We start from the raw sequence: 54,869 nt of genomic DNA on the forward strand, positions 1-54,869 counted from the left end.
ATTTTTAAAAACAACCGTCTGACTAGATGTACCAGAGAAATCTAATTCTGTTTCTACAGCGTTCTGCATTCTATTCTTTGCAGTAATTCTAAGCCAAGAAAGCTGGGGAGAGTTTTTAATACGCGGCCCTACTTCGTTTGGTTTAGCCGTTCCGAGAAGAAAGGGTCTTAAATCTTCTCTCAATTCATATTCTAATGAAGCTAGGAAGCGAAACTTTTCTTGTGTATCTTCAGTCATCCAAATTCTCGGCAATAGTTCGTACCCTTTTCTGTATCCGAACCATCTGCCCATTTGCATCAAAGTATCTCCTTGTTTCGTTGACCTAAGGAAGAAAGTACTGACGAGGCCTTCAATGGTCAAACCTCTTGAAAGGGTACTGCCGCCAATAATAATGAAAGCAGGTGCATCACTTTCTACACGAGAACTGTTTTTATCTGGATAAGCCAATCGCACATAAGTATTCTCATCATTTAGACCATTATTAGCACAGTTATCAATGCACAAATGCGTTCCAGCATGATACTGCAGATCTCCTTCTTCGTTCAATTCAATATGTGAAAGCCGATTCTTTAGACTAGAAACATAAACGATTATATCTTCAAAGTTCGGATAGTCATTTATATTTTCATCCGGTATGCCATATTCAGGATAGCTTTTTCTAAAGTCGTCTTTAGTAAAATTACTTTTTTCTTCTTCGTATAGGGTTTTTGCTTGTTTCAAAAACTCTTTTTCAGAAAGACTGTTCAACCATCCTTCTATTGATTCAGCAATATATTTGTGGTGAGCCTGTTGTTGACTTGTATGTATAAGCATACTCACAGGTTTTTTATAGCCTCTAAATCTTTGAACCGCTGAAGCACAGTAAAACCATATTACTGCTTTCTGCAATGCCGACGGAAGTTGAGTGGATTTTCCTTCATGAACTTTTGAAACCTCTTCTAAATTCCCTTGACAAATGTCTCTAATAATATTTAGACCGCTGTATTCCTCAGTTTCATAAAGACCAAAGATCTCTTTGGGTCCAAAATATTCTGCTGGTGTTTTGAGCAGTCCAATAAAATCTTTCGGATATAATGATTCTTCTGTTGTTTCATTTAGAACATTAGCGTATGGCGTTGCAGTATAACTTAAATAATTCATGGCTTTTGGTCTTGCATTATTTTCTTTTTTTCCATTCACTAGTTCAACTATCAAACTGTTGATACGCGCTCTCTCTTCCTTCTCAGTATCTAAAGTGTTAATTCCAGCTTGATCCGCTTCATCATCGATTACTAATATTTTCATTTGTCTCAATTTATTCTCGTCAGCATATAACCACTTTAATAGGTTTTCCAGCCTCGTTTTATGTTTTAAACATACTGTTAAGTAACGTCTTCTATCTTGTTCTCCAAAGTGAAGATTTTGTGTACTATTTGCTGCAGACGGTCGTTTAGCAGGGTTATCCAATGCTTGCCAAGCAAGCGTACCAGCGTGATTCAAATCTCCAATCAATCTCTCCTCTGTCTGTTTTCTTAAATTATCAATTAAGCCAGACAGCACTACAAACATATTCCAGCCATGATCCGCGGCCATTGCCATAAGCCCAGCCATGTTGGCAGTTTTTCCTGATTGAACGTTACCTATAACCAAACCTTTGACTGGACCACTTACTGTAGTATCCTGATTTAGTTTTTTCAAAATATCTAAAGTCGTATTTTCTAATTCGTTAATCGAAATAACGGACCAACCATCATTAACTAATTTCGATTTGTATAATTGCCAAGATGAATGAGGGTTCTTTGGAATTCTAGCATCATTGTTCGATTTATCTGAGATGAGAATAGTCCGGTCCCCGGCTTCTCTAAACTCTTCTTCTTCTTTTTCAACCTTCTGTAATTCTTGTGTTATTTCAACCCAATTTTCTAATGTTATTGAAGATTCAATAACCCCCACGCTTTTTAATAGTCCTATCGCATCTTCTAAACTTTGATTATCAGTACCCGCTGAAGATATTATAGACTTCCAGCTTTTACCGTTTGCCTTCATATTTTTGATAGTATTTTTTATTGCATCATACCTTGGTCCTGAGTATTTACTCATATTTTCTCCTCCTGTTCATTCTTTTTTTTAATTGATTTAATTATATAGTAATTAAGCTATTGTTTGTTTAAAATAAGGATATTATTACCTTTAATTGAAATATTAAAGATTTACATAACATTTATTTTCTCTTTTTTTATCATATAGATAGATTTTATGATCGATAATCAATATCGAAGATTAAGTGATGTAGTACTTAAAAATATATACCCTTCTATTAAAAATTGAGTTCTAAACATAGCATTAAATCTATGTTTGACGTAAATAATTTGAAATCAAAACTATGATAATTTATCTTATTAAATATTTTGCAGTTATTAAAATTCGTTGGTCTAATACTACAATTTAGAAGAAGTATAAGAAATATGTAAAATATACCATATTCAAAATACTTCAATCTTTTTCTAATACAATTATATATAGAGGATTGTTCATGGAAAGTAGGGAAATAGATGAAAATGTACTGGCTGCTTGGCATCGTGTTGCTTGTCGATCTAACGCTGCTATTAGTGGATGATTACTTTCCGGGCGCACTCCGCTCTTTTGGCATCCCGGTATGGTCATTGTATGCGCTGCTTGGGGTTTTGGTTCTGGTAAGCACACTGACGCATAACCCCGAACTGGAGAGGCGCTTCGGGCTCCAAGCCTTATTGTTATTGTCTGTCTATCCGATGCTGGTGATGGTGTTATTGGCCTTGCTTGGCGGTGAGTCAGAGAGCGGCCTGTCTGTAACGAGCCCCCTCCTTTGGATCATATGGGGAGCGGTTTTATGGATGGGATGGCGTGATTATAAGAAAGACAAAGAGCAGGACGGGCAAGCGGCGGAATGAGTGTGCTTTATAGTTGCTGATACGAAATTTTGGAACTGGAATGGAAAGGATGAATCCCTGTTATGCTATGGATACTTACACAAAACAAACAAAACCTGATGAACGTAAAAGATGTTTCTGTAAAAGGAAAGCATATTGTAGGTTTTGTAGAAAACAGCCTATTGGACCAATGGAATAAGGTGATGGGTAAATACGACTCGAATGAGAGAGCATTAGAAGTTCTTACGGAGATTTTCGCAAAAATCGATCAAAGCGATGGGGCTGCTGTGACATTCACTATGCCTGAACAATAACCATATATGACCTATGCGTAGATTCGGTAACCTTCAAAAGGCGGCAACTCCTCTTTTGAAGGTTTTTACTTTTACACAGCCTATTTAAATGCATTTATGTCAATTTCAGTAGACTACGCAAAAGTATTCTGATTATTTATGTTAAAATATGGTCATAGCTACAAAACAGTTAACCCGATTAATATTAAACAGCTGAATCAAGGTTTTTTAACAGAAAGGGCGGATACAATGGAGGAAGAGGAAATACAACAGGAAATAAAAGAAATTAAAAAATTAAAGAAGAAACAATTGCTTTGGGGCAACCTCTTCATGCTGGTGATTTTCTTATTGCTTAGTTATTTATTGGGGAATGGAAAAATTCTATTTGTAACTTGGGCAATCCTCATCTCCCTCTTAATCCTGGCTATGCTCAGCTTATATTCCTTGATAACAGGAGCAATTGTCGGGACAAAGAATACAAGGCGCATTCAGGCATTCGATCGAAAGCGCTGGGGAGAGAAGAAATGGAAGTTCCTTAAAATAACCGAAATTGTTCTATACGCTGGATTGGGTATTGTCATAACCATTTTGATCTTTGACGCGGATCTCGACTCCTCCAATTGGAACTTAACCAGCTTTACCTTTCCGTTTTTTGGGGCCTGGCTCGGCTATAACTTAGGCGAAATTAGCAGAATTAAAAAATTGAAAGAGCAGGCGGCGAATGAGTAGATGCTCCTGTGCTGATTGATCAGCCGAACTGAATAACTGAAAAGATCCTCGGTTCTCGGACCGAGGATCTTTTCGTTTTTATGACTTCTCCGGCTCTTCTTTCCTATCTTTCCCACGGCAACTTCCCCCCACCCACAGCGTCCATTCTTAAAACCCCACTCCCAGGAGGCGCTGTGTGATGAAAACGTTTTGGCTGTTCGGCTATCGGCAAGCGCTGTGCTGCATTTTTCCCGTCATTATTTTCGCGGCACTGGCTTTATCGAAATACATCGAGATTCCTTATCTGCCCCGTTATGATTTTATTTTGCTTGTGTGCATACTCGCGCAGGTGTTCATGCTCACATCCAAACTGGAAACGTGGGATGAGTTCAAAGTGATTTTGGTGTTCCACGCAATCGGGCTCGGCCTCGAATTGTTCAAGGTCCATATGGGCTCGTGGGCGTATCCCGAAGACGCCTATAGCAAGTTGTTCGGCGTGCCGCTCTATAGCGGATTCATGTACGCCAGTGTCGCGAGCTATATTTGCCAGGCGTGGCGGCGTTTCGACTTGCAGATGTATGGATGGCCAAAGCCTTTCTACAGCATCGCCATCAGCGTCTTGATCTACGCGAATTTTTTCACGCATCATTTCACCTACGACATCCGCTGGGGGCTCAAGCTATTATTGGTGCTGATTTTCTTCCGCACAATCGTGACGTTTCGTATCGATGAGAAAACCTTCAAGATGCCACTGATCTTGTCGTTTCTGTTGATCGGCTTCTTCATCTGGATCGCAGAAAACATTACGACTTTCCTCGGCGCCTGGCAATACCCGAACCAAGAAGCAGCCTGGTCGCTCGTCCATATCGGCAAAATCAGCTCGTGGTTTTTGCTCGTCATTATCTCGGTCATCATCGTCGCCCAGCTGAAGCGGGTGAAAAGCGCCTTGAAACAACCTGCAAGAACAAGTGCAATGTCACAGAAAGAAAGTTGATTACCCCTATCGTCAGTCTCTGATAGAAAGTTTGGCGTTCCACGCAAAGAACTTTTGACATTCCCCAATAAATGGAGTAAATTATCATATGGACGAACAATAACATTCGTTCTATCGAATAATATTCGTGTTTAGGGGTGTAATTAATGGAAAATGTATTTGATTACGAAGATATCCAACTAGTTCCTGCAAAAGCAGTGGTAAATAGCCGTTCAGAATGTGATACATCCATAGAGTTTGGCGGGCGCACGTTTAAATTACCGGTCGTGCCGGCCAATATGCAGACAATCGTCGATGAAAAGATCGCCAAATTCCTGGCAGAAAATAATTACTTCTATATTATGCATCGCTTCGAACCGGAAAAACGCTTGGCGTTCGCGAAAGACATGCAAGAGCGCGGGCTGTATGCCTCGATCAGCGTAGGAGTCAAACCGGAAGAATACGATTTCGTCCAAGCATTGGTGGAAGCTGGAATCACACCGGAATACATTACAATCGATGTGGCGCATGGCCATTCGAATTCTGTCATCGACATGATCGGTCACATCAAGAAATCGTTGCCAGGAAGCTTTGTCATCGCCGGAAATGTCGGGACACCCGAAGCCGTGCGCGAGCTTGAAAATGCAGGCGCGGACGCGACGAAAGTGGGCATCGGGCCAGGCAAAGTGTGCATCACCAAGATCAAGACTGGCTTCGGTACAGGTGGCTGGCAGTTGGCTGCACTTCGTTTGTGCGCGAAAGCTGCGAGTAAACCAATCATCGCTGACGGCGGCATCCGCACGCACGGCGATATCGCGAAATCGGTGCGTTTCGGCGCTTCGATGGTGATGATCGGCTCGTTGTTCGCAGGTCACGAAGAATCCCCTGGACAAACCGTCGAACAGGACGGCAAGCTCCTGAAGGAATACTTCGGTTCAGCGTCCGAGTTCCAAAAAGGCGAAAAGAAAAACGTCGAGGGCAAGAAAATGTTTGTGGAGTTCAAAGGCTCGATGAAAGATACTTTGGTCGAAATGGAACAGGATCTGCAGTCGGCCATTTCCTATGCGGGCGGCAACCACTTGCTCGCCATCCGCCAAGTAGATTATGTCATCGTCAAGAATTCAATCTTTAATGGGGATAAAGTGTATTGATAGATAAATAAAGCCATAAGAAAAGCAGCCGTCGCATCGGCTGCTTTTTTCTTTGTTTCCGGAAACTTCAATTTATCGACTGCTTTCCTAGAGTAGCTTGATTCTTTTCATCACTTTTTTCTTAAGAAAGATTTTCCTCCACGACCACTTGCCCATTTCGGTCCAATAGCGGAGTGATTCCGCTTCCGCCTCCGACCCATGACTGGAGATAGTTCACACCGGTCTCGCGGTCAACTAACACGACGTATCGGCCGAGTGAGGGGACATTCTCTGAGGACTTGATGTAAAATCGCTGTTGTTCTTCATCATTTTTTCCGAACATCTGGTTTCCTCCTAAGTATTATCGACATCTGTGGCTCATTCCAGTGTGCCAAACACGGTTTAGTAATGTCCACTATTTAACAGTTTGCTTAAGTGCCGTCAAAGCCTATCCTGAGTCAAAAAACCAGCCACTGCGGCTGGTTTTTTCTTTTACCCATTATTCAATTCCTCGTTCATTTTGCGCGCCTGGTTTTTGAAGTAGAGATAGAAAGCGGTCCAGAACAAGATATAGAAGAACACGAAGACCGCGATCATCAAGAGCATGCTCGAAACGGTGAACGGAAACCACCCGATGCCGACAGCGAGCACGAAGTACAGCACGATGATGGTGACAAAATGGGCGGCCGTTTGTTTCGCGAGCGACCATTTGTCATTTTCAAAATACAAGGTGCTTGCCGTGAAGAACCAGCCGCACAGCATGCTGCCGATCGAGTTGCGCAAGAATAAGCCGCTGTCCAAGGTTTCCTGCCCGCTCAAGACGACGGCGTTGGTCATGAGGACGCTGAGAAAAGCCCCGAAGAAGATGCCCAGTATGCTTCTGATAAAAAAGGTTTTCATTTTTCTTTCCTCCTATTCATTTTCAAGGATTCCTTGATGGCGTTGACGTAATTGCGGGAGACGTATTCCTTCTTGCCTGATTTGAAGTAGACGCATAAGGTGCCGTTGAACGACGCTTCAAAGCGGCTCATTTCATCGAGATTGGCGATGACCGATTTCGACAGCCGGATAAATTGGCTTGGCGGCAATAGTTCTTCCAGTTCGTACAGTTTTTCCTTTAGGCGGAACTCGCCTGTTGCGGTAACGGCTGAGACCGCTTCGTCGGTGGTGTGGAAATAATGGATGTCAGCGGGCTTCAGGATGTGCCGCATATCGCCTAGCTGACCGACGAGAAAACGCGTATCCTGCCCTTTGATGAAATTGATGATGTTTTTGATCGACTCGTCCATTTCCTTGCATTCAATGATGATTTTCGTTTCTTCATGCTTGCTGTCGATGTCTACAGATACTTTCACTTGCCCTCACCTCTTCTTCCGAATTTACGGTGTGCTGCGTGTGCATGAGATTGCCCATTTGCAGGTCCACTCTCTTATATAAACTGCTTCGTTGTTATAGCCTTAGCTTATGCGAAATCTCGCGTCCTGTCCCCGCTTTTTCGGCAACAAGCAGAAAACACCCAGCAAGGTGCAGAAATACAGCAGTAAACAGCAATAGACAGACCAGCTGTATGTCCAGCTGGCCTGCCTATTATTGCTTCAAATCCTTTAACCATTAGCTAGTGGAACTTCTTGATAGCTTGTCTAATCGATTCGATTGATTATCGTTATCCCAAATAAAAATAACGGAAGCGAAGGGTTCTTCGCTTCCGTTATGGGTTATCCTGCAAAATGACACGCTGCAAAATGATTTTCCCGGTGTTCGATAAACTCAGGCTTGTCGACTTTGCACACGTCCTGTGCAATCGGGCAGCGCGTGTGGAACGGACAGCCTGTCGGCGGATTTGCCGGATTGGGCATTTCACCGACCAAGCGGACGCGTTCTTTTTTCGCTTTGACAGTCGGCCTTGGAATCGCTGACAACAACGCTTGCGTGTACGGGTGCAACGGGTTTTTGAAGATGCTCGAGACATCGCCCATTTCCACCGTGTTCCCTAAGTACATGACCAGGACGCGGTCGCAGAAATAGCGGACCACCCCAAGATCGTGCGAGATGAACAAATAGGACAAATCGTATTTATCCTGCAAGGTTTTTAACAGCTTCAGCACTTGTGCCTGAACCGATACGTCCAACGCCGATACCGCTTCGTCGCAGATGATGAACTGCGGGTTGAGCGCGATGGCTCTCGCGATGCCGATGCGCTGGCGCTGCCCGCCGCTGAATTCGTGGGGGTAGCGGTCGTAATGCTCAGCTTTCAAGCCCACTTCTGTCAGTAAATCCATGACAGCGGTTTTGCGCTCCTGTGCCGGCATATCGGTATGCATGCGGAACACTTCATCGAGTGCATGCCCTACGCGCTGGCGCGGATTCAGTGAAGCGTAAGGATCCTGGAAAATCATCTGCATTTCCTTGACGAATTTCTTTTTTTCTTTCTTTTTCAGGTCCTGAATTTCCTGTTGGTCGAACTGGATTTTGCCGTCGGTCAGGTCTTCCAGACCGAGGATCGTACGCCCGAGGGTGGACTTTCCGCAGCCAGATTCCCCGACGACGCCGAGGCTTTCGCCTTTATACAATTTCAACGACACCGATTCCACCGCTTTGACGTTCCCGGTGACTCGCTTCAATACGCCGCTTTTGATCGGAAAGTATTTCTTCACATTATGAAGTTCCAACAGGATTTCAGGTTTTGGCGGCAAGGTCTCTGCTGTGTTCATCTAGTTCCACCCCCTTTTTCTCGGCATACCAGCAACTGGCAAAGTGGCCCTCTGACACCGTGATTTCCGGAGGCACTTCCGCTCTGCACTTATCCGTCGCGAACGGACAGCGCGGATGGAAGCGGCATCCTGAAATCTGTTCATCCAATCCTGGCATATTGCCAGGGATCGGCTCGAGTTCGAAATCCGGGTCGTCCACGTTTGGCACCGAATTCAATAGTCCGCGTGTATACGGGTGCTGCGGATTCTCGAAAATCTCTTCGACCGGCCCTTCTTCGATTTTCTTTCCTGCGTACATGACCATGACGCGATCGGCGACTTCAGCGACAACGCCCATGTCATGGGTGATCATCATGACGCCCATATCAAAATCCTTTTTCAAGTCATTGATCAAATCCAAAATCTGCGCCTGGATCGTGACATCGAGCGCCGTCGTCGGTTCATCCGCAATCAACAGGCTTGGGTTGCAGGCGAGCGACATCGCGATCATGACGCGCTGGCGCATGCCGCCGCTCAGTTCATGTGGGTATTGGTTGAGCCGTTTTTCGGGATTCGGGATGCCCACTTGCCTCAATAATTCGATGCCTTGCTGAGATGCATCTTTTTTCGAAATGCCTTTATGCAGCATCAACGGCTCGCGCAATTGATAGCCGATCGTCAATACCGGATTCAGCGCCGTCATCGGTTCCTGGAAAATCATCGACATCCGGTTGCCGCGAAGTTTGCGCATTTGGTCTGCCGACAGCTGTTGAAGCGGTTCGTTGTCCAACAGGATTTCGCCGCTTTCGATTTCCCCATTAGAAGGAAGCAAGCGCATGACGGATAACGAAGTGATGCTTTTTCCGCATCCGGATTCCCCGACGATGCACAGCGTTTCTCCTTTATGGACATGAAATGAAACGTCTTTGACGGCTTGCACGGTCCCTCCGGAAGTGCGGAACGATGTCACCAAATTTTTCACTTCAAGCAATGCGTGTGTCATATTTCCCCTACTCTCTCGTTACGTTATACAAGCTCCATTGTCCGTTCGGGTCCATTTCCAAGCCTTGGATGGATTCATCCGTAGCCGATGTGACCACGCCGTGATACATGACGATGGCCGCATCTTCAGCGAGCATCAATTGGTTCGCTTCGTTTAAAATTTCACGGCGTTCATCTTGATCGACGCTTGTGCGGGATGCTTCGACCAATTCGTCGAATTCCGGATTGTTGTATTGAGCACGGTTGGAAGCGCCGATATTATCTGAATGGAAGTTCGGATAGAGCATTTCAGAACCATCACCCGTGACATTCGACCAGCTCAGGAAGGTCAGGTCGTAGTCGCCGCTGCGTGCTGTATCCAGGAAAGTTGCCCATTCCATCGTTTCGATTTCAACGTTGAATCCAGCTTCCGTCAATTGGGACTGGACGATTTCCGCCATCAAGATGAAGTTGTCGCGGTTGGCGGACAACAATTTGATCGGCTCGTCGCCATATCCGTTTTCTTCCACCAATTGCTTCGCCAGTTCAGGGTCGTAATCTGTTCCTGCATCGTCCGCTGATTCATCGTAGCCGAATACTTGCGGCCCGAGGATGCTGTCGCTTCTGACACCCAAATCGTTCAAGTTGTCAACGAATGCATCACGATCGATGGCACTCGCGACGGCTTTACGGAAGTCCGGGTCTTGGTTGCGCTCTCTTGAATGGTTGAACGTCAAATAATAAACCGGTGTCCCGTCTTGTTTCGTCACTTCTACATTGTCGATCGATTCAATACGTGAAATCTGTTCTGTTGGCAATGCATCGAGGAAATTGACTTCGCCTGTCTGCAGCATGGAGATCGCCGTTGACGTTTCAGGGACTACTTTGAAGACGACGCGGTCCAATTCCGGTGCACCGTTCCAGTAGTCTTCGTTTTTCTCAAGAACGACTTGGTCGCCAATCGACCAGCTCGTGAATTTGAATGGGCCTGTGCCGACTGGTTCTTGCATCAAATCTTGTGCTTGGTCAGCAGTTGGGCTGACGATTGCCGCATTCGAGTGGGACAAAGCAGCCAATAGCGGGCCGTACGGATATTTTGTTTTGATTTCCACAGTATTTTCATCCACTACGGTAATTTCATCAATTGGCTCCAACAAGGAAGCACGCGGCGCAGCCGTTTCCGGGTCGCGCAGCTTATCGAATGTGTACTTTACGGCTTCTGCGTTGAACGGCGTGCCGTCTTGGAACTCAATGCCTTCTTTCAAGGTAATAACCCATGTTAGATCGTCCGGTGTTTCGTAGGATTCTGCGAGCATCGGCTCGATTTCCATCGTTTCGGGATTTCTGACGAATAGTTTTTCATATACTTGTTCTGTGACACTTGAAGACACCGAGTCATTGGTCATAATTGGCGAAAGCCCTACCGCATCAGTCGTGGACGCATAGATGATTTCCTGGTCGACATCACTTGATCCGCCTGATGAATCGCCGCCTGTTCCTTCTGCGCCTTCCGGGATGGTGCTTTCTGAACAAGCGCTTAACACCAGGATGCCGAAGAACGCCAGTAGTACGAGCCAGTATTTTTTCATAAATGATTCCCCCTATTTTTTATTCTTGTAGATCCATGTTCGGATCGAGTGCATCGCGTAATCCGTCACCGAGTACATTAAAAGCAAAAACTGTCAGCATGATCGCAATGCCGGGCACGATGGTCAAATGAGGCGCTGACCACATAAAATCCTGCCCCTGCGAAATCATGGCGCCCCATTCCGGTGTTGGAGGCTGTGCGCCAAGTCCTAAATAACTAAGTGCTGCCGTGGAAAGAATGGCTGTAGCCATGCGCATCGTCGCAAACACGATGATGGGTGCCGAAGCGTTCGGCAAAATGTGGCGGATCATGATACGCAGATCCGATGCCCCCATCGAGCGCATCGCCATGATGTATTCTTTCTCTTTAATGGAAAGAACCGAGCCGCGGACGATGCGTGCACAAGTCGGGATCGACCAGATGCTGATGGCAATCGCGACATTCACAAGGCTTGTGCCAAGGATCGCAATGATCAGCATCGCCAGTAAGATTCCCGGGAAGGAAAACAGCAAATCGACGAATCGCATGATGATCGCATCCAGCTTGCGGTAATAGCCAGCTAAGAGTCCGAGGATCGTTCCGCCGATCAATCCGAGCGAGACGGCGGTGATGCCGACCACAAGCGAGATCCGGGCGCCGAAGACAATCCGGCTCCACACGTCGCGTCCGTAATTATCGGTCCCGAGCCAATGCCCTTCACTGAACACCGGCAGTTCGCGGTTCACCAAGTTTTGGGCGGCCGGGTCATAGGCGGTCATGAATGGCGCAAACACCGCTAAGATGATTTGCAAGATGACGATGATCAAACCGACAATCGCCAATTTATTCTTGAACAAGCGCCTCATGGTGGTGACAATGTATTTTTCGCGCTTTTTCTCTTTTGTTTTTACTGACTCGACATTTGCCATGAGCCTCCTCCTTTCTTAGTCATATTTAATTCTCGGGTCGATATAGGTGTAGATGATGTCGACCAGCAAATTGACGAGTACGAACAAAGTCGCGACCAACAGAACCGAGCCTTGTACCATCGGGAAGTCGCGGGCTGCAATGGCATCGATCATCAGCCGCCCGACGCCGTTGATGGCGAATACTTTTTCGGTGATGATCGTTCCGCCGAGCAAGAAGCCGAAGTTCAATCCGATGATGGTGATGATCGGGATCATGGCGTTTTTCAATGTGTGGATCCAAATGACGTTCTTTTCTTTCACGCCTTTGGCACGTGCTGTTCTGACGTAATCGGCGCGGATGACTTCAAGCATTGAAGATCTCGCCATGCGCGCAATCATCGCAGCCGACCCTGTCCCTAAAGTAATCGCTGGCAGGATTAATTCCTTGATGCCATCGAGTGTGTACCAAGGGCTCGACATGCCTCCTACCGGCAGCCATTGGAGATTGACCGCAAACACAAGGATCAATAACGCCCCGAGCCAGAAGTTCGGGATGGAGATGCCCGCCAGTGCGAACGTGGTCGCTGAAACGTCCAGCCAGGAATTTTGCCTCAAGGCCGAGATAAGGCCCGTGATGATTCCGATAATCACGGCGACGATCATGCTGGCGACAGCCAATTTCAATGTATTGGGAAAGCGCACCATGATCGCGTCTGCTACGGGCTGCGTCGTCTGATACGAATAACCGAAATCGCCTTGGACGGCATTCCCTACATAACGAAAGTACTGCGTCAGAAACGGGTCGTTCAATCCGAGATTTTCTTCGATCGCCTCAATATCAGAAGCAGTGGCTGTCGGTCCGCCAATGACAGCAGCCGGATTCCCGGGCGCTATATGCATGGACGAAAAGACAAGAAACGATATGCCGAACAATAAAAACACCAATTGCAATGTTCGCTGAATAATTAGTGAAACCAAATCCACACCTCCTAGACATTAGTAAAGCATTTATCCTTTTTTGATTAACAAAAGAATAAATATTGATGTTCTACAGTATAAAGTAATCGAATATTAAATTCTATATGAATTTTCAATTAATACATAAAAAATAGTTATTTTGGTTCTTTAAGCACTAAAAACTAAATTTTTAGTTACTCAATGTCGTATTATTTGTAATTTCTTATCCATTTTGTTCGTCAATTGGAAAATCACGACATTTCATTACGGGACACAAAATAAAAACCAGCACCCTAAAAAAAATAAACTGCTCCACGCTCGTCGAATTTCTACTAGACGAGGGCGATGCAGAATAAATGGGGTGCTGGTTTTTAAATTTTTCGAAGCTATTACAGTTTAAGCCCGTTTCTGCTTTTGAATCTTCGCAGCAGAATATGGCTTTCGACTCGGGTGATGCCTTCGAGTGCATACAATTCTTCGTTGATGAACTTTTCCAGATCGATAAAATCGTCCACCAAAACGTGCATGTGCAAGGTGGAAGGTCCTGTCATCTGATAGCAACTGGCGACTTGCGGGTTGTCTGCCAAGGCTTGCGCCACTTCGACGAGTGATCCCGGCTCGCAATCCACTTCAAAGAACCCGGAAACTTTCTTGCCTACCTTTTCGCTGTTGATGACGACGGTAAACTTCTCGATGACGCCTTCCTCGATCAGGTTTTGAACCCGCTCCCGGACGGCGACACGCGACAGATTCAATTCTTTCCCGATATCCACATATGAAGTGCGGCCATTCACCGTCAACAACTCTAGAATTTTTTTATCGGTATTATCCAACTTCATGTTTTACACCTCTGATTCGTATAGAATGACTTCATTATATCCATTCTCCGCAAGTTTTAAAATGTGCGTTTTGTTTCGGAACAGGTATTTGGGACATAGCTGTCTTCTCAATCCACAACTACTGCCTGAAAGAAGGCTTCCGCCTCTAAGCTTTGCGGATTTTCCTTATGATACCACACGTCAAATATCCCCTATTACTTTGGGCGCGAGGATACGTCAGATCGACTGCTTCAAGAAAGCAGCTTTTTCTCCAACACGATTTTCAACTGTCCGCGCTGATCGACTTCCGTCTTTAAGACGTCAAACTCTGTCTGAATGTTCAGCAGCAGCATGCCGCGCCACTTGTTCATCGTCTTGGTGCGTACGATTTCGTAGCCCAAATTCTTTAGGTCTGCGTGCTGCCTGCTCATCAGTTCAGAGGCGATTCCAAGTTTCCGGAAGTCTGGATGCACGCCCCCGAGCCAACTATAGAAAATTCGATCGTCCAGCCCGTAGCCAATCTTATAGCCCGCGACTTGATTGTCTACTAAAGCCACATAGATCAACACATGTTCCTGGCTATTGAGTTTCTCCAGCCAATAGCCTGGCCCGTCAAAAATCTCCCGGTGCAGTGTGATGATCTCTTCCGTTATATGCTTGGGCGGTTCGGCAATGAATTTGTGATAGCTGATGTTCATAAGCTTGCCTCTTTCTTTTTGAAATCATTATATAAGCTCCACTGCTGTATTCCTAAGAACTAAAAACGATGAATACTAAGCTTAATTTGGAGTTCTACCCCTAACAATCTTTAAAATTTCAGCAACTCCCATCGCGATTAAACCGTTTAGTATGGCAAATACTGAATATAAAATGGATTGACCGCTCTCTCCATCCGATGCAATGGATGTGATGACGGTAAGAACTCCCGCAAGCATCATCAATAAACCGAATATGTATAACATTAAAACTAGTTTCATATAGTCTCCCTTCTTCTCTGTTTAAAAATATAAAATTAGCAGACGATTCATGCTCTACTGGTCGCCATCGCTCAGTTCAATTGACCTAAACATTTGAGCGTAAAGTGCTTTTATATTTTCTTCTGTTTCTCCTTCGTCGCTTAAAGCGTATCTTGCAATAGATTGTTCATTATTTGACCTCTGCAAGAAACTCGTTGCGTAGTAATCTTTCTCCGCCTCACCGAATGCTAGCCCCAAATCAGGCAAAGGACCTTTGCCTTTATTCGATCCAAAAAAGAAAAACGGGATATGCACTCCCATATAGACTGAAGTGTATTCACTTTCCGCAGCTTCCGCAAGATGCTCCTTCATGATGAACACCGCATCGTATTTCCACAAAGTAGTTTCTTCAAAGTCATCGAAAGAGATTTCAATGAACTCAATTTGTTGTTCTTCCACATCCGGCGCCTCTCCCACTACTGCGATGCTCAAATCTCTTCCCTCGTACGGCTCGAGCTCAGTCTGCGCGGCACAACCAGTGAGCAGAATGATAAATAAAATTGCAATACCGAACTTTTGGATGTTCTTCATCTCAGTCCCCCATTTTCTATTATCGCCCAGGAAAAGCAAGCCAATAGGCAAGCGGCACCAACAAAAGGATAAAGATTCCGTTGCTGATCCATACATGCTTTTTCGGAATGCCCCACTTTTTTTCGAGCGCTCGAATATGCAAAGAGAATAATGAGTATCCGATGAATCCAAGCAGGAAACTGAGTCGGTCCTGGTGAATCGAGAGCGCCCGAATGAGGCCTAGCCCAACCAACAGCAAGCCCGCTTGACATAACGCTATATTGAAATACTGTACTTTCTTTTCTTCTGTCATCTTTCCGCTCCTTTCAAAAAGCATGAGACTTAAGTTAAAAAGTTAAAGACGTCGAAATAGATTACTAAGGTGACTGCCGATATCCAAATCGCCATCTCGCTGAGTGTCAAAATCGCCTGTTTCGGCTGGTCGGAATGCTTCCACTGGAAATAGGCTCTGACGAAGGCATCTGTTGTCATCCAAGCAATGAATAAGAAAAGGTAGAATATTACTGGAAACTCTTGGTAGAGCACCAACGAAAAGGCGATTAAGCTTGCCAACATCCACCCCCACCTCACCCATTGCTCGATCTTACGATGCTGCTCGTTAATGTAATCATAAGAAAAGAAATCTTTCTTTTCTTTTTCGATCTGCAATAGTTTCCTCAGAACGAAATTTACTATGGTGACGAGTACAACAATCCCTAGAATAACCAATCCGATTTCCAGCCACATGAGCGCACTTCCTTTTTCAAGAGTTATCGTCGATAAAAAATAATTCCCGCTAACTTGAATGCACCTTTTATCAACGCCTGTGTGCAACAAATAAATCGACTTTATTTGTTTAGCGTTTGATTGCCATGAAAAACATTTAAAATGAACTCTTTTTCTGGAACGTTCAATTGTTCATATCCCAAGAGGAAATCTTGATTATCGTAAGAAGCTTGCTTTAATGCGACATTGATCTCTTTGCCTGTTAACTCAACGAGGGTATATCTAGCAGACGGCTTGTCATAACAACCAAGCGACCCCGGATTCAAGTAAGTTCGTTGTGCAGAAGAAAAATGATGCACTGGATGAGGATGGCCGAAACAAACCAAATCGAACGGCGATTCTTCATAAAGCTGGTCCAGCTTTTCAACCGTCGGCTCAGCATCAATCGGAAGAAATCGCTGCTCGGCGTCCATATGATAATGAGTAAACAATATCTTGTGTCCTTCATGCTCTGCCACTATTTCTTTCGGAATGGCTTTCAATTTAGGCAGCAGGCGTTGATCGAATCGTTTTGCCAACCATTCGTGATGAAGTTTTTCGCCGCCTTGGCTTTCCCCACCTTCCCCCTCCAAAATCGCAATCAATTCTTCTTCGTGGTTCCCGCTAACAAACGAAATGTCTTTTCTGGAAAACAAAATTCGCAGCACTTCGTTGGTCTCATACCCTATTCCGACCATATCTCCTATACAGTAGATGTGCTCCACTTCAGGATGTTGATCGATTTCTGCCAATGCTGAAAGTAGAGCTCGGCTATTTCCGTGGACATCCGCAATCACTGCGATTGTTGTACTCATGGAAGTCACCCCTCTTCGAATTCTCGAATTGTTTCATCACTAAATTACAGATAAAACCAATTCCAGTTCCCACCAATATGGTATATTGTGTAAAATAAGAGATTTTTCAATGGTACTTTTCGTATTTACGATAAAAAATTAGATCTAAACTGGAGGAAAATTATGTCTAAAAAGTTGATTGGCATTATGCTATCGACGTTCGTGCTTATTGGAATGTTCTTTACCTTAAGTGTCTTTTATCCCTACCAAGAACAAGCGAGCTCTGGGTTTCCTATACCCAAAAGCGCGGTGTTGATCAAGAACACCGATTCAGTTGCCGTCTATGATTGGCCAAAAGCTTCAGAAGAAAACGGAATTCCTTATTTCTATAAATTAGCCATTCTATCGAAAGGGTGGACTTTAGCTGAACAAGAAGGCGCATCCCAGTATTATGAAAAAGATGGCAGCCGAGTGGATTTGATCACTCAAACTGACCTCTTGACCTTACGCTTGGAAGAATAATTGAATAGCTTTTAGACTTCTGTCTTCTCATTCTACTCCTGATGTTTTCGCCTTCGACGCTAATTTCCCGAGCAAGTCTTGCTTTTGGATAAACAAGATGACCAGCGCTTGAATGGACATGGCGATAATCACGAGGATAATATGCGAAGTTTGGTAGAAAATGTGAGCCAGCACGAAGAAAATCGGTGCTGTGGCCAAGTAGGAAATATACTGATTTTTAGTTGCGATATAGACAATGGTCGCTAAGCAGCTCGTGATGAAAAACAATTCGAATAATAGCCCTATATAATTAAAAAAGCCAATCGAGTAAGCAAATTCGTCCCAAAATGTCATTTCTTTTCCTCCTTTATTCAAATTTAAAGTCTTTCCATTGATGGTAACATTTATTGGAAAAATTGTTATTAATAATACCAAAAAATCTTCATACAAAAAACCCCACTGTTTGCCAGCGAGGTTCGTTTACGTATGTATTAAAAGCGTTTCATCTTCTCCTGAGACATCGCTGCTTTCATTCGCGGGTAGTTGGCAATCGTGCCGCCGTCGATGCGCAAGTCGATGCCGGTAATATAGGAAGCCGAATCACTCAACAGGAATTCGATCGCGGAGGCGATTTCTTCCGGTTCCGCTGTCCGGCGCAGCGGCGTGTGGTCGAGCATGATTTGAATTTCTCCCGATGCGTCCGGCACACTCATCATGCCAGGCGATACCGAATTGAGCCGCGCGCCTTTTTGGCCCCACGCCCAGGCCTGATCTTCGACGATCAAGTGGACGGCGAGCTTTGACATGCTGTTGGCCGCCCCCGCATCTCCTTGCGTGAACTGGTCGAGCGTTTCAACCAGGTTGGCTGCGAGCTGTTGTTTCAAGGCGTCCATATACTGGCCATTTTGCGGCACCATATAGGCGGTCATCGAGGACACCATGACGGCAGACGTCGTTTCATTCGCCAGCGGCAAAAATGCTTCGAGCACGTGGCTCATGCCGATGACGTTATCCGCCATCCTGCGCTTGGAATCGCTTGCGTTCGATAAGCCCGCTGCGTGGACGAGCCCTCTCAAACTTCCGAGTTCCGACGCTTTTTCAGCTAACGCTCCGACCGCTCGTTTCGATGTCAGGTCGGACGTCTCGCAGTGGACGTCAGTCATGCCTTTTTGGAAAAGCTGTTGCTTTACTTGTTCGAGGCATTTTTCGCATGAATCCACCAACAGCAGCGTGCCTTTTGGGCCAATGTGCTGTGCCAGTGCAATGGCCAGATCTTCTGAACCGCCTGTAATCACATAAACGTCCTTCATCATGAGCAATTCCCCCTGTTATCTACTATAATTAGCGTAAGCGTAATTTCCGTAAATAACACGAGACATTTACTACAATATTGTCTAATGGAGTGACATAAATGATAACAGCGAAACAAACTATCACTGAAACTTTCATCCACTTGCTTGCTGAACAGGATTTCGAGGCCGTATCGGTCAAGGACATCGTCGCCTATGCCGGCATTTCACGCTCGACGTTCTACCTGCATTTCACCGATAAATACGAATTGATGGAGGCGGTGCGCAGCCAATTGAATGGGCGGCTCCTCCAAATCTACGCCGAGCCGTCGGATGCAGAGACCATCAACTTGAAAATCTGCCGACACATCTTCCGCTACCGCTCGTTCTACCGCCAGGAATTTTCCGATGCCGGTCGCATTCATGAACTGACAAGCCGCTTTGCCAGCCAGCTCGAGCATGTCTTTGGCGACGAGGATCTCGCCGTCTTCGCAGGCTGGGGCACGATCGGCTATTTGGCGTCCTGGGTCAAGGGCGGATTTGCCATGGCGCCGCAGGAAGCGTCGGACAAGCTGATGAAAATCATTTTCGCCGATTGGACGGCGAATTTAGCGGATGCCCGGGAACGGAGCAGTTAAATTTTTTTCGCGGCGACGACAAACTTGTAAGCTGATCCACAAAACGAAAGGACTGGTAGGATGAATTTGTATCGAACCTTAGTCTTCGGAGCTTTAGCGCTTGTCACGCTTTGGCTCATCACTGATTTCTTTCCAGCTACATTGGAGGCACTCGGTGTAAGCTCTTGGCTCATCTTGGCTGCACTCGCTTGCCTCGTCATTGCCATATTCGTTACGCCGAATGGTGACGGCCCACCGCCTGAAAGAGGAAAGTATTCTAAATTGACCTTTAGCGCTATCGGATTGGGTTATCCAATTTTGCTGATGGCGCTGCTCACCTTGCTTGGCGGTGAATCGAGCACAGGTTACTCGCTTACAAGTACGCCTCTGTGGGTAACGTTGATCGTATTTTTATGGTTGAGCTATTCCGATGACAAAAAAGCATACAAGAAAAAAATGCAAGAATCCAGAGAATAGAGCGAAACCCTCCAGTACCGGAGGGTTTTTTTGTGTCACTGAATCTTCACACGGGGTAAGGGATTCAGTTCAATTCCTTTTATCTCAAACTATTTTTGTTAGACTAAAAGGAAGGCGAATATTTGCCAGCTAGGAGAGGATTTTTACGATGAAAACCTATTGGCTCATTATTGCTGTATTATTGCTGAACTTGTCTCTGTTATTGATCAACGATTATTTCCCAGGTACTCTCGCTGAGCTCGGCATTCCAACGTGGATCTTGTTTGTGGTTATCGTCTTAATGGCCATATTCAGCTGGGCAACCGTCAAGCCGCGACGCGAGAAAAAGCGCTATATGATCATCTTTCCCGCATTGATGGTCGGCGTCCCGCTATTGGTAATCACTGTCTTGACAGCGCTCGGCGGAGAATCCCAGAACAGCATTTCGCTGACAAGCCCAGTCTTATGGATCGGTGCTGCGGCGGCGTTGTGGATTTCCTGGATCGAGTATACGCGGGCATCCGAGAAAAAAGCAGAGAAAGCGTAAAGTTTCGCATGAAAAAAGGCTCTTCCACTTGGGAGAGCCTTTTTTCATGCATTTTTTTCGTCAGGTATTGGCATTATTCATTCGCCGAACCGTTCTTCTGTGAAAGCAGCGACCACACTGGTAGCGGCGAGACTGCCTTGCCCGGCTGCGATGATCAATTGCGCCGGCCCCATGGAAATATCGCCGCAGGCAAAGACGCCTTCGACATTGGTGCGCTGCATCGGGTCAGTCTCGACTCCGCCGCGTTCATTGATATAACAGCCCAAATCTTTCGCGATGGAGGTGGACTGATGCCACTCGGCTGTGACAAACCCGCCGGAACGTTCGATCGTCGTGCCGTCTTCGAATGTGATGGCGCGCAGCTTGCCGTTTTCACCGTCCAATGAGCGAATCGGTTCTTCGTAGACGAGGACGCCGTGGTGTTCAAGCGTTTTCTGTTCACTCGGCGTGATGTGTTTCTTGCCATTGGTCGCGATGATCAAATTATTCGTCCAGTTGGAGACTACTTTTGCGAGATGGCCCGCTGCTTCATTTTCCGAAATGATGACCAGCGGCTCGCTGCGCATTTCATAGCCGTCGCAGAACGGGCAACTGAACAGGCTCGTGCCGTAAAACTCTTGCACGCGCGGAATGTCCGGCAAAGTTTCCGTAAATCCGGTTGCTAGAATTACTTTTCTCGCATGGAAGACTTCCCCGCCTTCCGTTTCGATGCGGAAAGATTTCGGTTCTTTCGTGACTGCAGCGACGCGGCTAGTATCGATTTGAACATCCGGATAATGCGTGAGTTCTTGTTGCGCCAATAGCTTTAGTTCCTGTGGATTGATGCCGTCACGCGTCAAAAATCCGTGCGATTCATGCGTCACGCGGTTTCTCGGCTGATTGTCGTCGAACATAATGGTCTTTTTTAATGAGCGGCCGAGCACGAGTGCTGCGTTGAGCCCCGCCGGCCCGCCGCCGATAATCGCACAATCGAGCAGTGTTTCATGGTTTGTAGATGAATCATTCATTTCCCATCGCCTCCTTGGTGTTGTCCTGCCTGTTCCGCAATATCCACTAACAGCTGTTCCTGGAGTTCTTGTTTCATGTTCGCTTCGGCATCCCGCATGACTTTCTCGATCAGGCAGCCTTCGTGGCGGTGAAGCGTGCAGTCGAATAAATGGCTCTCGCCTTCAATCGCCTGAATCACATCGAAGAACGAGATGTCTCGCTCGCCTCTCGCCAGCCGGTAGCCCCCTTTTGCACCAGGTGTCGATTCAATCAAGCCGGCTTTCGTCAGTTTCGTCAAGATTTTCGACAAATAAGTCGGCGATAACTGCTGGGCTTTCGCCAGTTCCTGCACGCCGATCGACGCATCCCTAGGCAAGCGGATCAGCTGCACCATCGTATGCAAGGCGTAGTTCGTGGCATTTGAATATTTCATCAGGCATCCTCCTCCACTTCTTTCACAGATATTAAAGACTCTCATTGTCTGTAATTAAAACTAATTTACCACTAGCAAATGTTTCGGTCAACAAGAAATGCCTGGCTTGTGTTATTTCCTGGGGAATGAAAAGTTTCAAAGAAAATGAAACCTGCGTCCATTAGTCTGGGTATAGTAATGACAAGAACCCACAAAAGGAGAGTTGTGCGATGAATGATACCAGTTTGAATATAATAGACCTTTTAGTAACCGTTTTAGTTTACGGCCTGCCGATTGTCATAATTCTTTTCATTATTTATGTACTGCGCAAAAAGAAAAAAGGCTGAGACTGAAATGCTTCCTATTTTACCGCAAACCGAGGTGAAAACATGAAATTACCAACAGGCATTAGCGGGTTTACTGACGCCACATTCGGCGAACTTCCGAAAACCGATTGCACACCATTTAAACAACTATGCTTTACCCTTTCTTTTCATCCATCGATCCAACTCATTTCATTTACTGAACCTGGGCCATCTGCCAATTATTACTGCGCAGAAATGAACGCAAGCGGTGATGCTGTCTTGATTCTTTTGAATGCTCATTTTCCTTATCTTGCTTTCGCTTCCGGCGGCCAAGGTGAAAGCTTTGATTTTATCGACTATGCCGACTGGTCGGAGGTTTTTTCCCCTTCTTATTACGTACTCTCCGCAACTGAACTGAACGTGCCGCTTGATAGCGAGCAGCTAAACGCGCTACAGTTAAACAAAGCCGAATGGAAACAAGCGGCTTATTGGAAACCGAAGACGACAGGCCAATTGATATTCAATCATTGGGACTGACAAAACGACAAGGAGTTTGGATATTATGGCTGCTTCACAAAACAATGATCCTGAAAAAAGCTTGAAAAACGTTATGACACTCTATGGCGCCGCCTTGTTCTTAGGGCTTGCGATCTCGATTTTCGCGCACCATCTCGAAGACGTCAGCGGCTTTTTGACCTTCCTCGTGCCGGCAGCGGTGCTGTACTTTTTTGTCTTGTTCGCTTATTTCAAAAAAGGCATGTTCCGAAAAATCGCATACGGCATCATGGCAATCATCGGCCTCATCAGCCTGTTTATGATCTTCTACTTGGAAATCACCGGCGGCCATTGATCGAGACTTCCCGGCAGCGAACGTTTATGACTGTGTTATAATTCGTTTAACGAATAAGCGAATATTCAAACGAAAGGAATGAACAGCATGAACGAAAAAGTCCTTTTTGTGCTATTGGACGAATACGCGGACTGGGAAGCAGCGTCTTTGGCGGCGGCATTGAACGAAGAACCGGAAGGCGACGGCCGCAGATTCGATGTGAAGACGGTGTCGCTGACGAAAGATCCGGTGAGATCAATTGGCGGCTTTACCGTCTTGCCGGATTACGGCATTGACGATGCCCCGGAAGAATTTGCCGGATTGATCTTGATCGGCGGCAATTCCTGGCGCAAAGATGGCAGCGAACGTGTCATGGAACTGGTCGATAAAGCAATCAGCCAGCAAGCCGTGCTCGGCGCCATTTGCGATGCCTCGGTGTTTCTCGGGAAAAACGGTTTGTTAAACGATGCGCCGCATACGAGCAATCATCTGGACGATTTGCAGGAAACTTCAGGCGACCGCTACACAAATGAATCGCGCTATCTCCAACAGCAAGCCGTCCGCAGCGGCCAGCTCATTACCGCCAACGGCTCCGCGTTCCTTGAATTCGGGAAAGAAGTGCTCGAAGCGCTGAACGCCGCACCGCAGCCAGAGATCGACGAATGGTACGGGTTTTTCAAGCAAGGCTATTATGATTACAGAAAATCACAACAATAGAACGCAAAAATCCCCTTGTTCCGATGTGGAACAAGGGGATTTTCTTTGCTTATTGGTGAGTGATTGAGTAGATCAAATGGTCAACCCACTCCCCGCCTTCATACAGAAAAGCTTCCCGCACACACTCGAATTTCATACCGGCACTTTCAGCCAGCCGGACGGAAGCCTCGTTATCAAGATTAATATGCGCTTCGATCCGGTGGAAACCAAGCTGGGTGAAGGCGATTTGCAATGCTTCTGTGACCGCTTCTTTTCCGAAGCCTTGATTCCAATATTGGTTATGGATAGTGTAGCCGAGCCGTCCCCATTGAAACTCCTGGCGCGCCAATGTCGAAAAATCGACCATGCCGATGTGACGCCCGTCTTCTTTTCGGAATACGGCGAATACATGGGCCGTGTCGCTATGCGCCAGTTGCCGGTGCTTTTCCACGAGCTCCTGAAACCAGTGTTCCGTGCAAGCACTCATATCCAGTCTGCCCGGATTGTAGACATGCTTTGAGGGTGAACGGCCGTTGAAGCCTGCCAGCCATTCGGCATAATCCGCTCGTTCCAGTGGGCGAACAATTAAGTGTTTTGTTTCTGATCTTGCTTCGAACTTTTCAGTTTCTGCCACTGTATTCTCCCCTTGAATGCTCTATCATCTGATTGACATTTCCAGTTTATCACAGCCGCTTGCCAAGAACTTTCAGAAATTCCCTATTTCGCCTGCAAACGCTGGATGACTTGCTGCACTGTCGAAAACGTCAACAGGTTTTGGTCGTCGTCTTTGATGTTGACGATTTCCATGGCGGTTTTGGGGCTGATGCCGGAAATATACAATTTACTGCCCATCAATCTCAGCACATCTTGGATCATCAGGAGGTTAGTATAGAGGAAATTCTTCTCCCATAACACACCCGTAACATCGATGATGATGTGGCGTGTGCGCGTGTCGCGAACGAAATGGCTCAATTTGGAGGTCAGGACGTCAAAACGCAAATTGTTCATTTTCCCGACCAAGGCCACCGCCCCGATATTGTCGTCAATCGGCAAAATCGGCAGCATCTGCTCGTTGATCTCCTGCTCTTTTTCGTTCAATTCCATTTGTTGTTCGACTTCTTGGGTGATGTCCGTCTGAGTGCCGATGAAATACAAATGGCCGTCCATGGTGACAGGCTCGATGTTCAGGCGGTTCCAAAACGTCGTGCCGTCTTTGCGGTAATTCTCCAGCGTCACGGTGATTTTCTCGCGCTTTTCGATTGCCTGCCGGACTTTTCCGATGGTGAAACGGTCGGTGTTGTCGCCTTGCAAAAAGCGGCAGTTGTTTCCGATAATCTCGTGTTCTGTATAACCTGTCAGTTGTGCGAAGGTTTCATTATAGTAGATGATTGGATTGTCTTGCTGTTCGGGGTCTGTAACGACAGCCGCTACTTGGCTGCCATTCAGCATGGCTTCTAGCAATTCGCTTTTGATTTCTGTTTTTAAGTGGTTCATGTTCAATCTCTCCGATCTATAAGGGTTGGTTTCTGTCACGGGCAAAGTCGACATTGCTTGAGTTGGATCGGAGATGGATCAGGGTTCGATTTCTTTCAGCGCTGCGGCCAGCCGCAAGGCAAAATTCCGCGGCGGCTCCAGCGATTCCATCGTGATTTCAACCAGGTTCTGATTCGTGTGGATGCACTGGCGGAATGCAATCGGCAGCGGAATCGGGAATTTGCGCAAGGTGTCTTCAAAAGCCAGCATCTCTTCCGGCAAGATGTATACGCGGGCTTTGTTGACAGCGGCCCCGTCTTGCTGGAAATGCTCAAAGCTGATTTCCATATCCAGTTTGAAAATGAAAAAACTGGAGCCGAGGAAAATTTCCAGTTTCTTTGTTTTCGTGAAATGAAATTTTCCTTCACGGTATTCGCAATGTGCTTTTAAGGTTCTTTTGACTTCATCAGCAATCAATAACTCTTCGTTCACTTATACCGTCCTTTCGTCCTGTTCCGCGGCTCCAAGTATTTTCTATAATGTCCTATACCCGAAATTATTGCTTTTTTCCCATACAATGAAATTTTTTTCTAAGACTTTTGCACATGCCTTTTTAACAATTTTAGCTAAGTAGGACTTTGGTGCGTTTTCAGGAGGGATTTTTAATAAACGAACTGCAGTTAATGATGATGCCCTGAACTTCCCGCATCCGGTGCAGGGCCTTCTTTCAGACTGTCGAGTTCACTTTCTGACAGCTCGCCGACAATGAATTGGTATTGGGGATTGCTGATGGCATCTCCGCTCCCGGCATGCACTTCAAGAAAATGAAGCCCATCGCTCCTGAAGTTGGCTTCCATTTCATAAACGCCGCCTCCCAACTCTTGTGCTTCTTTCATCGGATACGGAATCGAGCCGTCCTGTTTAACGACTTCAAAATGAACGAAATTCGCTTCGTCCACCGGTTTTCCGTTTTGCGTTAACTTTGCTTGAAAACGCACCGTTTCACCGGGAGCGATTTCTTCCGGCACTTCCGCTGCGATCTGCAACGGCGCTTCTTGCTTATACAAATCCGCCGCGTCGTCGCGCACGGCACAAGCGCTTAACAGCAAAATGGCGGCAGCCGCCACAAGCGGCCCATAAAATTTCTTCATTTCCGTTCCTCCTTTCATGCGTTCAGCCATTTCTTCACTGCCGGCAGCCGCTGGATCACCAGTTTATCGAACAGCCAAACGATGACCATCGACAATCCCGCAAGCGGGAACAACAAACCGAGCACAATCATCAATAACAAAAAGGATTTTGTCTTGAACAACGGCGGGGCTTTTGGTGCGCCCATGCCTTTTTTCGGCTTGCGCTTCCACCACAGATAGACGCCACTCACGGCCACAAAGACAATGCCGAGGCAGATGAACAGGCTGATCAATTGATTGAGCAGGCCGAATTGCGAGCCTTTATGCAGCGTGATGCCCCACGCGACGACTTTGCCGATGACGCCGTAATTGTCGTAGCGGTAATCGGCCAGCACCGCGCCGGAATATTGGTCGATGTGCATCGTTGCCTCGTCCTGCGCTTTTGGCGGGAACACGGACAGCGTATAGACGCCTTCAGGTTCTTGCGGGATGAACACCGAGTAGGACGGATGAATGCCTTCTTGATCGGCAATCTCAACTACTTTATCGAGCGGCAGCGGGACCAGCCCCTGCACCGATGACAGCGGCACGTCCAAAGTCTCTGCCGCCCATGACACTTCTGCAATGTCCTGTGTTTCGACGTCCGATTTCGGCGCGTCGCCGATCCAGACAGACGGCGGATAGCCTTCTCCGGTATTGGTCACCATCGCCTGGAAATTAGTTCCCCAAAAGCCTGACCACGGAAGCCCGGTCATGATCAAAAACAATAACCCGGCAGACAGCCAAAATGCCGGCACTGCGTGGAGGTCTCTTCTGCGAATTTTCGGTCCTTGGCGAAGGCGCGGGAACAATACCCCGCCCGCTCCGTTCATCTTTTTCGGAAACCATAGGAACAATCCAGTAACGATGAGCACGACCGCCCAGCTCGCGGCCAGTTCAACGATGCGGTCGCCGAGTGTCCCGGCCATCAGCTCGCCGTGGATTTCTTCGATTTTGTCCATGATGCGGTCGTCGTTGTTCAATTCACCGAGCGATTCGCCGGTGTACGGATCGATGAATACTGTCATCGACATGCCATCCGCTTCGACCGTCACTTCACTCGAACGTGATTCGGTCTCACCTGGGCGATAAGCTGTAACAATGCCTGCCGGATACAGGCGATTTACTTCTGAGAGCTGCTCCGAAACCGCGACACGCTCTTCTTGCGCTTGTACTTCGTAATAGTCCGCGTACAGCACATTCTCAATTTCCGCTTTGAATAAATACACCGAACCGGTGATCGCAAGCAGCACCAAGAGCGGCGCGAACAAAACGCCCGCGTACAGGTGCCAGCGCCAGACAGATTTATAAAACTGCCCGCCTTTTGCTTGTTTCGTTTTTTCAGCTACCGGATTCTCTCTTTTTCCGTTCTCCATCTGTTCCGCCTCTTTCTTATGTATCCTGTTTTATGTATTCTTCGACTCTATTCAGTAAACGTCTAAAATTCGTTTTTAGATTAAAGCCCGGCAAAAATTATGGAATGCCGCCCCAATAAGAAGAGGGATGCGCCATCGTTCAGCGCATCCCTTTCTTCAGTGCTTCGTCCATTACCCACGATTCATACAATGACGTGCCCGTTATTCTGCTTTAACCGTATTATATACCGAATCGCTGCGACTTTTCCTCTCCCAGCCATTTCAGGAGTCCGGTTCCTCTTCCTGCCCTTTTCGTCCGATCCAATAAATTACGCCTAACAGCAAGATAAAGTTTGACACCGCGACAGCCAAATTGGCCGCCAAATCCGGAACAAAGGTTTTCAGGTCAAAGAAGATGTGCCCCCATGTAATAAGGGCTGACAGTATAATCGCGACTAAAAATGTGCGCTTCATTCTACCCCTCCCCGCTTGTTTTCTATAGTGCCTTTTGTACTTTTCTTTTCTTCAAATACGTATAAAGGGCGTGGATGCCGACCGCCAAAAGAACGCTTGCCGCTGCCGCATGATAACCCGATTTAATTGTTTGGCTAAGAGACGAAGCGCTGACTGCGGACGAGCCCAGTACACTTGCTAGGACTATGACGAGAATGATTCGGTCTTTCATATATGACCCTCCCCGATTGGAATTAAATAATTATGCATATGAATGCAAGCCTGAAATGACTAAATTAACGAAGACTTGATTAAAAATAATGGTGCCGAAGCCGATAATTGCAAGCCACGCCGTCTTTTCGCCCGTCCACTCTTTGCCGATCCGCAGGTGAAGAAATGCAGCATAGAAGAGGAAGGTAATGAGCGCCCAGACTTCTTTCGGGTCCCATCCCCAAAACCGGCTCCACGCAATTTGCGCCCAAATCATGGCGAAAAACAAGCCACCCAGCGCAAATAACGGAAAACCGATAACGACCGATCGATAGGAAATCTCATCCATCAAAGTTAAATCAACTTTGTTCGTGAAAGGCTGAAGCAATTGCGAAATTTTCTTGCGCGCAATCAGGCGAATCACTAAATACAAGATTGAACCGACAACAAAGGACCACAGTACCGAATTGAGCTTGGCTGTCTCAACGTTATTGGGAATCTCTACAAGCCCCGCATAGTGAGAGGCCGGTTCATAATTCTCGGCAGTCCCAGAAACGGCTTGCGCCTCATCCGGCACCACAATGGCTGGCAGGGCATACTCATACACCTGGCTCTGGCCTTCTTGATTTTCAAATTGATAACTGGCGCTGTAGCCGGCAATTCCAAACGCGGATGTCACGAGAATGAAGCCCACAACCACCACTAAGAAATACAGTACTAATTCCAAAAAGAATGCACTTTTGCTCTTGTTCGATGTATCTACCTTCTTCAACAAATAGATCAGTCCTGTTACAAACGATACCGATAGCACAGCACTTGCGGTAGCCACCGTAATGACATGGATCGTGAGCCAGTGGCTTTGAAGCGCCGGAATTAGCGGCGATACTTCATTGGCGAACATGCTGGCATAGGCAATAATCAATATCGCAACCGGCAGCAAGAACAAGCCGACGACCGGCTGGCGGTAAATATAGAAAAACCCTAAAAAGCTCCCAATCAGCATAATGCCGAAGAATGTCAGAAATTCATTTAAATTGCTGACCGGCGCATGGCCTGCTGCTACCCAGCGCAAAATAAAATAACCAAGCTGCGCGGCAAACCCGACAATCGTTAAGCCCATCGCAATTTTCACACCCGACTGCTTTTTCGATTTTACAGCTACTCCAAATGGGATGATGGCGATTAAAAATACAATAAATGAGAAGAACAAGAATGAACTGCTTAACGAAACCAACGCTTCTGTAGACATATAGATATTCCTCCAAATCGAATAATATCGTTCGAATATTTATTCCAATAATACCATTTTTTTCAACCTGCATAAGCGACTATTATGTGTCTATTGCTCCTCAGCATTTTTAGTGAGCAAACCAAAACTTGCTGAAAGACCTTTAATGCGTAGTTCAAGTTTCTTTTCCAAAACTACTGATATCCAGACGCGAAGACATGATATAGTCAAAAGGTCCGATGCAAAAGCCGGATATCCATTACGAGTTTAGGAGGCGTTCATTATGACAAACACAACTATCTTCATTATCCATGACTGCAAGGGGATAGCGCCGAATTGACCTGGCTCGTTCGCGTTCCCCGAAATTCGAAAGGGGAAAACTATGAAACTGACAAATGTAAGCATTACTGAAGTGAACGTTAATAACTGGTACGCCTGCTGCGAACTGGAAGTGGCCGATGAGCAGAAAAGCTATATGGAACCGAATGCGGTGTCCATCGCCCAATCCAAGTTCGAACCGAGCCTGCGCCCATATGTAATTTGTGCAGACGGGCAAACAGTGGGATTTTTGATGTTCAACTCGGTTCCTGAAGAATTGGATGGCTATTGGATCTACCGCATCATGGTCGATCAAGCATACCAAGGACAAGGAATTGGAAAAGCTGCTACGACATTAATACTCTCGGAAATGGCTGATGCCTTCGGGGCCAAAAAAGTGATCGTTGGCTATCACCCTGAAAACGCCGGAGCCCATCACTTGTATAAAAGCTTAGGCTTTGAAGATCACGGGCACCGCTTCGGTAAAGAAATGGCTGTAGTGAAGCAATTGGTTGATTAATAAAGCGCAAAAGAGGCCGGACTGGGGCATCCCAGTCCGGCCTCTTCTTTATGGATTCTGTATTTTATACAAAACATGCTTTCTTAAAGGACTGCCTTCTGTAACGCGCGGATGCTCGAATTCCACTGCTTTCTCCATGCCGATCCGCTTAATGACAGTTTCAGACGGTGTGTTAATCGTTGAAGTAAACGAGTAGATTTCTTTTTTGCCAAGCTCATCGAATGCGTATGTCAGGCAAGCTTTCGCCCCTTCTGTTGCATAGCCTTTTTTCCAAAACTGCTGGTCCAAACGCCAGCCGATTTCGGTTGCGTCTTCAATTCCGATATCGAAATTGACATCCAATAAACCGATAAAGCCGATAAAAGCCCTGTCTTCTTTTCGCTCCACTGCCCAAAGCCCGTAGCCTTTCTCCTCAAAATGCGTTTCGATGCGGTCGATCAAGGCATCCGATTCGGTGCGGCTCAAGGTTTTCGGAAAGAACTCCATTACGTCAGGGTTGGCATTCAATGCCGCGAATGGTGCACGGTCAGACGCTTTCCACCGCCTGAATCCGAGCCGTTCGGATTCGAATAAATAGCCGTTCTCCATCTAATCTTCCTTTCAAGCTTCTTTGTCGCTTGGCTTCTTTTCCTCTTCTACTAAAAAGTATTTTTCCCGCCATTCCCGATCTGTCGCCCTGAACAAAAACCCCAGTCCTAAAAAGAAGAAAATCAGGCTTAAAATGATTGGCACAGCCCCCACTTCCCATAAGGCTGATAAATACAGGCCGAACTCTCCCGAATAGCCGGTTCCACTTAAATGCGGTGAATACACCGCCGCTGCAATCGACGTGAAGCCAAACAATAGAATACCTGAAATGACACCAATTCCGCCTGCAATCAATTCTCTCATTATTTTACCTCCTATTTAGCTATAAAAAAACAGGCGTCCGGAATCCGAATCGCCTGTTTTCCTGTCTTACTCGAACAATTGTTGGATGCTTTGCGTCGGCAAAGCGCCTTCACCGCCGAGGATGTAAATGCCGCTGACGGTTTTCAACTGTGTTTGAACTGTCTTCACTGTAGCTGCATTCGGGCCGTTCGGTGCAGTCAATACGAGTGGTGCTTTCGTTTTTGCTGCCAGTACGGATCCAGCGAGTGCATCCGGATAATTTGCGCCCGTCGACAAGTACATGTTCTTGTTGTCGAAGGATGCTTTGAAATGAGTGATGATCGCACTGTTCGTTTCGTAGCGTGATGCGCCGGACAGGCGGACCGGGTTTTTAAGTTCTTTTGCTGTGTTGTCAGAAACAGCGCCTTTACCGCCAACGATGAAGGTTTTGCTATAAGCTTTCGCCGCCAAATGAGCTTTCACTTCTGCTGGCAAGCCGTTCGGTTTCGTCAGCAAGATCGGCATTTTCTGGCTTCCTGCGACCGGTGCGATCGACAAGGCATCAGCAAACGCTGAACCTGTCGCTACGACCGCTTGCGTCGAAGTCTTCATTTGTTTTGCGATATTGACGGACGTTTCGTAGCGATTTTTGCCGCTGATGCGTTTGATGCTTGTTGATTTAATGCCGAGTTCGTTCAGTTCCATTTCGACCATCGGGCTGATTGCGCCCTCTCCGCCGATCAATGTCACTTCTTTCACTTTCAAGCGTTTCAATTCATCTTTTACCGATTGTGGAATTGAATCGGTTTTCGTCAAAAGCAATGGTGCGTTTTGATATGCCGCAAGCGGCGCAGCGCTCAAGGCATCCGGGAAATCGCCGCCTGTTGCAAGTACAGCTTTACCGGATGTGCTCCAGCCTTTTTTCGATACTTCCACCGCTGTATCGTAGCGGCTTGCCCCGCTGATGCGGTCAGCGAGATTCCATTTATCGTCCAACGCAAGAATCGCTTGTGCGCCGTTCAAACGGCCCCAACCTGAGACAAGATCAAAGCCAGGAGCCAATTCTTTCATTTCGTACGGAAAATCTTCTTCAAAGAAAGGATCTTCTTCAAAGAAAGGATCTTCCTCAAAACCAGGAGGAGCATCTTCTGCGATAAACTCAACGTCATCCGCCGAAGCCGTCAATACGTTCTCCAACTGGCCTGGCGTGAGATCCGGATTGATCGACTTCAAGACACCTGCAACTGCCGCGACATGCGGTGCTGCCATAGATGTTCCAGACATCAAGCTTACATTGCCATCCGGCATCAAACTCGGGATATCGGTACCTGGTGCAACCAGGTCAAGCCCTTCGCCGTAGCTCGAATAATCCGACACTAGGTCGATTTTATTCGTTGCGCCGACAGCGATGGCGTATTTCGATGAAGCCGGGTAGGAAACTTCTTCCCATCCTTCATTTCCAGAAGCAGCGACAATCGTTACGCCGCGCTCGCTTGCATATCTCATGGCGTATTCCAAGACACGGCTATAACCGCCGCCAAGGCTCATGTTGATAATATCGGCACCTTGGTCCGTTGCGTACAGAATGCCGTATGCGATTTGTTCCGTGTCACCGTAACCTGATGCATCGAGCACTTTGACCGGCAGGATTTTCGTCGACTGGTTGATGCCCGTCATCGAATAATCATTGTCCGCTTCCGCTGCGATGATGCCGGAAACATGTGTGCCGTGGCCATAATCATCGAGTGCTTCATTATCATCATTGATGAAATCGTAGCCTGTGCTGATCATTTGGTTTTTCAAATCGGCCAGTGTGTAGTCAACCCCGGTATCGATGACCGCCGTGATGACTTCGGTTTGGCCTTTTTGTGCTGCCAGCGCAGTCATTTCCTCGAAATCGATGTCAGCGTCTTTAATGCCGAAACCGTCACCGTTGTTTTCAAGAGACCATTGCTCATCATAATAGATATCTTCTGAATGAAGCTTGTATTGCTGAACCGGTTCGATAAAGTCGACTTCCGGCAAGTTTTCCAGTGATTGCAAAGTTTTATTCGTTGAAGCGGCTGACATGCCTGACTTCAAATCTACCACGAAGAACTGGTCAAATTTCGGTGCTTCAGCGTCAAACTCGGAAACCGATTGGATACCGGCTGTTCCGGCTTCCGCTTTCGTCAGCGTTTCGCCTTCTTTTACTTTCACGATGACCTTATTGATCGAAGCGTCTTTTACGACATAAGGAGTCGGAAGCATGGCTGACATGACCGATTTTCCAGCCAGCTTGTTGATATTGATCGCTTGCCCTGCTGCTTCCACATCATCTTTCAAATTCGCAGGCGCTGTTTTCAACGCGAGCGCGTATAATTCGTTGATCGCTTTTTGATCAGCGGCAGTGATGGTCTTCGAGCTTTGGAAGCCATTTTCCGCAATGCTCGTGATCAAACCGTCGAGCTGCTTGAGGTTTTTCTTCAATGAATCGCGAACAGATGCATCCGTCATGGCCTGATAGCCGATAAATGGTGCCATCTTATAGTAAAGCTTGGTCAATTCTTTGCCGCTTTCTGTTTGCGAAAGCACTTCGCCGCGGATGACGCGCAATTGGTCAAGCAGCGCCTGATCTCCAGCTGCGTCGCCCATGACAAGCTCAGCCGGGCATTGCTCGTCATTTGTCGGTTTTGATGCTTTCACCGTGACGCCGTCAAAGCCGATCGTATAGCTCGCTTCTTCCGCTTCGTCACCTTCAGTTACTTCCAACGGCAGCTCTTCAGCATAAGAAGATACTTTTACGTAGTAAGGGCCTTCCCAGGCGATTGGGAATTTCACAGTTGATTTCTTTTCTCCAAAGCTGTAGTTGCTGAACGGGTCAAAAGGCTGGTCTTCGGTCGCGCGTTCTGCGTCCGGGTAGACGGTAAAGGTCAATTCATCATCTGACTGAAGGGAAACTTCAAAATGAGTATGCGCTGCGACTTGTGCAGGGTCCACATCGATCTTGTACCAACGTTCGTTGTCTTCTGCAGAAAACGTATCGCTTACGCTATCTCCTTGCACCAATGCATCTGCATCCACTAAATCTTCAGCTTGCGCCGTTTGTGTTGCCGGTAAAACCCCAAAAAGTGATACACCCATCAAAAAACTCGTCGCAATCTTGAACGCGCGGTCCATCCTACCATCCCCATTTCAATTTTTTTACAATTACATTAAATCTATTAAAGCACATCGGAAGACATAAAAATAGATGCTTTTAAAAATATTTTTTTGGGACTATTGATGTCTTTTTCTTCCAAAAGAATTGAACAGTCCCGCCACAATAAAAAAGGAGAAGACATGCTTGAGTCAGCACATCTTCTCCCCAATATATCCCTTCATTTTTTCGCTGTCTGTTCAGGCATATCAAGCGGCGTAAAGTAATACGAACAATCCGGCCAGCCCAGTTCTTCGCTGAGAATGTCAAAAGTCGAGCGGAAAAATTCCTGCATCGCTTTTGTCGGACGTGGCGAGCCGGCGACTTTATCAAGCATCAGGAAGTATTCGCTCAGCGAAGCTTCGAAATACGCATCTTTAGGTTTTAAACGCTCGCTGTCGAGTTCTTTGTTGACGAACGGATACGGCAGCACGAAAAATGCCGGCACATCCACATTGGCGTCGCCAGTCCAGAATCCATATTCGATGAAATGTTCATCGAACGCCGCTTTTTCGATGACTTTGTCTTCCGGGTACGGCTGGCGGATGCCTGGCAAAATGAGCGACGAGACGTCAAACGTTCCCCAGAACAGCGCGGGCTTCATTTTTCGGGAGCGCAGCGGGCCGATAAACTTCAACTGTTCAGCAGCCGCAAAGTGAAATAGTTTGAGCCCCCGTATCGCTTGTTCCCAATTGAACGTCAGCGGCGTATCGTCTTCGTTAAGATTGTTCTTATATGCCATCTCTTGCGGTTTCGGATTGATCTTCAAATGAATGCCTTTCGATGCCAACGCTTCGAAGATCTCTTCGAAATAAATTTTGATCGACTTGGCCGTTTCAAGCGCCACGGTCTGCACATTTCCTTCGACATTGATGAGGATGTGGCTTTCGTAAATATCCAAGTCGACTTGAAACGCCCGATCTTGATGGAATAATAAACCCGTCGTAAATCCGTTCGGTGTTATGGCTAGTGTCACATGCGCCCACTGAGGTTCTTGCTGGGCGGTTTCGAGTTTGATCTTGCCAAGGATCTGGGATAGCAAATGCAAAGTGAATTTCGTTTCAGCCCATTCGGAATGCTTGATCACGTCCATTTCCTTCTCCTCCTCTGGATTTCAAATCCATAAGCGCCGGCAGTTTCTATTCCTCCTTATATTCGACGTATTTCCTTACTTTCCTATCCATCAGCCGTAGAGAAATTCAGGCTGGATTCCTTGTGTTTTACCCATGAGCCATATTAGGCTGAAACAGAGTTTATACGGATAAAGTGGCGGGTAGCTACTATTTAGTCTAGAAAAACCGAAAAATCGTTGGGGGTCAAGAATGAAGACAGTCAGAAATATAGCCATTGCACTTGTTATTCTATTCGTTTTCGTCGTCGCATATGGCTTGTTCGAACCCCGTTTGCTCGATGTGACACAAGAGCAAGCTGTCATCCCGAACCTTCCTGAGAATTGGGAAGGCCAGGAAATCGCAGTGCTGGGAGATTTTCAAATTGGATTATGGGGCGATAATGCCGACACGGTGGAAGAAGCCGTTGAAGAAATTATCGAAAGAGACCCAGCAGCCGTTTTAATGCTTGGCGATTTTATCTATCATCCGAAAAACGAGACGCAGAAGAAAATAACCGAAAATATCGAAGCGTTAAAACCAATTGGCGAAGCTGATATTCCGGTGTACTCCGTTATGGGCAATCATGATTTCGGATTGAAGAAAAAGGACTCACAACCATTAAACGAAGCTGCGACAAAACTGCGCCAGGCATTAAAGGAAATAGGCGTAGAAGTTTTACACAATGAATCTGCCCTGCTCGGTGTAGATGGGGATGCTCTGCCTGATGTCTCAAAAGGACTTTACATTGCGGGGGTCGGTTCAAACTGGATGGGTGATGATTCTGCATCAGAAGCCCTGGAAGGAATCGCCACTGATGCCCCGCGTATAGTGATGATGCACAACCCGAATTCTTTTGTGAAATTCCCGGCAAATTCGGCACCATTTTCTGTTGCTGGCCATACACATGGCGGCCAGATAAGACTTCCTGGCTTGCCCGGCTGGTCCTGGATGGACTTTACTTCAGAAGAAGAAAAGCATACGGATGGGTGGATTGAGAATTACGGCGCCGCTGGCAACCAGTTGTACGTAAACCGTGGAATCGGCATGAGCACAGTGCCGATCCGCATCAATGCTAAACCCGAACTGACGATTTTTACGTTAGTTTCTAAACAATAATCAACACTCTCTTAAAAAGCATCGCCATCTCCGAGTTTCGGGAGAAAGCTATGCTTTTTTATACTATGCCGAAAAAACAACGTAAAAAAAGACTGAACCTTTAAGGATCCAGTCTTAGCGTATCGGTTGATTAGCTATCTTTCCCAATAAATCGTTGCATCCGTTTCTTGCGCTCTTTTCATCTTAGCTTTTTCAAGCACGCGAATGGATGCTTGATTGGAGCGCTCGGTTTCGGCAATCACTTTTTCTACCTTTTCGTTTGCCAGCGCCCATTCGATCAAAGCGTTCATCGCTTCGCTCGCATAGCCTTTATTCCAATATTGCTCGAGCAACCCATATCCTATCTCCACTTGCCGCTGGTCATCAGGTTTGCCTTTAAACCCGCCATCCCCGATTACCTGGCCATCTAACTTTCGGATAATCAGCCAGCTTCCCCATGCAAACAGGCTGGGGTCTTCCAGCAACTCTTGTAAATGACGATCAATTTCCGGCCCGTTGTCGTACTGCTGGTTTTGAAGCAGCTGAGTCACTTCAGCGGTGCAAGGAATGATTTCCAATCGTTCAGTTTCTAGTTTCTTCATTGCTTATTTTTGCCAGCCGCTGCAACGTGCTTCTCAGTCAACTCCAAGTATTCTTCAATGGCGGATGTCAGGGATTTCTGTGCATCTCGCCAAAATGCTACTTGCGTGATATCTGCTGCTAGATACTGTTCGCCCAATTGCTCGACGGTCATTTTCCCGGAATCGCGCAATAACGCATCGTACCGCTCCGGGAATCCGTCCGGCTGCTGTTTGGCCTGTTCATATACGCCGTTGCTGAATAAATAGCCGATCGTATACGGAATATTGTAGAACGCTTTTTCGGCATCATAGAAATGGCCGATGAACATCCATTTGTAAAGAGCCAAATCCTCAACAAGTCCGCCGTAAATATCATTTTCCACTTCGGCGATCATCGTTTTGATTTGCGCCGCAGAAATCATGCCCTGTGCCCGCTGCTCATAAAACTTACGTTCGAAGCGGAACATATTCGGTACGCTCACGACGTATTTCAAGCCGTCACGGATCTTCATTTCGAGCATGGCGAGCCGTTCGTTTTCGTCAGTCGTCTGTTGGATTACGGCATCCAGCACCAGATTCTCCATAAACGTAGAAGCCGTTTCCGCAACACTCGTGCCTTTTTGCTGCGCAAGCGCCGGTTCGTCGTGGATAATCTGATTGTGATAGGCGTGGCCCAGTTCATGCGCCAAGGTCACCAAATCCTGATAAGTATCACGATATGTCACAAAGATCCGGCTTTCTTTGGCCAATGGCATCGAAGCGCAAAATCCGCCTTCTGCTTTGCCCGGCCGGTTCTCGGCTTCGATCCAATCCTGTTTAAAGGCGCGGTCAGCAAAATTCCCGAGCTTGTCGCTGAACTGGTGGAACTGCTTGCTGATGGTGGTTTTCGCCGAGGCAAAATCCACTTTGTCTGAAAGTGAAAACGCCGGCGACTCCAGATCGAACCAGCTGGCTGGATCTTGGCCCGCCACTTTCAATTTCCGTTCGATATACGCTCTGTACAAATCCTTATTATCATCGATGGCCGTGAGCATCGCATCGATTGAAGCTTCCTGGATCCGATTATGCTCGAGCATCTCTTTCAATTTATTGTCCCAGCCTCGCTGTTCGTAGATTGCCAAACGAGATCCAGCCACACGGTTCAAAATGGCTGCCACTGTATCCGCGTGTGCTACGCACGTTTCGTCCACAGCTTCAGCTGCCCGCTTTCGGCTGGCGCGGTCTTTGCCGTTTATAGCTTCATTCAATGCCTGGCCGATCGACACTTGCTGCAGTTCCCCGTCCACTTCAATTGGCACTCTCAATTTAGTTAACACCAGTTCGTGCTGCTGTTCCCAACCCGACAGGCCATTAACGGACAGCGCGCTGATCATGCGCTCCAGCTCAGCCGGCAACCGGTCCTTGACCATCCCTCTTCTTTCATTCAAATAAAACGATGATGCCTGAACGCGGTCGGAAGCGGTAAACGCTTGCCAATCCGCTTCGGAAAATTCAGCAAAGGCTTGATCCAACTCGATCTGCAAGGAAGCGAGCTTTGCTTTCAACACGGCGCTTTCATCCATCAAAGCGATCGCTGCCTGATCCGCCACGTTTTCTGCATATGCACAGATGGCGAAATCATCAAGCTGTTCCCAAGCAAGCAAGGCATATTGAAATTGATCAATGACTTTCAGCAAGGCATCGTTGTCCCGCTCGTCCATCTCGCGGTAATTTTGCAATTGCCCAGCCGCTTGCTCGAGTGTATTTTGCAAATCTGCCATAAACGCTTTTAGTTCTTCTGATCGGCTTGTTCCGGCATATAAAGAAGTTAAATTCCATGTGTGTGCAGTTGTCTGTTCCACGAATAATCCCCTTTTTATCTGCGGCAGCATCCCACTGCCTTATTTACGCATCTTTATACTCATTCTTCTTTTTCCTTAAAATCCCTTTTGCAAATAAAAATAGGACAGCGAAACTTATTGCGGCTCATCCCCAGGGCGTGTCGCTTCACTTTCCACTTCTATCATCCAAGACAAGATGGTGGTGCTGTCACGGACCTCTTTTTCTTTGATTTCTTGCAGCAACGCTTGTACACCCTCTATATTTGAAGCCATTTCAAAACGTTTGGCCACTTCCAGCGGATTTGAAAAATCGGTATTGGGGCATTCCACCAGCCCGTCAGTCGTCAGCAAAATGTGATTGACGCCTTTTCTTAATTCTTTCGCTCCTGTACTAAAGCAAGGCACCGGCAACTCGAATGTATTTGCTTTGCCGATCCATTCATAGAAGCTCCGATGATTCTGCTGCATCTCGCCGAGCGCTTCGAGTTCAGGATGAAACAAGTACAATAGGCAGTCGCCGACAGATAGCCACCAAAGGAATTTGCCTTTTCTTGCTGTGCATAAGACAGCGGTTTCGCCTTGCACTTCGCTGCACGCTGCTTTAAAGCGTTCGCTGTCAAAGCTTGCCAGCAAAATCTCCGACAGCTGGCTGAATGCTTGTTTGATTGGAAATTTCAAAGCTCCATTGATCGAAGGTTCCAAGCGGCTGATTTCCGCTATAACGAGCTTTGCGCTTTCGGCTGTTTGATGGGCGTCCAGTAACACGGTGAATTCCCAGTCTTCCGCTGCGTTCAACCACACCATGCAGCCGTCTTCATTTTTCGTTTGACCGGCAGTTGAATTGCCGCCGAACCGCCCTACCGTCACAGGGCCAGTTTGCTGAATGTCCAGCTGGTCGACAAAAGACTGCTCGCTTCCTACCCAGCTGAAGCTTGTTGGATCCTTGCTAGTTTTCATATGTATATACCTCCTGTTACGTATTAAAGTAATTTATAATATTTGTCCAGTATACTTGAAGCAGCTCTTTGTCTGCATAAAAAAACGAAGAATCTGCTCATGCAGACCCTTCGTTTAAGATGATGCGCTATTCTTTTCTCCGGTACAGATACATCGTCAGCGGTGCAAAAATCACCACGAAAATCGCGGATACGACGACCACCCAGCCAATTTGCTCCCAAGTCCCGTTGCCGTGCATCAACCCACGAACGGCTGTTGCGAGGATGGAAATCGGGTTGATGTTGACGAATCCTTGCAGCCAAGACGGCAAAGTCGACGGATCGACGAACACATTGCTCACAAAGGTGAGAGGGAACACCACCAAAAAACTGACCATCATCAAGGATTTTTCGGAACGCATGATGATGCCGGCAGCGGTCCAGATCCACGAAAAGCTGAACGAAAACAATAGGATGACCAAGACCGCACCTACTACCCCCAGCGCTCCGCCTTCCGGGCGAAATCCGAGAATTAGCCCGAGACCGATCATAATGGCCGACGCCAGCGAATAGCGGATGACGTCAACGAGCAATGCGCCGACCAAAGCGGACGGCAGCCAAATCGGCAAGGTCCGGAAGCGGTCGAATATGCCTTTTCGAATATCATTGTTCAAGTCGATGCCGGTGTACATTGTAATCTGCGAAACGGTCATGACCAAAATGCCGGGCAAAAGAAACTGCAAATATTCGCCTGTTGACCCGGCGATCGCACCGCCGAACAAATACGTGAACATCAATAGAAAGATGATCGGAAATACCGTTACGTCAAACATCTGCTCCGGCACATGCTTGATCCGCAATAGCGCACGATGGGCAAACGCCATTGTGGACGCCATTGCACTCGGCGGATCCGGCCGCTTACCGCCCGCAACAGCGTTCAGCGGGTGCACTTCTTCATAAGCCGTTTTGTCGTGTTCGATTTGAACGCTCATGAGTTCTCCTCCTCAGTCGGTTGGTCGCTGGCGGATTGTCCGGTCAATGTCAAAAACACTTCATCCAAGCTCGGCCGCCCGAGCGAAAAATCGCTGATGGCAATTTTTTCTTTACCCAATTCCCCGAGCGCTTCTGCGACGATTGAGGAATCTTTCGCCTGCGCGCTTAAGGTTACGCCATCTGTAGAGGTGTGAACCGGGACACCTAGCTTGCGTTCAAGAATGGCTGTTGCTTGCGGTTGGTCTGCTGCATCCAGCAATTGCACATTCAATGTGCCGGTTCCGACTGACGCTTTCAATTCACTGCTCGTGCCTTCTGCAATGATTTTGCCGTGATTGATGACCGCAATGCGGTCTGCCAGCTGGTCCGCTTCCTCCAAATTCTGTGTCGTCAACAGCACGGTCGTTCCTGTTTGAACGAGCGCGCGCACAATCTCCCACACTTGGTTGCGGCTGCGCGGGTCGAGGCCAGTCGTTGGCTCATCGAGAAACAATAGATCCGGCGTCACGACGATGCTCGCGGCGATATCGATGCGCCGCCTCATGCCGCCAGAATACTTTTTCACTTGCCGTTTGGCTGCGTTCTCCAGACCGAATGCCGACAGCAATTCCGCCGCACGCAACTTTGCTTCCTTGACCGTATAACCCATCAGCCTGGAAATCAGCACCAAGTTTTCAATTCCGGTCAAGTCTTCATCAATCGATGCATATTGGCCTGTTAAACTGATGCGGCTTTTGATGGCCGCGCTTTCCGTCTTTAAATCGTGCCCGAAAATGGTCGCGCTACCGCCGTCCGGCTGGATCAATGTCGCCAGCATGCGGATTGTCGTCGTTTTCCCCGCCCCGTTCGGTCCTAAAAATCCGTATACCGTCCCTCTTGGAATAACCAAATCCACGCCGTCTACCGCTCGTTCTTTCCCGTATATTTTCACCAGTCCCGCCGCTTCTACAGCCAATCCGTTCGCCTGCCGTTCCACACCTCTTGTTTCCATGCTCCTCACCTTTTTCTTTTAAGGGTACATTCACATGATTATGGCTTTTATTATAAACCGATTGGCGGAATATTCACTCTTTTTGTTTCATTATAGAACAAATGTTCCCATTAATCCACTATTATTTTCTTCCATAAGAAAAACTCCTGCATCCTGGCAGGAGTTTAAAAATACAACTATTAAATCGACCATTTCACCAGCATGCCGGCATGGGTCAAGCCGCCACCGAATCCGTACAGCAGCAATTGATCACCGGCTTTGATGCGGCCGTCTTTCACGCCTTCGGCAAGCGATAGCGGAATCGAGCCGGCAGATGTGTTGCCGTAATACTCAAGTGAATACACCGTCTTGTCGAGCGACAGCCCGCTTCTCGTGCAAATCGACTCGATGATCCGCAGATTGGCACTATGCGGCACGAACCAATCGACATCGGATGGAGAGACGCCCGCTTTGTCCATTAAGGCGTTGACACCTTTTGGCACTGTATTGACCGCCCATTTGTATACTTCACGGCCATTTTGCCAGACGACATTGCGGGCAGCCAAATCTTCGCCAAACATTTCGCCTGCCAGGTCTGTGCAATACAGGTTGTTCGCCAATGCGCCGTTCGTTCCCATATGCGATTCGATAAAGCTCGGGTTGTCTGCGTCGTGTTCGACCAGCACCGCCCCGCCGCCATCGCCGAACAGGATGCACGTCGAGCGGTCGGTGTAATCGAGGATCTTCGAGAACGTTTCCGCGCCGATGACCAGGATTTTCTTGTGCAATCCGGAGGTGATCAAGCCGTTCGCCATCTGCAGGCCGTAAGAGAAGCCTGCGCAAGCCGCGTTCAAATCGATCGTTCCTGCGTTCGGGATGTTCAGTTTTGCCTGGACCATTGCAGCCACGCTTGGCGTTTTGAAGTCAGGCGTCATCGTGCAGGCAATGATCAAATCGACATCCTCGAACGATTTTCCGTAACGCTCTGCCAAATCTTGTACTGCTTTTGTGCTTATATCACTCGTAAATTCGTGTTCTCCCGCAATGCGGCGCTCTCTGATGCCGGTGCGCTGGAGGATCCACTCGTCATTTGTTTCAACCAATTGTTCCAGGTCCAAATTCGTCAGCCTCTTTTCGGGTACATACGATCCGATGGCTGTAATTCGTGCTGCTGATCTGCTCATTCATACACCCCTTTAGCTTACTCACCTCATTTTAGCACCTAACATTAGTATTAGGTACCAATAATTTAGATGAATAGACAAATACTTTCGTCTGTATAGTATTTTTTCTTTATTACAATCCATAAGACTCAGCCGAAGTAGGTAATAAGAATATATAAACTGGCTAATAACCTCCTGTCATGACAGCATTCATACTGAAATACAGCCCCTCTCCGTAAACAAGTAAGTAATATACTAGTTTCGAGATGTTTCAAAAAATATTAAATTGTAAATAATAAATTCATGAAAGGAGAAAACTGGTAAAAGGGATTTACTGTAAGAATAAAAATAGATTTGGAGATGAATTATGAAAACTCGCAGAAATTTTAGATCGTATCTTGCCCCTGAAACGGACGATGCAGGCCGCAACATTTCCTGGAGCTCCATTTTTGCTGGAGTCGTGACGTTTATCGCATTCTTAATTATGTTCAGTTTGATTGGTACTGCCATTGGCCTTGGGGTGACAGACGCTACTTCAAATGACCCATTTGCCGGTGTCGGAACCGGATTAGCCATTTGGGGTGTTTTGACACTGCTGATTTCGTTATTGGCAGCCGGATTTGTCGCTGGGATTACCGCAGCACGCGCTGGGTTGGTCCATGGATTCTTGACATGGGCAACTAGCGTCATCATCTTATTTGTTCTATTGACGTTCACCACGATCAACACATTCCAGACAGTTGGTTCCATTTTCGGGAATGTGGGAAGCGCAGTCGGCCAGGGGGCTGGATCTGTCGCGTCCACTGCCGGTGACGCCATCCAAAGCACATTCGACAACGTAACCGAAAACTTCTCAGGCGTCGATACTGCCGAACTGGAAGGAAATGTTGAAGAGATTCTTACCGATACGGATATTTCGGAATTGCAGCCGGGCTATTTGGAAGGCGAATTGGAAGAGAGCCGCAATGAAGTGCTCGATGCAGGAAAAGAATTAGCTGTAAACCCTGAAAACTCAGATGCCATTCTTCAAGACTTAGGTGATTCCTTGACGGCCAGAGCCGAAGAAATCCAAGAATCTGTCGATGAAGAAGCTATCTCAGAAGCTGTTGCCGCCAACACCGAGTTGACCGGGGCAGAAGCTGAAGAAGCAACCAATAATATCGTGGATGGCTTAAACCAAGCTACGACTGAAGCCAGCCAGCAGATTGAAGATGCACAAGTTGCCTTGGAAGACGCTTCTCAGGAATTGGAAAGCACGATTGCTGATGTACGCCAGTCTACAGAAGAAGCAACTCAAACTGCTTCCACTATTTCCATTTGGGGATTTGTCGCACTGTTGTTAACGATGGTTGTCACTTCCCTAGCAGGAATTTTCGGATCTAGCTTTGTCCGCAAAGAACGCACTGTGAATAAATAAACCTTTAATTCCCCCCTTCCGCATGAATGCGGAAGGGTTTTTTTACGGCTCAATTCCTGTACTGGCTGTGAAATCTTGGCAAACGAACAGCTGGGACTCGCCCTTCAAAATCGATCTGTGAAATAATAGGCGTAAGAGAATTTATTCGTTAGGAGGCGCTGGAATGAAACGAAACCGAATCGCAAAGAATGGTGAATTCCGCAGGCTCCTAAAGCAGGCTTTCGCCATCAACCAACGCTCCCTCCCTTGGGCTAAAGCATTGGCTGCCGGCATCAGCTCCGGGCTTCCTGTACTGATCGGGGTCTTATTGGGCCAGTTGCAATATGGGTTGATCGCAGGCCTCGGAGGTCTGGCATTTCTTTATATGTTCAACGAACCGTACGCGCTGCGCTCGAAAAAAATCTTTTTCGCCGCGCTCGGCTTGGCGTTTTCTGCGGGCCTTGGCGTCCTGCTGTCCGAGCAGCCCTTGCTCGCCGCAGCCGCAGTCGGCATTATCGGGGCATTGGCGGTATTCATTTTCGGCGCCTATCAGTTCACAGGGCCGACCGCGATTTTTTTCGTTCTGGTGTTTTTGATTAATAACAATATGACAGACACTCCGGCGCTGTTCCTTTTGCATGGCTTTCTCGTGTTCCTCGGCGGCATGCTGTCCTGGCTGATGGCGATGTGGGCTTATCCCTTCAAGCCGCACGCCGCAGAAGCAAAGGCTGTGAAACAGGGATACATGGCGCTCACCGCTTTGGCTGAATCAGCCGGGTCCGCTGAATTCTATGAAGTCCGCCAACATGCCTGGTCCGCCTTGAAATCCGCCGAAACGGCTCTCAGCAATGCAAGCGCTAAATGGACGCGCTCGAACCGGCTCGTCCAGTTGACCTTATTGCATGCGCAAGCAACATCGGTTTATGCCGAAATCATCAAACGCGGCGACCGCTATTTAGCCGTATCGAAAGAAACCGTGGAGAATTTGCGGCTCATCGCTTCATCAGTCGAAGCGTCCGGCAAAAAATCCTTTGCCGCGGCACCGCGCCTGCAGACGGAAACAGGAGATGCCTTAACCGAAAGCACTCGAAAAGCATATGATATCCTTACAGGCCAGCGCGATAAACGAACGCGTGATACAGAACTGAAAGCGGAACCGTTCAAGGCCGTCTTTGCCAATGCTTTCAATAAACATTCCATGGTATTTTTCGCCGCCATCCGCTTCGGTGTCGTCTTGGCGTTTGCGGCATTCGTCGCCCACTTCTTGCCGATCGACCCGTCGTATTGGGTGCCATTGTCGGCTGCCGCGGTCATGTCCGGCGCCACAATCCTGTCGACGTTCAACCGCTCGCTTCAGCGGTCGGCTGGCACCATTGTCGGCATTGTAGTCGCCGCTGTCATTCTGTCCTTCCAACCGGATGGGTTGTTCATTGCGTTGATGATTTTTGCATTGACGGCGCTCACGGAGCTTGCGATTGTGCTGAACTATGCCGTTGCGGCATTCTTCATCACGCCGAACGCATTGATGATCGCGGAAAGCACATCGCAGATCGGAGACCTTTCCTATTTCGCTTCCGCGCGCATTGTCGATGTGCTGATTGGTTCCGCGATTGGGCTAATCGGGGTTATGCTGATCGGCCGGCGCCGTGCGTCAACGCTGCTTCCTCCGCTCATGTCCAAAACTTTGCGAAGCCAGCAGCGCTTCATGAGCCTGCTGTTTTCACCCTATAGCCCAGACATCGAGGCACAACCGATCGAACAAAAGAAAATGCGTACCAACCTAAGCAATTTGAAGTTGGTACTCGACACAGCGCAAGGTGAATTGCCGCAGCGGCCACCAAACCTCGCTCTCTTGCAGCAGGTATTTTTCGCTTCCGAACAGCTCGCCTTCCTGCTCGAAAATGCAGCGCAAAAAGACCGGCTTGCCTTATCTCCCGTTCAGCTCGGACAGCTCCATTTGTTTTTCGAAATGATGGCGAATGCGTTGGAAGGCAATTGGCCATTTGCGGAACACGTGATTCCGGAAATCCCGGGATTCCCTGAAATCGAACAGGAACTCGCCGCTTTGCAGGAAACGGTTCGAATGAGCACACGCAAAATCGAATTACACGAAAAAGACGAAGCCTTGGAATAGGCTTCGTCTTTTTTTGCGCATGTAAACTTCGAGGAATGATGTGTAAAGTTCGCTTGACGTAAAGCAGACTTTACACGTAACATAGAATTATAACTACGAGGACGTGATAGAGTGGATAATAAATTAAAGGAATTGCGGGAGACACACGGTTATTCACAAGACCAGCTCGCTAAAAAGCTGGACGTTTCGAGACAGACGATCATTTCAATCGAAAAAGGGCGCTATAATCCGTCTCTTCCCCTCGCCTTGCAGATGGGCAAGATTTTCGGCACCCACATCGAGAACATTTTCTTCTTGGAAGACGAATCAGATTAAATTGTTTAATCAGTAAGGAGGAATTCTTATTAATTACCGCATCGCATTTTCAGCTCTAGGCTCATTATTTTTCTTGATGGCAGGATTTTTGCTCCTCGCAGCAATCATGAACAATAGTGCTCCCCTACCAGACACTTACATCATTCTCTCGATGTCTATCATGGCTTTTTGTTTAAGTTACCTATATCCACAATTTGTCCAAAAGGATGAACGCATGCAGTTGATCCGCCAAAAAGGCATGTTCTTTTCATTTCTTGCTTTTTTATTCTATTCTTTCGCCCTTAATTCATTGCTTGAGTTTAACATCATCCAATTAACCGCCAGTGACGCTATTACTCTTTTAACCGCATTGATGATCAGCACCTTGTTTACCTCATGGGTTTTCCTTGCGAGGCGCTATTGATGAAGAAAGTTATTATATTGTTAAAAATCACCCTGGCTATCGCAGCGCTATGCAGCATTTCATTAGGAGTTTATTTATTCATGAACGCTGACAATGAAATAGCAGCACCGTTGACTTTGTGGGCATTAATCACGAATACCTTTATCGTAGTTCTTTTATTAGGGATATACGCGATGGAAAAACAGGTTGATTGAATAAGCCAATTATAAATTGTCCAATCGAATGTATATAAAGTCCCGCTGCTTTTTTGCAGCGGGACTTTTCATCATTGCATATCGTTTAACCTCTCACGTTGCCGTGCACGAGCCTGCTTTAAATCCGAGATGCCGGTCAATGGGCAAATCATGACACCTGCCGCCATGATCCACGTCAGCACCCAATTATCTCCCCATGAACTAATAAGGACAATCAAACAGTTGAAGGCGATGATGAAGCCTCGGTACTTTTCAATTGCCGCGACATATGATTTGAACATATTGGCTTCATACTCCTATCCTCAGTTTAACTTTTTATATACCTAATGGAATGTCCGTGTGTTTCCGATAAACGCCAGTGCCGCTTTCCTGATAGACCCGTATAAAATCAACCTCAAACCGGCAAGTGTCCAGCTCCTCACTGGCATGCTGCGCCATCGCTTTTAACTGTTGTACCGACAACCCGTAACTCGTTTTTGCCAGAGTCAGATGGGGAACGAATTGATCAAGTTCGAAATACTGCGCGATCATTTCATCCGTTGGTTCAACTACCGCAACAAGCCGTTCGTGCAGTTTTTTCAGCCCCTGCGATTCAACCTGTAAATACAGAATTTCTTCCCCGAAAAACGCCGTTCCGCCAACAGTTGCTTCAAAACGATTCGTTTTCTCGCACGCTTTCCGCACATTTTCAAGCCAGCTCTCATCAGGTGTTAAGCCCCCTTGTGCCTTTAAGGTAATATGCGGTTCAACTATTTTATCAATCCGGTTATCCGGCCACTGCTTCCTGAATTGGCTCAGTTGGTTTGTATAGTCTGCAGGTGGTGAAATTCCGATAAAATACTGCATCTCCATTTCTCCTTTTACAAATCTCTTTGGATTAACGTGAATTTCTTTCTTTTTATATTAACATTAATTCCCATAAATCTAGCTTCATTCCTTCTCTTCTATGAAAATAAGAGCCTCTTGTTCCACAAGCTTAATTATTTAACATTAAATAGTTTAGTGTTAAAGTATATTTATATGAAATCCAATCCTTTGATTAAACAGGAGTGTAAAGTTATGGATACCAACAACCTTTTTAAATTGATTCACACTGTCGAAGCCGTGACAAATGAATCCATCATCGTGTGGAATGATGCCTTTCCGCATAATGTCGGGGTCTCCCCTATTCTCGTGCTCGGCGAACTCGAGCGAAACGGCGCACAAAACCAGATGAAGCTCGCGGAACTGCTCGGGTTTACTGGAGGCGCGATGACCAATATCGCCGGCAAGCTGGTGAAAATGGGCCTCGCTGTCCGCCGTTCGAACGATCAGGATCGCCGCCAAGTACTGCTGGACATCACCGAAGAAGGCACGAAGGTGCTGAAAGAAGCGCAAACGCTTGGCCAACAACAGCATATGGAGCTGTTCGAGGTGCTGGATACGGACGAAATCGCCCAATATTTGGCGCTCAATGAAAAAATCTTAAACGGCTTGAGAGCAAAACGAACAAACAGAGAGAAGGAATCCAAATGAATCGAGTTCAAGGAAAAGTTGCATTGGTCACTGGAGGCGCTTCAGGCATCGGGCTTTCCGCCGCTACATTACTGGCACAAGAAGGCGCAAGCGTGGTCATTGCGGATTACAACGTAGAAGGCGCCAAGCAAGCCGCAGCTTCTATCCAAAAACAAGGATTTGAAGCGATGGGCGTTTTCCTCGACGCCGCAAAAGAACAATCGATTCGAGACGCGGTCGACTTCACTGTTGAACATTACGGAAGCCTTCATATCTTGTTCAATAATGTCGGCCTCACCAACCTCCAAAAAGACCTGGATGTTGTCCATATCGATTTGGACGAATGGGACCGCCTCATGAATGTCAACGTCAAAAGCGTGTTGCTCGGCAGCCGGTTCGCGATTCCCCATATGATCGAAGCGGGCGGCGGTTCGATCATCAATACCGCGTCGATGGCCGGCTTCACAGGAGATGCGATCCGCTCGGCATACGGGGCATCCAAAGCCGCAGTCGTCAATTTGACGCGCTATATCGCCGCCCAATATGGCAAGGACAAAATCCGCTGCAACGGCGTCGCACCCGGCTTGATTTTGACCCCTGCCGCTAAAGATAACCTATCGCCGAAAGTACTGGCGATTTTCGAGAAATACAACGCCCTCCCGTATCACGGCGAAGCGGACGATATCGGGAACACAGTGCTGTTCCTCGCTTCCGATGAATCCAAATTCATCACCGGCCAAACGATTCAAGTGGAAGGCGGCCATTACATCGCCAATCCGACAGCGCCCGACTTCACCAGCATGACTAGTTGAGGCTTTTCTGGAAACGAATTTGAAAGGGGTTTGAAACACATGCGTAACCCACTGATTGCGCTCGTGGCCACTGCCGCTCTCCTCGCTGCCTGCAGCGGAGAACAAGCAGACGCCGGCATTGAAGCCGCTTCAGAAAACGAACAATCGTTTACCGCCATCCAAAACGAGTCCGCCGAAAACTCCAAACTGCAGGATTTGAAATCCTTGCCGGAGTTTACGGTGATCGACGAGGAAATCGGCAGCGACTCATTGGAAGCAGAACTCGTCTCGGATAATCCAGGTGAACGTGTATTGCTATTGAATAAAGACGGAGATGAATTCAAAAGCATTTTTGTCAAAGAAACAAAGCGCCTGAAGATCATCGATATCGACGGTGAAGGCTTGATTTTCAACGACATACTCGACATCCGCAATTAAAAACAGCGCCCGGAAGAAGAAATTCTTCCGGGCGCTGTTTTTAATTGACGAAGCGGAACTGCTGGCTCGAAATGAGCGGGTAAGAGACGAGTTGTGCGCTGTCCAAATCTTCGGCGTGCATATCCACCGCCGTGATTTGGCTGTTGTCATATGTCGTGTAATAATAAATTCCCTTGTCCATATTGCAGCAGGAAGAATACAAAGTGTATTCGAACTTCCCGTCCTCTAGCGCGTTGAGCCCTTTCGGCTGCGCCACCGAATTCAGGATATGAAAGAACTGTCCGACACTGTCTGCTTCACTGCTGCCGGATGCCGAGTTGAATTTGGCGAATGTGGCTCTTACAAAACGCGAAGTCGAGGACAAATCCCCCGGCAAGCCGATGCCGCCCATGCCGAGGCTGTATGGCTGGAGGTCTAATTGTTTCGAAAAGCGATTTTCAGGGGCGGAAGCTGTCACCGATAAATACTGGTTCAAATTGAACAAATGATAGCCGAATTCGGGATTATTCGCCAGCACGCCGACTGGATTATCGTAAACTTTCAGCCCTTCTTTTACAGACTCCACGACGATCGACTGCTGCTGGTCGGAAATCATCCAGTGAAGCGGTGCGATTGGGAGCTGTTCACTGAAAGGAATATCCGCCAAATTGAGTTTCGACAACAACATTTTTGCTTCCTCGACCGTTTCACATTGGCCTAGAATCCACGGAATGAATTCAAAAGGCGCGATATTGTCTTTGTCCGAATCCTCTCGATGGAAATGAGCATTTCCCGGGAAATTAAGACCTGCCATGCTCAAGCCTTTTTCATTGGTAGCGTCATAGTATAACGGATAATGGTCAATGACTGTAACCATGCCAATCAAGGCGTAATGACTCATCATGTCCTGGGCTTTACGGAAACGAAAATGAAAATTCCGCGGCGTGATGGTCACCATCTCATTATAGGAAATATCTAAATCGAGATTGCGGCCAAAATAATGATCTTTCGTTTCGAAACTGATCGCTGTGCACATAACTGTCCGCCCCACTTTCTAGTTTATGGCATTGTTTACTACTCTCTTTATACCCAAAGTTCCATTGACTAAATATTCTTCCGTTTTCCCTCCCGAAACTTTCTTTCCTCGCCCCTTTTCAGTTGCTATCCTGAAAAAACTTTGCCGTAGACACACTCGATTTCGGGGTGGTATCCTACTCAAGTACTTGCAGGACGGGGGAATTAAAGGTGGAACAAGAACGATTCGACAATCTGAAATTAGGCGAGCGGGGCGCGATGCTCAGCATTGCTACCTATATTATTTTATCAGTCATTAAATTATGGATCGGCTATATAGCAGGATCAGAAGCTTTAAAAGCGGACGGCTTGAACAACGTCACCGACATCGTTGCGTCAACGGCAGTTTTGATCGGCTTGAAATTATCCCAAAAGCCGGCAGACGCCAACCATCCTTACGGGCATTGGCGAGCAGAGACCGTGGCTTCTTTGGTGGCGTCGTTTATCATCGTCGCAGTCGGGCTTCAAGTCACCTACTCAGCCGTCGTGTCAATGTTCCAAGGCACCAGCGAAACACCTGGGCTGCTCTCGGCCTGGACCGCAGGATTTTCTGCTATCGTCATGTATTTGGTATATCGATATAACAAAAAGCTAGCTGAGCGCATCAATAGCAAAGCTGTTGCGGCGGCCGCAAAAGACAATTTATCCGATGCCTGGGTGAGCATCGCCGCGGTCGTCGGGATTGTCGGGGCGCAGTTTTACCTGCCATGGCTCGATCCGCTTGCGGCTCTTCTTGTCGGTGTATTGATCGTCAAAACCGGCTGGGGCATCTTTTGGGAAGCGACCCACGAACTGACGGACGGCTTTGACGAAGAGCTCATCAAGTCGTTCAAAGAAACTGCGCTCAATACGCAAGGCGTCACCGAAGTCCGCGAAATCCGCGCCAGAAACTACGGCAACCGGGCCGTCGTCGATGTCACCGTCTTGGTGCCGGGTGATTTGGACATTGCCGTCGCACACGACATCTCGACCAAAGTGGAAGTCAAACTCATGAAACGCTACGATATTTCGGCAGTCCATGTGCATGTGGAGCCACATTAAAAGCTTTGGCAATTGCCGAGGCTTTTTCTATTTAAAGCATTTCTCAATATGCCTTCGCCCAATAAACCAGCTCATCCGCTGGTTGACTACAATATACACATGTTTCCGACACCGCTTGCGAGTCGAACGGAATGCAGCGCGAAGTCGCTTGGGTCTGTTCTTTTATCGCGTCTTCGCATTCCCGTTTGCCGCACCACATCGCTTTGATGAAGCCGCCATGGGCACTCAAAGTCTCGCTGAAGTGTTCCATCGACTGTACCGTTCTTGTTTCCGACAAACGGTGCGCAAGTGCTTTTTCGTAAAGCCCATGTTGAATTTTTTCCAGCAGGCGAGCTATTTCCGCTTCTATTTGGCTATTTGCCACTTCTATCTTCTCTCCCGTGTCTCTGCGGACCAATACCACTTTTTCCTGCTCGATGTCTTTCGGTCCAATTTCCAGGCGCAGCGGAATGCCCCTCATTTCCGTTTCATTGAACTTCCATCCTGGCTTTTTATCGCTAGCGTCAATATCGACGCGCACCTCAGATGACAGCGAGTTTTTAAGATCATATGCGGCATCCAGTACACCTTCTTTATGCTGGGCAATCGGTACGATTCTCACTTGCACAGGAGCGATCGCTGGTGGCAGGACCAGTCCTTGATCGTCACCATGGACCATGATCATTGCACCAATGATGCGTGTCGTGAATCCCCAAGATGTTTGGTGGACCGGCTGGAGAGCGCCTTCGCGGTCCAGAAATTCGATGCCGAACGATTTGGCAAAGCCCGTGCCCAAGTTATGGGAAGTCGCAGATTGCAAAGCTTTGCCGTCATGCATCAAGCTTTCGATTGTATAGGTGTAATCTGCGCCCGCAAACTTCTCTTTTTCCGTCTTACGGCCTTTGATCACTGGAATCGCCAGCACCCGTTCGCAGATATCCGCGTACACTTCGAGCATCCGGAGCGTTTCTTCATGCGCGTCTTCTTCCGTTTCGTGGCATGTATGTCCTTCCTGCCAGAGAAATTCCAAGGTTCTCAAGAACGGGCGTGTCGTTTTTTCCCACCGCACGACATTCGACCATTGATTATATAATTTAGGCAAATCCCGATAGGAATGGACAATGTTCTTATAATGCTCTGCGAACAGCACTTCGGAAGTCGGGCGGATGCATAGTCTTTCTGCCAGTTTCTCATCTCCTCCATGCGTCACCCAAGCTACTTCCGGCGCAAATCCCTCGATATGGTCTTTCTCTTTTTGAAGTAGGCTCTCTGGAATCAATAACGGCATATAGACATTTTCGTGCCCCGTGCGTTTAATCTCCCCATCCAGTGCATCTTTAATATTTTCCCAAATCGCATAGCCATAAGGACGGATCACCATCGATCCCCGAACACTCGAATAATCCACGAGTTCCGCTTTAGTCACTACATCGGTATACCATTGCGCAAAATCTTCATCCATCGCCGTGATTTTTTCAACCATTTGTTTTTTCATCGGATTTCCCTCTTTCGTTCTATTTTTGAACAATAAAAAGCGCCGCTCTAATGAAGGGACCCTTGGAGGTGGTACCACCCTTCTTTAAAGCAACGCTTTACGCTCTCAATGGATAACGGCATCGGCCGCTGTATTTTTCAATACAGATTCTGAAAGGCAGGTTCAACAAAGGCACTTTGGGTATCTTCCAGCTTTCGATCCCCTCTCTTGAAAAGCCCCGCTTGCTTACTGGTCCTTAAAATTACAAGTTGTTTAGCAATTAAATTCTTATTAGATTAATTGAATCGAGGTAAGTTGTCAATAACTTGAAGGTTTTTTCGGCCTTTAAAATCAAAAAATTCTAAATAACACTTGCACCTTCCGTAACGTCAGCTTGTATAATGGAAATAATTACAAATGAAAACGAGGGGTAAAATAGGGTGTATACTATCGGAAAACTCGCAGAAATCAGCCAGGTGTCGGTAAGAACTTTACGCTATTATGATGAAATCGGCTTGTTGCTGCCTTCAGAAAAGAATGCAGCAGGACGACGTTTCTATTCGGAAGATAAAGTGGCTAAATTACAGCACATCTTAATGCTTCGCGATCTAGGCTTCAACTTGTCTACCATTCAACAATTTCTCGTTAGGCGCGAATTCGATTTATCGAGCGTTTTGAAAATGCGTAGAAAAATCATTCAGGAAGAACTGAATCAGTTAAAGAAAATCGAGGGTTCCATTGAAGCTTTAATAGATATTGCGGAGATGGAAACCCACATGGAGTGGGAGACGATCTTTGCCACTTATACTTCCCACTCTTCAAATAAACAGCATTTGAGAGAGTCCTGGACCAAATATTTTTCCGAAGAAGAACAGCAAATTGTAGACAGTTTTCCCGTTTTTGGAGAGCAAAGCGGTGACGAATCGCAGTGGGAGGCGCTTGTACAAAAAGTACGAGCTAATTTAAGTCAAGACCCGGCAAGCTCTGCCGCGCAAGACCTAGCGAAAGAGTGGCTGGAACTCGTCAATAGAATGTATCGGGGAAACAGCAAACTGGCGAATAAAGTGTGGGAATTGA

General features: G+C 47.2%; 65 protein-coding genes (2 of these 65 running past the window's edge). 23 read left to right on the plus strand and 42 right to left on the minus strand.

Translation table 11 applies throughout. The features are described 5' to 3' along the window. Positions 1–2,079: the 5' portion of a Z1 domain-containing protein gene (locus G3255_RS15690; protein WP_211655328.1), read on the minus strand. Its footprint begins 744 nt before the window's first position; 2,079 of the gene's 2,823 nt are visible here — the first part of the coding sequence; the start codon lies at positions 2,077–2,079; its stop codon lies beyond the left edge, outside the window. A gap of 452 nt (positions 2,080–2,531) precedes the next feature. On the opposite strand from G3255_RS15690, the gene G3255_RS15695 reads away from it, so the two are divergent. From G3255_RS15695 to guaC, 5 genes are all read left to right on the plus strand, one after another. Beyond that, positions 2,532–2,909 (plus strand): hypothetical protein, encoded by a 378-nt coding sequence (locus G3255_RS15695; RefSeq protein WP_211655329.1) that lies wholly within the window; start codon positions 2,532–2,534, stop codon positions 2,907–2,909. A gap of 62 nt (positions 2,910–2,971) precedes the next feature. Next, entirely contained in the window at positions 2,972–3,202 is a 231-nt protein-coding gene (locus G3255_RS15700) for a hypothetical protein (RefSeq protein WP_211655330.1), read from the plus strand. Between the two features lie 228 nt (positions 3,203–3,430). Beyond that, positions 3,431–3,910, plus strand: coding sequence for a hypothetical protein (locus G3255_RS15705; RefSeq protein ID WP_211655331.1), 480 nt, complete (start codon positions 3,431–3,433; stop codon positions 3,908–3,910). 178 nt (positions 3,911–4,088) lie between these two features. Continuing rightward, positions 4,089–4,883: a DUF817 domain-containing protein gene (locus G3255_RS15710; RefSeq protein ID WP_211655960.1), complete on the plus strand. Its 795-nt coding sequence runs from the start codon at positions 4,089–4,091 to the stop codon at positions 4,881–4,883. Between the two features lie 146 nt (positions 4,884–5,029). Further along, entirely contained in the window at positions 5,030–6,013 is a 984-nt protein-coding gene (guaC, locus tag G3255_RS15715; RefSeq protein ID WP_211655332.1) for a GMP reductase, read from the plus strand. Positions 6,014–6,134: 121 nt separating this feature from the next. On the opposite strand, the gene G3255_RS15720 is transcribed toward guaC, so the two are convergent. The 15 genes from G3255_RS15720 to G3255_RS15790 all read right to left on the minus strand — a co-directional run bounded on the left by G3255_RS15720 (position 6,135) and on the right by G3255_RS15790 (position 17,019). Next, complete coding sequence (locus tag G3255_RS15720) at positions 6,135–6,335, minus strand: DUF6440 family protein (RefSeq protein WP_211656038.1); 201 nt, start codon at positions 6,333–6,335, stop codon at positions 6,135–6,137. A 149-nt stretch (positions 6,336–6,484) separates the two neighbouring features. Further along, positions 6,485–6,892: a DUF3021 domain-containing protein gene (locus tag G3255_RS15725; protein ID WP_211655333.1), complete on the minus strand. Its 408-nt coding sequence runs from the start codon at positions 6,890–6,892 to the stop codon at positions 6,485–6,487. Further along, positions 6,889–7,347 (minus strand): LytTR family DNA-binding domain-containing protein, encoded by a 459-nt coding sequence (locus G3255_RS15730; RefSeq protein WP_211655334.1) that lies wholly within the window; start codon positions 7,345–7,347, stop codon positions 6,889–6,891. Before G3255_RS15730 ends, G3255_RS15725 begins: the two co-directional genes overlap by 4 nt. Before the next feature lie 360 nt (positions 7,348–7,707). Continuing rightward, complete coding sequence (locus G3255_RS15735) at positions 7,708–8,703, minus strand: ABC transporter ATP-binding protein (protein ID WP_211655335.1); 996 nt, start codon at positions 8,701–8,703, stop codon at positions 7,708–7,710. Beyond that, complete coding sequence (locus G3255_RS15740) at positions 8,669–9,685, minus strand: ABC transporter ATP-binding protein (protein ID WP_211655336.1); 1,017 nt, start codon at positions 9,683–9,685, stop codon at positions 8,669–8,671. Before G3255_RS15740 ends, G3255_RS15735 begins: the two co-directional genes overlap by 35 nt. Before the next feature lie 7 nt (positions 9,686–9,692). Continuing rightward, the gene (locus G3255_RS15745) at positions 9,693–11,252 is read right to left on the minus strand and encodes a glutathione ABC transporter substrate-binding protein (protein ID WP_211655337.1); all 1,560 of its coding nucleotides are present in this window, start codon (positions 11,250–11,252) and stop codon (positions 9,693–9,695) included. A 19-nt stretch (positions 11,253–11,271) separates the two neighbouring features. Next, positions 11,272–12,159, minus strand: a complete 888-nt coding sequence (locus G3255_RS15750; RefSeq protein WP_211655338.1) for an ABC transporter permease — start codon at positions 12,157–12,159, stop codon at positions 11,272–11,274. A gap of 15 nt (positions 12,160–12,174) precedes the next feature. After that, positions 12,175–13,116, minus strand: a complete 942-nt coding sequence (nikB, locus tag G3255_RS15755) for a nickel ABC transporter permease (protein ID WP_211655339.1) — start codon at positions 13,114–13,116, stop codon at positions 12,175–12,177. 368 nt (positions 13,117–13,484) lie between these two features. After that, positions 13,485–13,934 (minus strand): Lrp/AsnC family transcriptional regulator, encoded by a 450-nt coding sequence (locus G3255_RS15760; RefSeq protein WP_211655340.1) that lies wholly within the window; start codon positions 13,932–13,934, stop codon positions 13,485–13,487. A gap of 230 nt (positions 13,935–14,164) precedes the next feature. Continuing rightward, complete coding sequence (locus G3255_RS15765; protein WP_211655341.1) at positions 14,165–14,611, minus strand: GNAT family N-acetyltransferase; 447 nt, start codon at positions 14,609–14,611, stop codon at positions 14,165–14,167. Between the two features lie 81 nt (positions 14,612–14,692). Beyond that, the gene (locus G3255_RS15770) at positions 14,693–14,890 is read right to left on the minus strand and encodes a hypothetical protein (protein WP_101191844.1); all 198 of its coding nucleotides are present in this window, start codon (positions 14,888–14,890) and stop codon (positions 14,693–14,695) included. Between the two features lie 54 nt (positions 14,891–14,944). Continuing rightward, positions 14,945–15,460, minus strand: a complete 516-nt coding sequence (locus G3255_RS15775) for a hypothetical protein (protein WP_211655342.1) — start codon at positions 15,458–15,460, stop codon at positions 14,945–14,947. Between the two features lie 19 nt (positions 15,461–15,479). After that, positions 15,480–15,752, minus strand: a complete 273-nt coding sequence (locus G3255_RS15780) for a hypothetical protein (protein ID WP_211655343.1) — start codon at positions 15,750–15,752, stop codon at positions 15,480–15,482. Between the two features lie 29 nt (positions 15,753–15,781). Then, entirely contained in the window at positions 15,782–16,186 is a 405-nt protein-coding gene (locus G3255_RS15785) for a DUF4181 domain-containing protein (protein WP_211655344.1), read from the minus strand. A gap of 101 nt (positions 16,187–16,287) precedes the next feature. Further along, entirely contained in the window at positions 16,288–17,019 is a 732-nt protein-coding gene (locus tag G3255_RS15790) for a metallophosphoesterase family protein (protein WP_211655345.1), read from the minus strand. A 162-nt stretch (positions 17,020–17,181) separates the two neighbouring features. Here G3255_RS15790 and G3255_RS15795 point away from each other — a divergent pair, with 162 nt between their 5' ends. Then, positions 17,182–17,520: a hypothetical protein gene (locus tag G3255_RS15795; protein ID WP_211655346.1), complete on the plus strand. Its 339-nt coding sequence runs from the start codon at positions 17,182–17,184 to the stop codon at positions 17,518–17,520. Between the two features lie 27 nt (positions 17,521–17,547). Here G3255_RS15795 and G3255_RS15800 read toward each other — a convergent pair whose 3' ends face one another. Together G3255_RS15800 and G3255_RS15805 are read right to left on the minus strand one after the other, a co-directional pair. Beyond that, positions 17,548–17,853, minus strand: coding sequence for a hypothetical protein (locus G3255_RS15800; protein ID WP_211655347.1), 306 nt, complete (start codon positions 17,851–17,853; stop codon positions 17,548–17,550). A 137-nt stretch (positions 17,854–17,990) separates the two neighbouring features. Continuing rightward, positions 17,991–18,812, minus strand: a complete 822-nt coding sequence (locus tag G3255_RS15805) for an SDR family oxidoreductase (RefSeq protein WP_211655348.1) — start codon at positions 18,810–18,812, stop codon at positions 17,991–17,993. A 98-nt stretch (positions 18,813–18,910) separates the two neighbouring features. On the opposite strand from G3255_RS15805, the gene G3255_RS15810 reads away from it, so the two are divergent. From G3255_RS15810 to G3255_RS15820, 3 genes are all read left to right on the plus strand, one after another. Continuing rightward, positions 18,911–19,426: a TetR/AcrR family transcriptional regulator gene (locus G3255_RS15810; RefSeq protein WP_211655349.1), complete on the plus strand. Its 516-nt coding sequence runs from the start codon at positions 18,911–18,913 to the stop codon at positions 19,424–19,426. Between the two features lie 60 nt (positions 19,427–19,486). Continuing rightward, a complete protein-coding gene (locus G3255_RS15815; RefSeq protein ID WP_211655350.1) occupies positions 19,487–19,882 on the plus strand; it encodes a hypothetical protein in 396 nt (131 codons plus the stop codon). A gap of 148 nt (positions 19,883–20,030) precedes the next feature. Continuing rightward, positions 20,031–20,408 carry a hypothetical protein gene (locus tag G3255_RS15820; protein WP_211655351.1) on the plus strand — a complete coding sequence of 126 codons (378 nt, stop codon included), beginning with the start codon at positions 20,031–20,033 and terminating at the stop codon, positions 20,406–20,408. Between the two features lie 77 nt (positions 20,409–20,485). Here G3255_RS15820 and G3255_RS15825 read toward each other — a convergent pair whose 3' ends face one another. Then, positions 20,486–21,415: an NAD(P)/FAD-dependent oxidoreductase gene (locus G3255_RS15825; RefSeq protein ID WP_211655352.1), complete on the minus strand. Its 930-nt coding sequence runs from the start codon at positions 21,413–21,415 to the stop codon at positions 20,486–20,488. Further along, positions 21,412–21,828: an Rrf2 family transcriptional regulator gene (locus tag G3255_RS15830; RefSeq protein ID WP_121298950.1), complete on the minus strand. Its 417-nt coding sequence runs from the start codon at positions 21,826–21,828 to the stop codon at positions 21,412–21,414. The genes G3255_RS15825 and G3255_RS15830 overlap by 4 nt, the downstream gene beginning before the upstream one ends. A 368-nt stretch (positions 21,829–22,196) precedes the next feature. Here G3255_RS15830 and G3255_RS15835 point away from each other — a divergent pair, with 368 nt between their 5' ends. From G3255_RS15835 to G3255_RS15845, 3 genes are all read left to right on the plus strand, one after another. Then, positions 22,197–22,649 carry a hypothetical protein gene (locus tag G3255_RS15835; protein WP_211655353.1) on the plus strand — a complete coding sequence of 151 codons (453 nt, stop codon included), beginning with the start codon at positions 22,197–22,199 and terminating at the stop codon, positions 22,647–22,649. Between the two features lie 25 nt (positions 22,650–22,674). Further along, entirely contained in the window at positions 22,675–22,962 is a 288-nt protein-coding gene (locus G3255_RS15840) for a hypothetical protein (RefSeq protein WP_211655354.1), read from the plus strand. An 87-nt stretch (positions 22,963–23,049) separates the two neighbouring features. Next, a complete protein-coding gene (locus tag G3255_RS15845; protein WP_211655355.1) occupies positions 23,050–23,658 on the plus strand; it encodes a type 1 glutamine amidotransferase family protein in 609 nt (202 codons plus the stop codon). Positions 23,659–23,707: 49 nt separating this feature from the next. Here G3255_RS15845 and G3255_RS15850 read toward each other — a convergent pair whose 3' ends face one another. The 8 genes from G3255_RS15850 to ccsB all read right to left on the minus strand — a co-directional run bounded on the left by G3255_RS15850 (position 23,708) and on the right by ccsB (position 29,546). Next, complete coding sequence (locus tag G3255_RS15850; RefSeq protein WP_211655356.1) at positions 23,708–24,271, minus strand: GNAT family N-acetyltransferase; 564 nt, start codon at positions 24,269–24,271, stop codon at positions 23,708–23,710. 83 nt (positions 24,272–24,354) lie between these two features. Next, positions 24,355–25,131, minus strand: a complete 777-nt coding sequence (gene ytvA / locus G3255_RS15855) for a YtvA family blue-light photoreceptor (RefSeq protein ID WP_211655357.1) — start codon at positions 25,129–25,131, stop codon at positions 24,355–24,357. Positions 25,132–25,209: 78 nt separating this feature from the next. Beyond that, positions 25,210–25,602, minus strand: coding sequence for a hypothetical protein (locus G3255_RS15860; RefSeq protein ID WP_211655358.1), 393 nt, complete (start codon positions 25,600–25,602; stop codon positions 25,210–25,212). A gap of 188 nt (positions 25,603–25,790) precedes the next feature. Then, positions 25,791–26,261 (minus strand): FixH family protein, encoded by a 471-nt coding sequence (locus G3255_RS15865; protein ID WP_211655359.1) that lies wholly within the window; start codon positions 26,259–26,261, stop codon positions 25,791–25,793. A 14-nt stretch (positions 26,262–26,275) separates the two neighbouring features. Continuing rightward, entirely contained in the window at positions 26,276–27,655 is a 1,380-nt protein-coding gene (locus G3255_RS15870; protein ID WP_211655360.1) for a PepSY-associated TM helix domain-containing protein, read from the minus strand. 261 nt (positions 27,656–27,916) lie between these two features. Continuing rightward, positions 27,917–28,108, minus strand: a complete 192-nt coding sequence (locus G3255_RS15875) for a hypothetical protein (protein WP_211655361.1) — start codon at positions 28,106–28,108, stop codon at positions 27,917–27,919. Positions 28,109–28,130: 22 nt separating this feature from the next. Beyond that, positions 28,131–28,319 (minus strand): hypothetical protein, encoded by a 189-nt coding sequence (locus G3255_RS15880; protein WP_211655362.1) that lies wholly within the window; start codon positions 28,317–28,319, stop codon positions 28,131–28,133. A gap of 30 nt (positions 28,320–28,349) precedes the next feature. After that, positions 28,350–29,546: a c-type cytochrome biogenesis protein CcsB gene (ccsB, locus tag G3255_RS15885; RefSeq protein ID WP_283092924.1), complete on the minus strand. Its 1,197-nt coding sequence runs from the start codon at positions 29,544–29,546 to the stop codon at positions 28,350–28,352. 361 nt (positions 29,547–29,907) lie between these two features. Between ccsB and G3255_RS15890 the strand changes: the two genes are divergently transcribed. Then, entirely contained in the window at positions 29,908–30,363 is a 456-nt protein-coding gene (locus G3255_RS15890; RefSeq protein WP_211655363.1) for a GNAT family N-acetyltransferase, read from the plus strand. A 48-nt stretch (positions 30,364–30,411) separates the two neighbouring features. Here the strand turns inward: G3255_RS15890 and G3255_RS15895 are convergent, their stop codons facing one another. From G3255_RS15895 to G3255_RS15910, 4 genes are all read right to left on the minus strand, one after another. Then, the gene (locus G3255_RS15895; protein ID WP_211655364.1) at positions 30,412–30,951 is read right to left on the minus strand and encodes a GNAT family N-acetyltransferase; all 540 of its coding nucleotides are present in this window, start codon (positions 30,949–30,951) and stop codon (positions 30,412–30,414) included. A 12-nt stretch (positions 30,952–30,963) separates the two neighbouring features. After that, on the minus strand, positions 30,964–31,254 hold the full coding sequence (locus tag G3255_RS15900; protein ID WP_211655365.1) for a hypothetical protein: 291 nt from the start codon (positions 31,252–31,254) through the stop codon (positions 30,964–30,966). Positions 31,255–31,320: 66 nt separating this feature from the next. Next, entirely contained in the window at positions 31,321–34,392 is a 3,072-nt protein-coding gene (locus tag G3255_RS15905; protein ID WP_211655366.1) for a cell wall-binding repeat-containing protein, read from the minus strand. A 200-nt stretch (positions 34,393–34,592) separates the two neighbouring features. Then, a complete protein-coding gene (locus G3255_RS15910) occupies positions 34,593–35,504 on the minus strand; it encodes a DUF5996 family protein (protein WP_211655367.1) in 912 nt (303 codons plus the stop codon). A 229-nt stretch (positions 35,505–35,733) separates the two neighbouring features. Here G3255_RS15910 and G3255_RS15915 point away from each other — a divergent pair, with 229 nt between their 5' ends. After that, positions 35,734–36,639 carry a metallophosphoesterase gene (locus G3255_RS15915; RefSeq protein WP_211655368.1) on the plus strand — a complete coding sequence of 302 codons (906 nt, stop codon included), beginning with the start codon at positions 35,734–35,736 and terminating at the stop codon, positions 36,637–36,639. A 134-nt stretch (positions 36,640–36,773) separates the two neighbouring features. On the opposite strand, the gene G3255_RS15920 is transcribed toward G3255_RS15915, so the two are convergent. The 6 genes from G3255_RS15920 to G3255_RS15945 form a co-directional block, all read right to left on the minus strand. Next, positions 36,774–37,220: a GNAT family N-acetyltransferase gene (locus tag G3255_RS15920; RefSeq protein WP_211655369.1), complete on the minus strand. Its 447-nt coding sequence runs from the start codon at positions 37,218–37,220 to the stop codon at positions 36,774–36,776. Further along, a complete protein-coding gene (locus G3255_RS15925; RefSeq protein WP_349291449.1) occupies positions 37,217–39,040 on the minus strand; it encodes a M3 family oligoendopeptidase in 1,824 nt (607 codons plus the stop codon). The genes G3255_RS15920 and G3255_RS15925 overlap by 4 nt, the downstream gene beginning before the upstream one ends. A gap of 114 nt (positions 39,041–39,154) precedes the next feature. Continuing rightward, a complete protein-coding gene (locus G3255_RS15930; protein WP_211655371.1) occupies positions 39,155–39,976 on the minus strand; it encodes a PP2C family serine/threonine-protein phosphatase in 822 nt (273 codons plus the stop codon). 127 nt (positions 39,977–40,103) lie between these two features. Further along, a complete protein-coding gene (locus G3255_RS15935) occupies positions 40,104–40,946 on the minus strand; it encodes an ABC transporter permease (RefSeq protein WP_121298974.1) in 843 nt (280 codons plus the stop codon). Further along, a complete protein-coding gene (locus G3255_RS15940) occupies positions 40,943–41,938 on the minus strand; it encodes an ATP-binding cassette domain-containing protein (protein WP_211655372.1) in 996 nt (331 codons plus the stop codon). The genes G3255_RS15935 and G3255_RS15940 overlap by 4 nt, the downstream gene beginning before the upstream one ends. Positions 41,939–42,117: 179 nt before the next feature. Beyond that, on the minus strand, positions 42,118–43,101 hold the full coding sequence (locus tag G3255_RS15945) for a ketoacyl-ACP synthase III (RefSeq protein WP_211655373.1): 984 nt from the start codon (positions 43,099–43,101) through the stop codon (positions 42,118–42,120). 346 nt (positions 43,102–43,447) lie between these two features. Between G3255_RS15945 and G3255_RS15950 the strand changes: the two genes are divergently transcribed. The 4 genes from G3255_RS15950 (at position 43,448) to G3255_RS15965 (ending at position 47,522) form a co-directional block, all read left to right on the plus strand. Beyond that, on the plus strand, positions 43,448–44,497 hold the full coding sequence (locus tag G3255_RS15950; protein WP_249222145.1) for a YrzE family protein: 1,050 nt from the start codon (positions 43,448–43,450) through the stop codon (positions 44,495–44,497). A gap of 163 nt (positions 44,498–44,660) precedes the next feature. Beyond that, positions 44,661–46,610: an FUSC family protein gene (locus G3255_RS15955; protein ID WP_211655374.1), complete on the plus strand. Its 1,950-nt coding sequence runs from the start codon at positions 44,661–44,663 to the stop codon at positions 46,608–46,610. A gap of 111 nt (positions 46,611–46,721) precedes the next feature. Further along, a complete protein-coding gene (locus tag G3255_RS15960) occupies positions 46,722–46,925 on the plus strand; it encodes a helix-turn-helix transcriptional regulator (protein WP_121298983.1) in 204 nt (67 codons plus the stop codon). 402 nt (positions 46,926–47,327) lie between these two features. After that, on the plus strand, positions 47,328–47,522 hold the full coding sequence (locus G3255_RS15965) for a hypothetical protein (protein WP_211655375.1): 195 nt from the start codon (positions 47,328–47,330) through the stop codon (positions 47,520–47,522). 71 nt (positions 47,523–47,593) lie between these two features. On the opposite strand, the gene G3255_RS15970 is transcribed toward G3255_RS15965, so the two are convergent. Together G3255_RS15970 and G3255_RS15975 are read right to left on the minus strand one after the other, a co-directional pair. Further along, a complete protein-coding gene (locus tag G3255_RS15970) occupies positions 47,594–47,803 on the minus strand; it encodes a hypothetical protein (RefSeq protein WP_211655376.1) in 210 nt (69 codons plus the stop codon). Positions 47,804–47,837: 34 nt separating this feature from the next. Further along, positions 47,838–48,368: a 2'-5' RNA ligase family protein gene (locus G3255_RS15975; protein ID WP_211655377.1), complete on the minus strand. Its 531-nt coding sequence runs from the start codon at positions 48,366–48,368 to the stop codon at positions 47,838–47,840. Between the two features lie 213 nt (positions 48,369–48,581). On the opposite strand from G3255_RS15975, the gene G3255_RS15980 reads away from it, so the two are divergent. Genes G3255_RS15980 through G3255_RS15990 form a run of 3 tightly spaced genes read left to right on the plus strand, consistent with a single transcriptional unit; the run spans position 48,582 to position 50,245 of the window. After that, entirely contained in the window at positions 48,582–49,037 is a 456-nt protein-coding gene (locus G3255_RS15980) for a MarR family winged helix-turn-helix transcriptional regulator (protein ID WP_211655378.1), read from the plus strand. Beyond that, on the plus strand, positions 49,034–49,828 hold the full coding sequence (locus G3255_RS15985; RefSeq protein WP_211655379.1) for an SDR family NAD(P)-dependent oxidoreductase: 795 nt from the start codon (positions 49,034–49,036) through the stop codon (positions 49,826–49,828). The genes G3255_RS15980 and G3255_RS15985 overlap by 4 nt, the downstream gene beginning before the upstream one ends. A gap of 39 nt (positions 49,829–49,867) precedes the next feature. Beyond that, positions 49,868–50,245: a hypothetical protein gene (locus tag G3255_RS15990; RefSeq protein WP_211655380.1), complete on the plus strand. Its 378-nt coding sequence runs from the start codon at positions 49,868–49,870 to the stop codon at positions 50,243–50,245. Positions 50,246–50,285: 40 nt separating this feature from the next. On the opposite strand, the gene bsh is transcribed toward G3255_RS15990, so the two are convergent. After that, entirely contained in the window at positions 50,286–51,260 is a 975-nt protein-coding gene (gene bsh, locus G3255_RS15995) for a choloylglycine hydrolase (RefSeq protein ID WP_211655381.1), read from the minus strand. A 209-nt stretch (positions 51,261–51,469) separates the two neighbouring features. Between bsh and G3255_RS16000 the strand changes: the two genes are divergently transcribed. Beyond that, complete coding sequence (locus tag G3255_RS16000) at positions 51,470–52,339, plus strand: cation diffusion facilitator family transporter (protein ID WP_349291450.1); 870 nt, start codon at positions 51,470–51,472, stop codon at positions 52,337–52,339. Between the two features lie 43 nt (positions 52,340–52,382). Here the strand turns inward: G3255_RS16000 and proS are convergent, their stop codons facing one another. Next, positions 52,383–53,813: a proline--tRNA ligase gene (gene proS / locus G3255_RS16005; protein WP_211655382.1), complete on the minus strand. Its 1,431-nt coding sequence runs from the start codon at positions 53,811–53,813 to the stop codon at positions 52,383–52,385. 419 nt (positions 53,814–54,232) lie between these two features. Between proS and G3255_RS20310 the strand changes: the two genes are divergently transcribed. After that, a protein-coding gene (locus G3255_RS20310; protein ID WP_211655383.1) for a MerR family transcriptional regulator crosses the window boundary here: on the plus strand, positions 54,233–54,869 show its 5' portion. It continues 110 nt past the right edge of the window; 637 of the gene's 747 nt are visible here — the first part of the coding sequence; the start codon lies at positions 54,233–54,235; its stop codon lies off the right edge, out of view.

It is taken from the genome of Planococcus sp. MSAK28401, from assembly GCF_018283455.1.
Lineage (GTDB): Bacteria > Bacillota > Bacilli > Bacillales_A > Planococcaceae > Planococcus > Planococcus alpniumensis.

What these genes read in the sequence shown, in the direction of transcription:
- G3255_RS15695 (WP_211655329.1), top strand. Translation starts at nt 2,532, where the DNA reads ATGAAAATGTACTGGCTGCTTGGCATCGTGTTGCTTGTCGATCTAACG.
- G3255_RS15700 (WP_211655330.1), top strand. Translation starts at nt 2,972, where the DNA reads ATGCTATGGATACTTACACAAAACAAACAAAACCTGATGAACGTAAAA.
- G3255_RS15705 (WP_211655331.1), top strand. Translation starts at nt 3,431, where the DNA reads ATGGAGGAAGAGGAAATACAACAGGAAATAAAAGAAATTAAAAAATTA.
- G3255_RS15710 (WP_211655960.1), top strand. Translation starts at nt 4,089, where the DNA reads ATGAAAACGTTTTGGCTGTTCGGCTATCGGCAAGCGCTGTGCTGCATT.
- guaC (WP_211655332.1), top strand. Translation starts at nt 5,030, where the DNA reads ATGGAAAATGTATTTGATTACGAAGATATCCAACTAGTTCCTGCAAAA.
- G3255_RS15720 (WP_211656038.1), bottom strand. Translation starts at nt 6,335, where the DNA reads ATGTTCGGAAAAAATGATGAAGAACAACAGCGATTTTACATCAAGTCC.
- G3255_RS15725 (WP_211655333.1), bottom strand. Translation starts at nt 6,892, where the DNA reads ATGAAAACCTTTTTTATCAGAAGCATACTGGGCATCTTCTTCGGGGCT.
- G3255_RS15735 (WP_211655335.1), bottom strand. Translation starts at nt 8,703, where the DNA reads ATGAACACAGCAGAGACCTTGCCGCCAAAACCTGAAATCCTGTTGGAA.
- G3255_RS15740 (WP_211655336.1), bottom strand. Translation starts at nt 9,685, where the DNA reads ATGACACACGCATTGCTTGAAGTGAAAAATTTGGTGACATCGTTCCGC.
- G3255_RS15745 (WP_211655337.1), bottom strand. Translation starts at nt 11,252, where the DNA reads ATGAAAAAATACTGGCTCGTACTACTGGCGTTCTTCGGCATCCTGGTG.
- G3255_RS15750 (WP_211655338.1), bottom strand. Translation starts at nt 12,159, where the DNA reads ATGGCAAATGTCGAGTCAGTAAAAACAAAAGAGAAAAAGCGCGAAAAA.
- G3255_RS15760 (WP_211655340.1), bottom strand. Translation starts at nt 13,934, where the DNA reads ATGAAGTTGGATAATACCGATAAAAAAATTCTAGAGTTGTTGACGGTG.
- G3255_RS15765 (WP_211655341.1), bottom strand. Translation starts at nt 14,611, where the DNA reads ATGAACATCAGCTATCACAAATTCATTGCCGAACCGCCCAAGCATATA.
- G3255_RS15770 (WP_101191844.1), bottom strand. Translation starts at nt 14,890, where the DNA reads ATGAAACTAGTTTTAATGTTATACATATTCGGTTTATTGATGATGCTT.
- G3255_RS15775 (WP_211655342.1), bottom strand. Translation starts at nt 15,460, where the DNA reads ATGAAGAACATCCAAAAGTTCGGTATTGCAATTTTATTTATCATTCTG.
- G3255_RS15780 (WP_211655343.1), bottom strand. Translation starts at nt 15,752, where the DNA reads ATGACAGAAGAAAAGAAAGTACAGTATTTCAATATAGCGTTATGTCAA.
- G3255_RS15785 (WP_211655344.1), bottom strand. Translation starts at nt 16,186, where the DNA reads ATGTGGCTGGAAATCGGATTGGTTATTCTAGGGATTGTTGTACTCGTC.
- G3255_RS15790 (WP_211655345.1), bottom strand. Translation starts at nt 17,019, where the DNA reads ATGAGTACAACAATCGCAGTGATTGCGGATGTCCACGGAAATAGCCGA.
- G3255_RS15795 (WP_211655346.1), top strand. Translation starts at nt 17,182, where the DNA reads ATGTCTAAAAAGTTGATTGGCATTATGCTATCGACGTTCGTGCTTATT.
- G3255_RS15800 (WP_211655347.1), bottom strand. Translation starts at nt 17,853, where the DNA reads ATGACATTTTGGGACGAATTTGCTTACTCGATTGGCTTTTTTAATTAT.
- G3255_RS15805 (WP_211655348.1), bottom strand. Translation starts at nt 18,812, where the DNA reads ATGATGAAGGACGTTTATGTGATTACAGGCGGTTCAGAAGATCTGGCC.
- G3255_RS15810 (WP_211655349.1), top strand. Translation starts at nt 18,911, where the DNA reads ATGATAACAGCGAAACAAACTATCACTGAAACTTTCATCCACTTGCTT.
- G3255_RS15815 (WP_211655350.1), top strand. Translation starts at nt 19,487, where the DNA reads ATGAATTTGTATCGAACCTTAGTCTTCGGAGCTTTAGCGCTTGTCACG.
- G3255_RS15820 (WP_211655351.1), top strand. Translation starts at nt 20,031, where the DNA reads ATGAAAACCTATTGGCTCATTATTGCTGTATTATTGCTGAACTTGTCT.
- G3255_RS15825 (WP_211655352.1), bottom strand. Translation starts at nt 21,415, where the DNA reads ATGAATGATTCATCTACAAACCATGAAACACTGCTCGATTGTGCGATT.
- G3255_RS15830 (WP_121298950.1), bottom strand. Translation starts at nt 21,828, where the DNA reads ATGAAATATTCAAATGCCACGAACTACGCCTTGCATACGATGGTGCAG.
- G3255_RS15835 (WP_211655353.1), top strand. Translation starts at nt 22,197, where the DNA reads ATGAAATTACCAACAGGCATTAGCGGGTTTACTGACGCCACATTCGGC.
- G3255_RS15840 (WP_211655354.1), top strand. Translation starts at nt 22,675, where the DNA reads ATGGCTGCTTCACAAAACAATGATCCTGAAAAAAGCTTGAAAAACGTT.
- G3255_RS15845 (WP_211655355.1), top strand. Translation starts at nt 23,050, where the DNA reads ATGAACGAAAAAGTCCTTTTTGTGCTATTGGACGAATACGCGGACTGG.
- ytvA (WP_211655357.1), bottom strand. Translation starts at nt 25,131, where the DNA reads ATGAACCACTTAAAAACAGAAATCAAAAGCGAATTGCTAGAAGCCATG.
- G3255_RS15865 (WP_211655359.1), bottom strand. Translation starts at nt 26,261, where the DNA reads ATGAAGAAATTTTATGGGCCGCTTGTGGCGGCTGCCGCCATTTTGCTG.
- G3255_RS15870 (WP_211655360.1), bottom strand. Translation starts at nt 27,655, where the DNA reads ATGGAGAACGGAAAAAGAGAGAATCCGGTAGCTGAAAAAACGAAACAA.
- G3255_RS15875 (WP_211655361.1), bottom strand. Translation starts at nt 28,108, where the DNA reads ATGAAGCGCACATTTTTAGTCGCGATTATACTGTCAGCCCTTATTACA.
- G3255_RS15880 (WP_211655362.1), bottom strand. Translation starts at nt 28,319, where the DNA reads ATGAAAGACCGAATCATTCTCGTCATAGTCCTAGCAAGTGTACTGGGC.
- ccsB (WP_283092924.1), bottom strand. Translation starts at nt 29,546, where the DNA reads ATGTCTACAGAAGCGTTGGTTTCGTTAAGCAGTTCATTCTTGTTCTTC.
- G3255_RS15890 (WP_211655363.1), top strand. Translation starts at nt 29,908, where the DNA reads ATGAAACTGACAAATGTAAGCATTACTGAAGTGAACGTTAATAACTGG.
- G3255_RS15895 (WP_211655364.1), bottom strand. Translation starts at nt 30,951, where the DNA reads ATGGAGAACGGCTATTTATTCGAATCCGAACGGCTCGGATTCAGGCGG.
- G3255_RS15900 (WP_211655365.1), bottom strand. Translation starts at nt 31,254, where the DNA reads ATGAGAGAATTGATTGCAGGCGGAATTGGTGTCATTTCAGGTATTCTA.
- G3255_RS15905 (WP_211655366.1), bottom strand. Translation starts at nt 34,392, where the DNA reads ATGGACCGCGCGTTCAAGATTGCGACGAGTTTTTTGATGGGTGTATCA.
- G3255_RS15910 (WP_211655367.1), bottom strand. Translation starts at nt 35,504, where the DNA reads ATGGACGTGATCAAGCATTCCGAATGGGCTGAAACGAAATTCACTTTG.
- G3255_RS15915 (WP_211655368.1), top strand. Translation starts at nt 35,734, where the DNA reads ATGAAGACAGTCAGAAATATAGCCATTGCACTTGTTATTCTATTCGTT.
- G3255_RS15920 (WP_211655369.1), bottom strand. Translation starts at nt 37,220, where the DNA reads ATGAAGAAACTAGAAACTGAACGATTGGAAATCATTCCTTGCACCGCT.
- G3255_RS15930 (WP_211655371.1), bottom strand. Translation starts at nt 39,976, where the DNA reads ATGAAAACTAGCAAGGATCCAACAAGCTTCAGCTGGGTAGGAAGCGAG.
- G3255_RS15935 (WP_121298974.1), bottom strand. Translation starts at nt 40,946, where the DNA reads ATGAGCGTTCAAATCGAACACGACAAAACGGCTTATGAAGAAGTGCAC.
- G3255_RS15940 (WP_211655372.1), bottom strand. Translation starts at nt 41,938, where the DNA reads ATGGAAACAAGAGGTGTGGAACGGCAGGCGAACGGATTGGCTGTAGAA.
- G3255_RS15945 (WP_211655373.1), bottom strand. Translation starts at nt 43,101, where the DNA reads ATGAGCAGATCAGCAGCACGAATTACAGCCATCGGATCGTATGTACCC.
- G3255_RS15950 (WP_249222145.1), top strand. Translation starts at nt 43,448, where the DNA reads ATGAAAACTCGCAGAAATTTTAGATCGTATCTTGCCCCTGAAACGGAC.
- G3255_RS15955 (WP_211655374.1), top strand. Translation starts at nt 44,661, where the DNA reads ATGAAACGAAACCGAATCGCAAAGAATGGTGAATTCCGCAGGCTCCTA.
- G3255_RS15965 (WP_211655375.1), top strand. Translation starts at nt 47,328, where the DNA reads ATGAAGAAAGTTATTATATTGTTAAAAATCACCCTGGCTATCGCAGCG.
- G3255_RS15970 (WP_211655376.1), bottom strand. Translation starts at nt 47,803, where the DNA reads ATGTTCAAATCATATGTCGCGGCAATTGAAAAGTACCGAGGCTTCATC.
- G3255_RS15975 (WP_211655377.1), bottom strand. Translation starts at nt 48,368, where the DNA reads ATGCAGTATTTTATCGGAATTTCACCACCTGCAGACTATACAAACCAA.
- G3255_RS15980 (WP_211655378.1), top strand. Translation starts at nt 48,582, where the DNA reads ATGGATACCAACAACCTTTTTAAATTGATTCACACTGTCGAAGCCGTG.
- G3255_RS15985 (WP_211655379.1), top strand. Translation starts at nt 49,034, where the DNA reads ATGAATCGAGTTCAAGGAAAAGTTGCATTGGTCACTGGAGGCGCTTCA.
- G3255_RS15990 (WP_211655380.1), top strand. Translation starts at nt 49,868, where the DNA reads ATGCGTAACCCACTGATTGCGCTCGTGGCCACTGCCGCTCTCCTCGCT.
- bsh (WP_211655381.1), bottom strand. Translation starts at nt 51,260, where the DNA reads ATGTGCACAGCGATCAGTTTCGAAACGAAAGATCATTATTTTGGCCGC.
- proS (WP_211655382.1), bottom strand. Translation starts at nt 53,813, where the DNA reads ATGAAAAAACAAATGGTTGAAAAAATCACGGCGATGGATGAAGATTTT.